This window comes from Pedobacter hartonius (genome assembly GCF_900107535.1).
In the GTDB taxonomy this organism is placed as follows: domain Bacteria; phylum Bacteroidota; class Bacteroidia; order Sphingobacteriales; family Sphingobacteriaceae; genus Pedobacter; species Pedobacter hartonius.
On sequence record NZ_FNRA01000004.1, the window covers coordinates 346029 to 403699 of the forward strand.

Annotated in this window: 51 protein-coding genes and 1 other RNA gene (2 of these 52 cut by a window edge); 25 read left to right on the forward strand and 27 right to left on the reverse strand. The window is 44.7% G+C overall.

Translation table 11 applies throughout. From position 1 onward, the window contains the following. The 3 genes in view from kdsB to trpS are tightly spaced (at most 48 nt apart) and all read right to left on the reverse strand, a layout consistent with a single transcriptional unit that may run on beyond the window. On the reverse strand, window positions 1–254 hold the start of the coding sequence (kdsB, locus tag BLW16_RS09990) for a 3-deoxy-manno-octulosonate cytidylyltransferase (RefSeq protein WP_090556434.1). The gene continues 487 nt to the left of window position 1, outside the view; only the first 254 of its 741 coding nucleotides appear in the window; the start codon lies at window positions 252–254; the stop codon falls past the left edge of the window. 1 nt (window position 255) lies between these two features. Continuing rightward, window positions 256–870 (reverse strand): deoxynucleoside kinase, encoded by a 615-nt coding sequence (locus BLW16_RS09995; protein ID WP_090556435.1) that lies wholly within the window; start codon window positions 868–870, stop codon window positions 256–258. 48 nt (window positions 871–918) lie between these two features. Beyond that, a complete protein-coding gene (gene trpS, locus BLW16_RS10000; protein ID WP_090556436.1) occupies window positions 919–1917 on the reverse strand; it encodes a tryptophan--tRNA ligase in 999 nt (332 codons plus the stop codon). Between the two features lie 273 nt (window positions 1918–2190). Between trpS and BLW16_RS10005 the strand changes: the two genes are divergently transcribed. The 6 genes from BLW16_RS10005 to BLW16_RS23000 all read left to right on the forward strand — a co-directional run bounded on the left by BLW16_RS10005 (window position 2191) and on the right by BLW16_RS23000 (window position 5206). After that, window positions 2191–2925, forward strand: a complete 735-nt coding sequence (locus tag BLW16_RS10005) for a lysophospholipid acyltransferase family protein (RefSeq protein WP_090556518.1) — start codon at window positions 2191–2193, stop codon at window positions 2923–2925. Next, window positions 2922–3212 (forward strand): Asp-tRNA(Asn)/Glu-tRNA(Gln) amidotransferase subunit GatC, encoded by a 291-nt coding sequence (gene gatC, locus BLW16_RS10010; protein WP_090556437.1) that lies wholly within the window; start codon window positions 2922–2924, stop codon window positions 3210–3212. The genes BLW16_RS10005 and gatC overlap by 4 nt, the downstream gene beginning before the upstream one ends. Window positions 3213–3296: 84 nt before the next feature. After that, window positions 3297–4061, forward strand: a complete 765-nt coding sequence (locus tag BLW16_RS10015; protein WP_090556438.1) for an ABC transporter ATP-binding protein — start codon at window positions 3297–3299, stop codon at window positions 4059–4061. Beyond that, entirely contained in the window at window positions 4061–4609 is a 549-nt protein-coding gene (locus BLW16_RS10020) for a cob(I)yrinic acid a,c-diamide adenosyltransferase (protein WP_090556439.1), read from the forward strand. Before BLW16_RS10015 ends, BLW16_RS10020 begins: the two co-directional genes overlap by 1 nt. Window positions 4610–4692: 83 nt before the next feature. Then, window positions 4693–4914: a DUF2795 domain-containing protein gene (locus tag BLW16_RS10025; RefSeq protein WP_008240955.1), complete on the forward strand. Its 222-nt coding sequence runs from the start codon at window positions 4693–4695 to the stop codon at window positions 4912–4914. 133 nt (window positions 4915–5047) lie between these two features. Continuing rightward, window positions 5048–5206, forward strand: a complete 159-nt coding sequence (locus BLW16_RS23000; protein ID WP_139298305.1) for a lmo0937 family membrane protein — start codon at window positions 5048–5050, stop codon at window positions 5204–5206. Window positions 5207–5231: 25 nt separating this feature from the next. Here the strand turns inward: BLW16_RS23000 and BLW16_RS10030 are convergent, their stop codons facing one another. Both BLW16_RS10030 and queA read right to left on the reverse strand, forming a co-directional pair. After that, window positions 5232–5909 carry a 2-C-methyl-D-erythritol 4-phosphate cytidylyltransferase gene (locus BLW16_RS10030; protein ID WP_090556440.1) on the reverse strand — a complete coding sequence of 226 codons (678 nt, stop codon included), beginning with the start codon at window positions 5907–5909 and terminating at the stop codon, window positions 5232–5234. An 84-nt stretch (window positions 5910–5993) separates the two neighbouring features. Continuing rightward, a complete protein-coding gene (gene queA, locus BLW16_RS10035; RefSeq protein WP_090556441.1) occupies window positions 5994–7043 on the reverse strand; it encodes a tRNA preQ1(34) S-adenosylmethionine ribosyltransferase-isomerase QueA in 1050 nt (349 codons plus the stop codon). A gap of 393 nt (window positions 7044–7436) precedes the next feature. On the opposite strand from queA, the gene BLW16_RS10040 reads away from it, so the two are divergent. Next, window positions 7437–8681, forward strand: coding sequence for an ABC transporter permease (locus BLW16_RS10040; protein WP_175470537.1), 1245 nt, complete (start codon window positions 7437–7439; stop codon window positions 8679–8681). Window positions 8682–9182: 501 nt separating this feature from the next. On the opposite strand, the gene BLW16_RS10050 is transcribed toward BLW16_RS10040, so the two are convergent. Beyond that, entirely contained in the window at window positions 9183–10376 is a 1194-nt protein-coding gene (locus BLW16_RS10050) for a pyridoxal phosphate-dependent aminotransferase (RefSeq protein WP_175470538.1), read from the reverse strand. Window positions 10377–10544: 168 nt separating this feature from the next. On the opposite strand from BLW16_RS10050, the gene BLW16_RS10055 reads away from it, so the two are divergent. Both BLW16_RS10055 and BLW16_RS10060 read left to right on the forward strand, forming a co-directional pair. Beyond that, window positions 10545–11465, forward strand: coding sequence for a cation diffusion facilitator family transporter (locus BLW16_RS10055; protein ID WP_245735207.1), 921 nt, complete (start codon window positions 10545–10547; stop codon window positions 11463–11465). Next, the gene (locus tag BLW16_RS10060; protein ID WP_090556444.1) at window positions 11462–11911 is read left to right on the forward strand and encodes an NUDIX domain-containing protein; all 450 of its coding nucleotides are present in this window, start codon (window positions 11462–11464) and stop codon (window positions 11909–11911) included. The genes BLW16_RS10055 and BLW16_RS10060 overlap by 4 nt, the downstream gene beginning before the upstream one ends. Here BLW16_RS10060 and pdeM read toward each other — a convergent pair. Genes pdeM through BLW16_RS10080 form a run of 4 tightly spaced genes read right to left on the reverse strand, consistent with a single transcriptional unit; the run spans window position 11908 to window position 17701 of the window. Beyond that, entirely contained in the window at window positions 11908–12543 is a 636-nt protein-coding gene (gene pdeM, locus BLW16_RS10065) for a ligase-associated DNA damage response endonuclease PdeM (protein ID WP_090556445.1), read from the reverse strand. The genes BLW16_RS10060 and pdeM overlap by 4 nt on opposite strands. Further along, window positions 12527–15097: a ligase-associated DNA damage response DEXH box helicase gene (locus BLW16_RS10070; protein WP_090556446.1), complete on the reverse strand. Its 2571-nt coding sequence runs from the start codon at window positions 15095–15097 to the stop codon at window positions 12527–12529. Before BLW16_RS10070 ends, pdeM begins: the two co-directional genes overlap by 17 nt. Further along, the gene (locus tag BLW16_RS10075) at window positions 15094–16686 is read right to left on the reverse strand and encodes an ATP-dependent DNA ligase (RefSeq protein WP_090556447.1); all 1593 of its coding nucleotides are present in this window, start codon (window positions 16684–16686) and stop codon (window positions 15094–15096) included. Before BLW16_RS10075 ends, BLW16_RS10070 begins: the two co-directional genes overlap by 4 nt. Before the next feature lies 1 nt (window position 16687). Continuing rightward, complete coding sequence (locus tag BLW16_RS10080; protein ID WP_090556448.1) at window positions 16688–17701, reverse strand: ligase-associated DNA damage response exonuclease; 1014 nt, start codon at window positions 17699–17701, stop codon at window positions 16688–16690. A gap of 85 nt (window positions 17702–17786) precedes the next feature. Between BLW16_RS10080 and BLW16_RS10085 the strand changes: the two genes are divergently transcribed. Both BLW16_RS10085 and BLW16_RS10090 read left to right on the forward strand, forming a co-directional pair. Beyond that, window positions 17787–19655 (forward strand): glycoside hydrolase family 15 protein, encoded by a 1869-nt coding sequence (locus tag BLW16_RS10085; RefSeq protein ID WP_090556521.1) that lies wholly within the window; start codon window positions 17787–17789, stop codon window positions 19653–19655. A 121-nt stretch (window positions 19656–19776) separates the two neighbouring features. After that, window positions 19777–20553, forward strand: a complete 777-nt coding sequence (locus BLW16_RS10090) for an SDR family NAD(P)-dependent oxidoreductase (RefSeq protein WP_090556449.1) — start codon at window positions 19777–19779, stop codon at window positions 20551–20553. A gap of 141 nt (window positions 20554–20694) precedes the next feature. Here BLW16_RS10090 and BLW16_RS10095 read toward each other — a convergent pair whose 3' ends face one another. The 7 genes from BLW16_RS10095 to BLW16_RS10125 form a co-directional block, all read right to left on the reverse strand. Further along, window positions 20695–22872, reverse strand: a complete 2178-nt coding sequence (locus BLW16_RS10095; RefSeq protein ID WP_090556450.1) for a S9 family peptidase — start codon at window positions 22870–22872, stop codon at window positions 20695–20697. A gap of 59 nt (window positions 22873–22931) precedes the next feature. Next, the gene (locus BLW16_RS10100; protein ID WP_090556451.1) at window positions 22932–24797 is read right to left on the reverse strand and encodes an LTA synthase family protein; all 1866 of its coding nucleotides are present in this window, start codon (window positions 24795–24797) and stop codon (window positions 22932–22934) included. 61 nt (window positions 24798–24858) lie between these two features. Then, window positions 24859–25530 (reverse strand): hypothetical protein, encoded by a 672-nt coding sequence (locus BLW16_RS10105; protein ID WP_090556452.1) that lies wholly within the window; start codon window positions 25528–25530, stop codon window positions 24859–24861. Between the two features lie 19 nt (window positions 25531–25549). Further along, entirely contained in the window at window positions 25550–26329 is a 780-nt protein-coding gene (locus BLW16_RS10110) for an enoyl-CoA hydratase/isomerase family protein (RefSeq protein WP_090556453.1), read from the reverse strand. 1 nt (window position 26330) lies between these two features. After that, window positions 26331–28559 (reverse strand): ComEC/Rec2 family competence protein, encoded by a 2229-nt coding sequence (locus BLW16_RS10115; protein WP_090556454.1) that lies wholly within the window; start codon window positions 28557–28559, stop codon window positions 26331–26333. After that, the gene (locus BLW16_RS10120; RefSeq protein ID WP_090556455.1) at window positions 28453–30534 is read right to left on the reverse strand and encodes a ComEA family DNA-binding protein; all 2082 of its coding nucleotides are present in this window, start codon (window positions 30532–30534) and stop codon (window positions 28453–28455) included. Before BLW16_RS10120 ends, BLW16_RS10115 begins: the two co-directional genes overlap by 107 nt. A gap of 44 nt (window positions 30535–30578) precedes the next feature. Beyond that, window positions 30579–30914, reverse strand: coding sequence for a MerR family transcriptional regulator (locus tag BLW16_RS10125; RefSeq protein WP_090556456.1), 336 nt, complete (start codon window positions 30912–30914; stop codon window positions 30579–30581). A gap of 118 nt (window positions 30915–31032) precedes the next feature. Between BLW16_RS10125 and alaS the strand changes: the two genes are divergently transcribed. Next, window positions 31033–33738: an alanine--tRNA ligase gene (gene alaS / locus BLW16_RS10130; protein ID WP_090556457.1), complete on the forward strand. Its 2706-nt coding sequence runs from the start codon at window positions 31033–31035 to the stop codon at window positions 33736–33738. An 83-nt stretch (window positions 33739–33821) separates the two neighbouring features. On the opposite strand, the gene BLW16_RS10135 is transcribed toward alaS, so the two are convergent. The 3 genes from BLW16_RS10135 to BLW16_RS10145 all read right to left on the reverse strand — a co-directional run bounded on the left by BLW16_RS10135 (window position 33822) and on the right by BLW16_RS10145 (window position 38103). Further along, on the reverse strand, window positions 33822–35180 hold the full coding sequence (locus tag BLW16_RS10135; RefSeq protein ID WP_175470540.1) for an FAD-binding oxidoreductase: 1359 nt from the start codon (window positions 35178–35180) through the stop codon (window positions 33822–33824). Window positions 35181–35305: 125 nt separating this feature from the next. Continuing rightward, entirely contained in the window at window positions 35306–36670 is a 1365-nt protein-coding gene (locus BLW16_RS10140; protein ID WP_090556459.1) for an FAD-binding oxidoreductase, read from the reverse strand. A 68-nt stretch (window positions 36671–36738) separates the two neighbouring features. Next, a complete protein-coding gene (locus BLW16_RS10145; RefSeq protein WP_090556460.1) occupies window positions 36739–38103 on the reverse strand; it encodes an FAD-binding oxidoreductase in 1365 nt (454 codons plus the stop codon). Window positions 38104–38406: 303 nt separating this feature from the next. Between BLW16_RS10145 and BLW16_RS10150 the strand changes: the two genes are divergently transcribed. Beyond that, window positions 38407–39438 (forward strand): glycosyl hydrolase family 18 protein, encoded by a 1032-nt coding sequence (locus tag BLW16_RS10150; protein WP_175470541.1) that lies wholly within the window; start codon window positions 38407–38409, stop codon window positions 39436–39438. Between the two features lie 86 nt (window positions 39439–39524). Here the strand turns inward: BLW16_RS10150 and BLW16_RS10155 are convergent, their stop codons facing one another. The 3 genes from BLW16_RS10155 to BLW16_RS10165 form a co-directional block, all read right to left on the reverse strand. Beyond that, window positions 39525–41489, reverse strand: a complete 1965-nt coding sequence (locus tag BLW16_RS10155) for a heavy metal translocating P-type ATPase (RefSeq protein ID WP_090556462.1) — start codon at window positions 41487–41489, stop codon at window positions 39525–39527. An 84-nt stretch (window positions 41490–41573) separates the two neighbouring features. Then, window positions 41574–41990 (reverse strand): Fur family transcriptional regulator, encoded by a 417-nt coding sequence (locus tag BLW16_RS10160; RefSeq protein WP_090556463.1) that lies wholly within the window; start codon window positions 41988–41990, stop codon window positions 41574–41576. A gap of 105 nt (window positions 41991–42095) precedes the next feature. Then, window positions 42096–42647, reverse strand: a complete 552-nt coding sequence (locus BLW16_RS10165; RefSeq protein WP_090556464.1) for a hypothetical protein — start codon at window positions 42645–42647, stop codon at window positions 42096–42098. A gap of 142 nt (window positions 42648–42789) precedes the next feature. On the opposite strand from BLW16_RS10165, the gene gatB reads away from it, so the two are divergent. From gatB to BLW16_RS10190, 5 genes are all read left to right on the forward strand, one after another. Beyond that, window positions 42790–44253, forward strand: a complete 1464-nt coding sequence (gatB, locus tag BLW16_RS10170; RefSeq protein WP_090556465.1) for an Asp-tRNA(Asn)/Glu-tRNA(Gln) amidotransferase subunit GatB — start codon at window positions 42790–42792, stop codon at window positions 44251–44253. A gap of 33 nt (window positions 44254–44286) precedes the next feature. Continuing rightward, complete coding sequence (locus tag BLW16_RS10175) at window positions 44287–45420, forward strand: TlpA disulfide reductase family protein (RefSeq protein ID WP_090556466.1); 1134 nt, start codon at window positions 44287–44289, stop codon at window positions 45418–45420. Between the two features lie 105 nt (window positions 45421–45525). Further along, on the forward strand, window positions 45526–46215 hold the full coding sequence (locus BLW16_RS10180) for a response regulator transcription factor (RefSeq protein ID WP_090556467.1): 690 nt from the start codon (window positions 45526–45528) through the stop codon (window positions 46213–46215). A 29-nt stretch (window positions 46216–46244) separates the two neighbouring features. Next, window positions 46245–46967, forward strand: coding sequence for an RluA family pseudouridine synthase (locus tag BLW16_RS10185; protein WP_090556468.1), 723 nt, complete (start codon window positions 46245–46247; stop codon window positions 46965–46967). A gap of 12 nt (window positions 46968–46979) precedes the next feature. Then, window positions 46980–48770 (forward strand): chloride channel protein, encoded by a 1791-nt coding sequence (locus BLW16_RS10190; protein WP_090556469.1) that lies wholly within the window; start codon window positions 46980–46982, stop codon window positions 48768–48770. Window positions 48771–49188: 418 nt separating this feature from the next. Here BLW16_RS10190 and BLW16_RS10195 read toward each other — a convergent pair whose 3' ends face one another. The 4 genes from BLW16_RS10195 to BLW16_RS10210 all read right to left on the reverse strand — a co-directional run bounded on the left by BLW16_RS10195 (window position 49189) and on the right by BLW16_RS10210 (window position 52182). Then, entirely contained in the window at window positions 49189–50592 is a 1404-nt protein-coding gene (locus BLW16_RS10195; protein ID WP_090556470.1) for a sigma-54-dependent transcriptional regulator, read from the reverse strand. A 70-nt stretch (window positions 50593–50662) separates the two neighbouring features. Beyond that, window positions 50663–51048, reverse strand: an RNA gene (rnpB, locus tag BLW16_RS10200) — RNase P RNA component class A. Between the two features lie 63 nt (window positions 51049–51111). Then, entirely contained in the window at window positions 51112–51531 is a 420-nt protein-coding gene (locus tag BLW16_RS10205) for a c-type cytochrome (RefSeq protein ID WP_175470542.1), read from the reverse strand. Then, on the reverse strand, window positions 51532–52182 hold the full coding sequence (locus BLW16_RS10210) for an SCO family protein (protein WP_090556471.1): 651 nt from the start codon (window positions 52180–52182) through the stop codon (window positions 51532–51534). A 98-nt stretch (window positions 52183–52280) separates the two neighbouring features. Between BLW16_RS10210 and BLW16_RS10215 the strand changes: the two genes are divergently transcribed. The 7 genes from BLW16_RS10215 to poxB all read left to right on the forward strand — a co-directional run. After that, window positions 52281–53282: a beta-ketoacyl-ACP synthase III gene (locus BLW16_RS10215; RefSeq protein ID WP_090556472.1), complete on the forward strand. Its 1002-nt coding sequence runs from the start codon at window positions 52281–52283 to the stop codon at window positions 53280–53282. A 6-nt stretch (window positions 53283–53288) separates the two neighbouring features. Continuing rightward, window positions 53289–53666, forward strand: coding sequence for a hypothetical protein (locus tag BLW16_RS10220; RefSeq protein WP_090556473.1), 378 nt, complete (start codon window positions 53289–53291; stop codon window positions 53664–53666). A gap of 128 nt (window positions 53667–53794) precedes the next feature. Further along, on the forward strand, window positions 53795–54229 hold the full coding sequence (locus BLW16_RS10225; RefSeq protein ID WP_090556474.1) for a hypothetical protein: 435 nt from the start codon (window positions 53795–53797) through the stop codon (window positions 54227–54229). Beyond that, window positions 54229–54834, forward strand: coding sequence for an SCO family protein (locus BLW16_RS10230; RefSeq protein WP_090556475.1), 606 nt, complete (start codon window positions 54229–54231; stop codon window positions 54832–54834). Before BLW16_RS10225 ends, BLW16_RS10230 begins: the two co-directional genes overlap by 1 nt. Before the next feature lie 2 nt (window positions 54835–54836). Next, on the forward strand, window positions 54837–56420 hold the full coding sequence (locus tag BLW16_RS10235; protein WP_090556476.1) for a hypothetical protein: 1584 nt from the start codon (window positions 54837–54839) through the stop codon (window positions 56418–56420). Window positions 56421–56542: 122 nt separating this feature from the next. Next, window positions 56543–56728 (forward strand): hypothetical protein, encoded by a 186-nt coding sequence (locus BLW16_RS10240; RefSeq protein WP_090556477.1) that lies wholly within the window; start codon window positions 56543–56545, stop codon window positions 56726–56728. A gap of 54 nt (window positions 56729–56782) precedes the next feature. Next, window positions 56783–57671, forward strand: the 5' portion of a protein-coding gene (poxB, locus tag BLW16_RS10245; RefSeq protein WP_090556478.1) for a ubiquinone-dependent pyruvate dehydrogenase. Its footprint extends 836 nt past the window's final position; the window shows 889 of its 1725 coding nt (coding positions 1–889); its start codon is at window positions 56783–56785; the stop codon falls past the right edge of the window.

The window sequence follows — 57671 nt, forward strand, 5'->3', positions numbered from 1 at the left end:
TCTGCCACTTCAGCACAGCGGTCTGTACCACTCTGATGATCAGATCTGGTCAGTGCATATTCCCCGCCAAAGCGTTTCACCTCGCTGATGATCCGCTGGTCATCGGTAGCGATCACAACCTTATCCAGGCTGGAAGAACTGCAGGCCTGTTCGTAAACGCGCTGGATCATACTTTTACCCGCAATATCTATCAGGGGTTTACCCGGAAAGCGGGTAGATGCATACCGGGCAGGGATGATTCCAAGCTTTGCCATCTTAAAAAAGTCCGTTTATTTCTGCTTCTATGGATTGGATCACAATGCCCAGGTCTTCCGGGTTATTGGTGAAATCCAGTTTATCCTTGTCCAGGATCAGCAGTTTGCCCAACTGGTAACCCTTGATCCAGGCTTCGTATTTTTCATTGAGCTTGGACAGGTAATCCAGACGGATGCCTGCTTCATACTCACGTCCCCTGCGCTGGATGTTATCTACCAGAGTAGGAACTGAAGCGCGAAGGTATACCAGCAGGTCCGGCGGTTTGATGAATGAAGTAATGTTATCAAAAATATCCTGGTAGTTTTTGTGGTCCCTGGTGGTCATTAAGCCCATTTCATGCAGGTTTTCTGCAAAGATATGGGCATCTTCATAAATGGTCCTGTCCTGGATCACATTCCTCTGGTTTTTTTCAATATCAACAATTTGCTGGAAACGGCTGTTCAGGAAGTAGATCTGCAGGTTAAAACTCCAGCGTTTCATATCGCTGTAAAAGTCTTCCAGGTACGGATTGTTGTCTACAGCTTCATATAAGGCTTCCCAACCATAATTTTTTGCCAGCAAACTTGTTAAAGTTGTTTTACCGGCACCTATATTTCCAACTATTGCTATATGCATATGATTTTTGTGATGAGCTTAAGGTAGTGATTTTTAATTATTGATCTTTTAAAAAGGTTTGAAACCTATCAGCTCCCGAACTTCTTTTATTGTTTTTCTGGCACTTTCACGTGCTTTTTCGGCACCATGGTTCGCTACCTTACGCAAATAATCATCGTCTTTGGAGATCTCCTCAATACGTTCCCGGATGGGTGAGTTGAAAATGATCATGTCTTCGGCAAGCTGCTTTTTAAAGTCGCCGTACCGGATCGCACATTTATTGTATAAGTCATTGAAATGAACGAGTGTATCCGCTGAGGAAACGATCTTCATCAGGTCAAACAGATTCTGTATCGGCTCAGGCTTGGGCTGGTTCTCTTCAGTTGGCCCTCCGTCTGAAACTGCTTTCAATACTTTTTTATGGATCACATCCGCTGTGTCTGCCAGATAAATACAGTTGGCATCACCTTCAGATTTACCCATTTTTCCTTTTCCGTCCAATCCCGGAACTTTAACAAGGTTGGCGGCATAGTTGAAGGCAAATGCCTCCGGGAAATAATCATGATGGTATAACCTGTTGAAACGGTTCCCGAAGGTACGTGTCATTTCAAGGTGCTGTTCCTGATCTTTTCCTACGGGTACTTTCGTGGCCTTATGAAGGAGGATATCTGCCGCCATCAAAGAAGGGTAAGTGAGCAGTCCCGCATTTACATTGTCTGGCTGTGAACGGATCTTGTCTTTAAAGGAAGTGCTTCTTTCCAGCTCTCCCATATAGGCATTCATATTGAGGTAAAGGTAAAGTTCTGTGACTTCAGGTACGTCAGACTGTATATAAATGGTGCTGGCTTCGGGATCTATGCCGCTGGCAAGATATTCCACCAGGACGTTTTTTACGTTTCCATGCAGGTCTGCCGGTGTTGGATGCGTGGTTAGCGAATGAAAATCGGCAATAAAAAAATAACAATTATATTCATGCTGCATTTTCACAAAATTACTTACAGCACCAAAGTAATTGCCTAAATGTAATTTGCCTGTTGGACGAATACCGCTTACTACTATTTCTTTCATTGGTAGATCATTGTTTTTATATCGGTGATGAAGCTTGCATAAGATTTTTATATCTTTTTTAAGATGTAATCTTATGCAGGTTTCATTGGTAAATATTGTTTTTTTTGTGAAGCCTTATCAGGAATCAGGAGGCCGAAATTAAGAAAAAACCGTTACACGGACTTGTACTAATTGTCTTTTCTGTTTAAAATGTTTGGTGATCAGGTGAAAATGATGGTCCGCTATCAGATAATTATCGGCTGTATGATTGATTTTTTTCTAAATTTGATGTCAATGATACGTCTCTTAAAGCGACTGCACTATTTCTACTTCCTCTTTATCGTCCTGCTTTTTTTTGTGCTTTTTTATCCCTTGTATGCCATTGCTGCCAGAAGAACTGCCTGGTATGGGGTCTTAAACCGGCTGAGGGCACTGAACAGTTTGATTTGCAGTATCTTCACCGGAATATTTTTCAGGTTTACCTATGAAGAGCAGCTTGATCGCCGCCGGCATTACATTTATTGCGGTAACCACAGTTCAAACCTTGATATTATGATCTTTTGCCTGCTGGCGAAAGGCAGGTTCAGTTTTATGGGGAAAGATGAGCTTCTGAAGAACCCGGTATTGAAAATATTCTTCAATACGATTGACATTGCAGTAAACAGGGACAGTAAGATATCTTCTTTCAGGGCATTTAAACGCGCAGGAGCGCATTTACGGCAGGGCAGGAGCCTGATCATCTTTCCTGAGGGAGGGATTAGCATGAGCCAGTACCCGCCGGTGATGACAGCATTTAAAAACGGGCCTTTCAGGCTGGCCATAGAAACGGCTACGCCGATCGTGCCGGTCAGCGTGACTGACGCCTGGAAGAAGTTGTGGGATGATGGTGCCAGATATGGAAGCAGGCCGGGAATTTGTGATATTTATGTCCATAAGCCTATTTTTACAGAAAATATGAGCGCTGATAGTGCCGACAGCCTAAAAGACACTATTTTTGATTTAATTAACAGCAAAGTCCTTAAAAAATGAACATAGATAAAGAGACGATTTATAAAGTTGCAGACCTGGCAAGAATTGAGATCGGGGCACATGAGGTGGAAGAGCTGCAGGCGGATATGAATAAGATCCTCACTTTCATGGAAAAACTGAATGAACTGGATACGACTGCGGTTGAACCCCTTGTATATATGAATCCAGAGGTGAACGTGTGGAGGGAAGATGCAGTGGTACAGGAACTTACTGTAAATGAGGGACTGAAAAATGCTGCGCTGCACAATGAGGAATTCTTCCTGGTGCCGAAAATACTGGATAAATAATTTCTTTTGTAACAATAGCAGGCAGGGTGGTGTCTAAACCGAAAGCTTGTATTAGCTTTATCAGGTGTTAAATATATAGGCGAAATGGAAAACCCGTTAATTAATATAAAGGAAATAGGCCGTAAATACGTGATCGGAACAGAGGTGATCCATGCACTCAAATCAGTTTCTCTGGAGATCTTTAAAGGTGAATTTGTTGCCCTGATGGGCCCCTCGGGTTCGGGTAAATCAACTCTGATGAATATACTGGGCTGTCTGGATACCCCCAACAAAGGCGATTATATCCTGAACGGCATCAATGTGAGCCAGATGTCTGATGATGCCTTAGCAGAAGTACGGAATAAAGAGATAGGATTTGTTTTCCAGACCTTTAACCTGTTGCCCAGGTCTACCTCGCTGGACAATGTAGCCTTACCGCTGATCTATGCAGGGGCAAGCAAAAAGGACCGTGATGAACGTGCAAAACTGGCTCTGGAGAACGTAGGACTGGGGAACAGGATTACCCACAAACCAAATGAGCTTTCCGGGGGACAGCGCCAGCGTGTGGCCGTTGCCAGGGCATTGATCAACAACCCCTCGATCATCCTTGCCGATGAGCCAACGGGTAATCTGGATACCAAGACATCGATAGAGATCATGGGCCTGTTGGAAGAAATCCACAGTAAGGGGAATACAATCATCTTAGTTACCCATGAGGAAGATATTGCACAACATGCACACCGCATCGTGAGAATGCGGGATGGCCTGATCGAAAACGACTATCTGAATACGGATATCAAAACGGTTTCTCCCCGACTGACCAAATTAGAGGAAAGCGGAGACGATTTTGAGCAAATTGGTAAACATTAATGAAGATATACACAAAGACAGGAGATCAAGGCCAGACCTCACTTATTGGTGGGACAAGGGTTCCAAAATTTCATCTGCGTATAGAATGTTATGGCACGGTGGATGAACTTAATTCCTACATTGGACTGATCCAGTGTCAGGATATCAATACACATGCGCAACAGGTACTGAAAGAAATTCAGGACCGTTTATTTACGATCGGTTCTTCACTGGCGGCAGATCCGGAGAAATCGCATATGAAAATACCAGATCTGCATGCGGCAGATATCACCCTGCTGGAAGAAGAAATGGACCGCATGAATGATACATTGCCGGAACTTAAACACTTTATTCTGCCGGGAGGAAACACGGTTGTTTCCTATTGTCATATTGCGAGATGTATTTGCCGCAGGGCAGAAAGACTAACAGTACAGCTGGCTGCAGAAAGCGATGTGGATAACCATGTGACAATTTATCTGAACCGCTTAAGTGATTATTTGTTTGTTTTAGCCAGAAAACTGGGTTTTGATGTGAATGCAGATGAAAACATCTGGTTACCAAGGGTATAAAAGGTGGAAAAAAAAGTTTGTTTTCATCAACTTTTTTAATATACTTTTGCAAATTAAATAAGAACAATAAAATAGTATAGAATATGTATTGGACATTAGAATTAGCATCGCATTTGGAGGACGCTCCATGGCCTGCAACAAAAGACGAATTGATTGATTATGGTATCAGATCTGGAGCGCCTGTAGAGGTGATTGAAAACCTTCAGGCGTTGGAAGACGATGGAGAACCCTATGAAACGATTGAAGAGATTTGGCCGGATTATCCGACCAAAGATGATTTCTTCTTCAACGAAGATGAATATTAAAGACTCATAGTTAAAGGCCCCGGTAACGGGGCCTTCTTTTTTTTGGAACGATGATTGTTTGTCAAATGTCAGGAGAGTGTCTGTAACTTTCCAAGTCATTTAATTAACAACTTAATCTTAAAAATCTACAACTATGGGAAATTTACTTTATTTAGTCGCGGTGGTATTGGTAATACTTTGGGTGATTGGTTTCTTCTTTCACGGCTTTGGCGAAGTGGGAGGTTTAATCCACGTACTGCTGGTTATCGCAGTAATCGCAATCCTTCTGAAAGTAATCAATAGAGCTGCTTAATCATAAATGCAGGGCTTCTGGGAAATCAGAGGCCCTTATTTTTTAACAGGAAAGAAGCCAGCTCCAGATCCTGTGCATAAGTTATTTTTATATTGCTTCTTTCGCCGGTTAACAAATGAATGCTGAAACCGGCCCTTTCGGCTACTGAAGCATCATCCGTAAATTCATTTCTGTAGGGCTGCAGGTAAGCCGCTTTCAACTGTGCTGTAAGGAAGGTCTGGGGAGTCTGGATCAGAAACAGCTCATTCCTGTTCAGTGCCACAGAATGCTGATCATCTTTTTTCATTCTTACCGAATCTACAGGCTGTATAGCAGCGATGGCATTACCTTTTTCCAGAGCCATCTCATATGCTGCCTGAATAAGTGCCGTGCTCACCAGCGGACGCACAGCGTCATGTACCGCCACAACGCCATTCTCACTGATGACCTCTAATCCGTTTTTCACGGAATCAAATCTCTCCTGTCCTCCCTGGATCACCCGGTGGGGGATGTTGAAATGGTGAAGGCTGCAAAGCTCATCCCAAAACCGGTGCTGATCTGTATTGAGCACCAGGATAATTTCAGGGTTGAGTACACATTTGTGGAATGCTTCGATCGTGTGCATAAGTACAGGCTTTCCATCCAGCGCTAAAAACTGTTTGGCAACGGCCTGGTTCATCCTGTTTCCTTTACCTCCCGCAACAATAATCGCGTAATACTTCATATTCAGTACTGAGAATTTCTGGTGAAAAAAAATAGGAGAGACCAAAAGATCCTCCTATTCATTTAATGGGTTTTGTTCATTCAATTAGATGATCAGCATCGCATCACCATAACTGTAGAAGCGGTATTTTTCTTTCAATGCAACTTCGTAAGCATGTTTTACATAGTCATAACCACCAAATGCACTTACCATCATCAGCAAAGTAGATTCCGGTGTGTGAAAATTGGTAATCATCGAGTTTGCAATGCTGAAATCATATGGAGGGAAAATGAATTTGCTGGTCCAGTCGTTAGCCGGCTTAAGCATTTTTCCTGAAGAAACCGCTGATTCGATTGCACGCATGGAAGTAGTACCTACTGCACAAATACGTTTCTTATTTTCCAGGGCTTTATTAACGATGGCAGCTTCTTTTTCTTCAATGATGAACTGCTCTGAATCCATTTTATGTTTGGTCAGATCTTCTACTTCAACAGACCTGAAAGTACCTAAACCAACATGCAGGGTTACTTCTGCAAAGTTAATTCCTTTCAGTTCCAGGCGTTTCATCAATTCGCGGCTGAAGTGCATACCTGCAGTTGGAGCAGCAACAGCACCTTCATGTTTTGCGAAAATGGTCTGGTAACGCTCTTTATCCATTGCGGTAGCCTTACGCTTGATATACTTTGGAAGAGGAGTCTCTCCTAAAATTTCAATGTTCTTTCTAAATTCTTCATCGGTACCATCAAACAGGAAACGGATTGTACGTCCTCTTGATGTAGTATTGTCTACAACTTCAGCTACTAAAAGGTCATCATCTCCGAAGTAAAGTTTGTTGCCTACACGGATCTTACGCGCCGGGTCTACGAGTACATCCCATAAACGCAGTTCTTTATTCAGTTCACGCAGTAAAAATACTTCAATGGTAGCACCTGTTTTTTCCTTATTGCCATATAAACGGGCAGGGAAAACTTTGGTGTTATTCAATATCATGACATCCTGATCATCAAAATATTCCAAAATATCTTTAAATATTTTATGTTCAATTTTACCAGTGTCTTTATGTAGAACCATTAAACGGGCTTCGTCCCTTTGTTCTGAAGGATTATTGGCAACTAATGATTCAGGTAAATTAAACTTAAATTGAGATAACTTCATGTTTTTTATAAAATAATTGAGGGCGCAAATTTACAAAAATATAATATAAACATTGTGTATACTGGAATTTTATTTGTAATAAATGTGTGTCTTATATTGATTTATTTTTCGGTATTGAACTGCCCTGATCAGTAACAGTACAGGATACAATTGTGTTTTATATATTGTTCGTGTATTGTTTTGTATTTCTGGTTCGTTGGGTCATGGTTGGATTATCCGTGGGATGGGGTTCTAAGGAATTTTTGCCTTCCAACCCCCAGGCAAGGTGGGTTAAGTAAATGGTCAATACAAAACAATACACGAACGATATTACCTGAACGCCCGGCAAATTATTTTTCCCTAAACTTACTGATGCTGTAACGTTTTTGGCTATTTTTGGTCTAAGCATCAATTATGATCATAATCAGACTTATAGGAGAAAGTTTCAGGTTTGCTGCCGATGCCCTCCGCCAGAATAAGCTTCGTACCATGCTCTCCCTGTTAGGGATCACGATTGGTATATTTACCATCATCGCCGTTTTTTCGGGAGTGGATACGCTCCGGAACAATCTACAGGAAAGCGTAGATAAGCTGGGTTCAAAAACACTGTTCGTACAGAAATGGCCATGGGGATTTGGTGGCGACTATCCCTGGTGGAAATACGTGAACAGGCCGGAACCTTCATTCCGCGATTACCAGGGACTAAAGGAGCGAATGACCTATGTAGACGGAATATCCTTTGAGGTAACAGCGGCCGAAAGAACAGTGAAATACAGAAGCAGTTCTGTAGAAGGAGCCACATTGATTGCAGCAACACCTGATTACAATAAAACCTGGACGTTAAATTTCCAGGAAGGACGATATTTTACAGATAATGAAAGCAAGACGGGTACTCCTGTAGTGATACTGGGAGCAGAGATTGCCAACGGGCTCTTCGCCGGGGAACCTGCAATTGGTAAAAAAATAAAGGTAATGGGACGCAGGCTCACTGTTGTAGGCGTGTATAAAAAAGAGGGGGAGGATATGATGGGTATGTCGCAGGACAAGAACATGCTGATTCCGCTCAACTTTGCCAGAGGCGTATTTGATGTGGAGAACAGCAATTACGGGCCTCAGATCACGGTGAGAGGGCAGGAAAGCATTGCCCTGGAAGAAGTGGAAAGCGAGTTGCAGGGTGCCATGCGGTCTGTTCACAAAATTAAACCCGGTACGGAGGATGATTTTGCGTTGAATAAGACCACAATGATCACCAACCAGCTGGATACCATGTTTAAAATGGTGAATATCGCAGGCTGGGTGATCGGTGGGTTCTCTATCCTTGTCGGAGGATTTGGTATTGCCAATATCATGTTCGTATCCGTAAAGGAACGGACGAATATCATAGGTATTCAAAAATCTCTCGGCGCTAAAAACTACTTTATCCTGCTGCAGTTTATGTTCGAGGCGATCGCATTATGTCTTTTGGGAGGGTTGCTTGGCCTGACACTGGTTTACGGGCTTACGCTTGTTGCAAAATATGCTTTTGATACCACAGTGGTTTTATATCTGAAGAATATTTCAATGGGGGTTGGTATTTCACTGGTGATTGGGATGATCTCGGGTTTCTGGCCGGCTTATTCGGCATCGCGGCTGGATCCGGTAGAAGCGATCAGGTCTTAACTGGTTCTTAATTATAACTTAGCGATCAGATCTTGGCAATCGGATCTCAGCCATCAGATCTCGTTCCTCAGTTCTCAGGATCTTCGGGAGGTTAAAAAAACAGGGTATGGTTTCAATGCTGACAGCTGCTGAAGCGCAGCTGAAGGCATCGAAACCATACCCTGTTTTTTTTAAACCAGATAATCTTAAGTCATCCAACCCACCCATAGTATTACCTGTACAACGCATACCAGGGAAACCAACCATACTATAATAACATCAAGCGCGAACCAAGTATGGCTGATGAGCACGTACTATTTAAGGGCATGAACGAATTATACCGATTGCATTAAGGCGCCATGCAATGGATTCCTCCCCTCCGCGTGTCTGCACGGGTTTGAGGAGATTCCTGGGCGTCATACATGGCCACCCTGCTACAGGATAACCTCAAAAAAAAGTTAACTTTTTTCAGCGAAGCCAGGAATCCTCATCATGCAAGTAAGCAATTCGCTAAACAGGCACTTAACTCAGTTTAGACAGCGCCTCTTTAATTCTTGATACCGCTTCGATCAGCTGATCTTCAGCAGCAGCATAAGATATACGGATACATTCTTCGTTACCAAAAGCTCCACCTGTTACAGTAGAAACATGTGCTTCGTTCAGTAAGTAAAGGCAAAGGTCTTCAGCATTGCTGATCACGTTGCCATTTACACTTTTTCCGAAGTAATCTTTTACTGTAGGGAAGAAATAGAATGCGCCGTAAGGAAGATTAACCTGGATACCCGGAACCTCTTTCAGTAATGCATAAACGATATCCCTGCGTTTTTTGAATTCATCCTTCATTGCAGTAACAGTTTCCAGCCCGTTTTGATAGGCTGCTAAAGCTGCACGCTGTGAGATAGAAGAAGTACCTGAAGTGATCTGTCCCTGTAATTTATCGCAGGCGTTGGCAATTTCTTTATTTGAAGCCATATAGCCTACTCTCCAGCCTGTCATTGCATAGGCTTTGGAGAAACCATTGATAATGATCACCCTGTCTTTAATAGCGTCAAAAGCAGCGATGGAAGCATGTTTGTCTACAAAGTTGATGTGCTCATAGATCTCATCAGAGATGATATAGATATTTGGATATTTCTCAAAAACCGCTGCAAGGCTGGCCAGTTCTTCATGTGAGTACACCGAACCTGTCGGGTTACATGGCGAAGAAAACATGAACAGCTTGGTTTTCGGCGTAATAGCTGCTTCCAGTTGTGCTGCGGTGATCTTAAAATCGTGTTCCACCGTTGCATTGATGAATACAGTTTCACCTTCTGCCAGTTTGATCATTTCTGAATAGGATACCCAGTATGGAGTAGGTACGATCACTTCTTCTCCCGGGTTTACAAGACACAGGACTACATTTGCCAGTGATTGTTTGGCACCAGTTGAAACCACGATCTGGTCAAAGGTATAAGTGAGGTCGTTCTCATTTTTTAACTTCTCAACAATAGCCTTACGCAGTTCAGGGTAGCCGGAAACAGGGGTATAATAAGAATAATTTTCGTCAACAGCCTTCTTTGCTGCCTCCTTTAAGTGTTCAGGAGTAAAAAAGTCCGGCTCTCCAAAACTTAAATTAATTACGTCAATTCCTTTAGCGGTGAGTTCTCTCCCCAGCTTTGCCATCTTAATGGTCTGTGATTCTGATAGATTATTGATCCTTTTAGATAAAAATGTCATGATTCTCTTATAAGGTAGCAAATATAAAAACCTGGAACAACATGTAACTAAAAAAAATACTTTTTAACGTAATATCACCTTGAAACCGTATTTTTGGGGGCTAAATCAATCCCTTTGCTGCCCAAAAAGAAAGCGATACTTGTTTCCCTCTGCATTAGCGTAGTCCTGATGCTGGCTAAATTCGGTGCTTATTTTCTCACACATTCCAATGCAATCTTAACGGACGCGGCAGAAAGTATTGTGAACGTACTGGCCAGCGGCTTTGCCTTTTACAGCATTTACCTGGCTACCCTGCCAAAGGATGAAAACCATCCTTACGGCCATGGAAAGGTAGAATTCTTCTCGGCCTTTGTGGAAGGGGCCCTCATCTGCATTGCAGGGCTGATCATTATCTTTAAATCCAGCTACGACCTGGTCTTTCCAAAGCAGATCTTCCAGCTGCTCGAGGGTGCAATCATCATTGGCAGCACCGGACTGGTGAACCTGCTGGTGGGGTACTATCTCATCCGTACGGGTAAAAAACACCGTTCACTCACACTGGAGGCCGACGGTAAACACCTGCTTACCGATGCGGTTACCAGTGCCGGCCTGGTAGCGGGTATTCTCCTGATCAAGATGACCGAAGTATACTGGCTGGACAGCGTGATTTCAATTTTACTCGGTATTTATATCGTATACAGCGGTTATAAGCTCACCAGGACATCCGTTGGAGGATTAATGGATGAAAGTAATATAGAACTGGTCAAAATGATCGTTGATATCCTGCAGGATAAGCGGCATGATCCCTGGATAGATGTACATAACCTCAGGGCACAGCAATATGGCTCGGATCTGCATATCGATTGTCACATTACACTGCCTTATTATTACGACCTGAACCAGGTGCACAGCGAGATTTCAGCTATTGATAAACTGATCAATGGGAGTGGGGAACACGACACCGAGTTATTTATACATGCAGATCCCTGTTTACCGGAGTGCTGCCATTATTGCAAAATACAAAATTGTCCTGTAAGGCAGCATGCTTTCCAGGGCGAGATCAATTGGACGGTGGAAAATGCCACCAAAAATAAAAAACATTTTCAATGAGTTATTTCAATGTAAGAGTTTATGGACTGCTGATCAACAGCGCTAACCAATTGCTGGTGAGTGATGAACAATCGGGAGGCAGAAGTTTCAGTAAATTTCCCGGTGGGGGAGTAGAATATGGTGAAGGCCTGATCGATGCGCTGAAGAGAGAGTTTATGGAAGAGTGTGAGGCGGAGATAGACGTGATCAGTCATTTTTATACGACTGACTTCTTTGAAAAGTCTTCTTTCAACGACAGCCAGATCATCAGTATTTACTACCTGGTCAGGGAAGCGGGGCCGCTGAAGCTGAAATACAAGACCAGGGTGTTTGATTTTGACCCTGATACCGTGCAATCTTTTCGCTGGATAGGTTTAGATGAACTTAGCGAAGACGATGTAACCTTCAGGACCGATAAAACAGCCGTATCGCTTTTATTATCGCTTATTGCGGAAGGGGCGGACTAAACGCGCACAACCTTTTCGGGGGTGATCGCATAAAACTGATCACCCTCCTCAGCGCGGATTTTGCTTAGTCCTGTAAACACGCTGAAGGCAGGCAGAATGGCGCAGGTGCTCCCAAAATAAAAACAAGGCAGTTTGATCTGCTGGCGGGCTTTTCCATAGATCGTAATGCCGGGATGGATATGACCGGTAATATTGTAATATTCATCAAAATCACGGGGCTGATCATGTACAAACCTGAAAGGAAAATACAATAGCTCTTTGCTGTGCACTTCTATAGACAGGCCCGCATAGTCTTCCTCCCGTAACAGATCATGGTTTCCTTTAACGAGGATGATCCTCAAATCGGGGAACTGTGTTCGCCATAACCTGAAGGTTTCCACTTCGGTATTCATCTGATGATGGAACATGTCTCCTGTAACCAGCAGGATCTGCGGGGCAAACTTTGAAATCAGCCGGCTTAACTTGTCCAGGTCAGTTTCCATGACCGTAGCGGGAACCTGTATGCCTGCCCTTCTGAAGTGTGCACCCTTACCCAGGTGCAGGTCGCTGATGATCAGCATTTTTTTTGATTCCCAGTAAATTGCCTTATCCTTATCTAATACTAAACTTTCACCTTTACAATTGATGGTCATTCTTTCTCCTTCGTTGTGCCTGTTCTTCTTTTTTATCCGCTTCGGCAGTCATCCTTGCTATTCTTTCCCCAAGTTCTTCAGAACTCATATTCTCCCTCAGGCTGTCCACTTTAATAGGGAAACACAGTGGGGTATAACTTTCAGCCCTGACGATGATTACCTTACTGCCCTGTATCCGGTGTAAAGCGGCGGCCAGACGGGGTTCTTCGATCTGCTGGTAAAACGCTTCGTCATAAGCCTGCCGCAATAATAAGTTATGTTTGTCATAATCGCTAAAAACATTAAAAAATAATGCCGATGAAGATTGCAGGTGTTTGTTGGCCACATATTTTCCGGGGAAGCCCTGGAATACCAGGCCTGAGATACAGGCGATATCCCTGAACTTGCGCCTCGCCATTTCGGTTGAATTGATACTGGCCACGATATCTTCCCCTAAATTAGCCGGACTGAACAGCAGCTTGATGTTTTCTTCATCCAGCGGAATAGGTTGTTCACTCAGCAGTTCAAAACCATAATCGTTCATGGCGATGGAAAAACTGATGGGTTTGGATTTTGATAAACGGTAGGCGATCAGCGCCGCCATAATCTCATGCACCTGCCTGCCCTCAAAGGGATAGGCGAAAAAGTGATAGCCATCCCTGGTTTTAATCAGCTCGATCAGGAACTCGTCATCTTTCGGAACATGGGATACCTTTGCCTGGCGTTCAAATAAAGGAAGGATAATGTCCAATTCTTCATCCTCGTGTGTTTTATCGAGGGTTTGGTTATATTTCCTTCTCAGGATGGCACCTAAATTGGCAGTGAGCGACATTCTGCCGCCCATCCAGCTGGGGGTGATCGCTGTCTTTAACCTGCTTTTTCTCACCAGGGCGATCATCTCCTTTACCATGATAAACTCCAGTACCCTGCCCGCCAGTGTAAAGCTGTTTCCGGGTTTGATCTTTGAAAGAAACGATTCCTCCACCATCCCCACATAACCGCCCGTAAGATACTTTACCTTAATCATGGCATCACTCACAATAGTGCCGATATGCAGGCGGTGCCTCATGGCCATCTGCCGGCTCTTCACCTTCCATAATCCGTCTTCTTTTTCCACCTTACTGAATTCGGTATAAGCGGTAAGGCTCTCTCCGCCGGTGGTGATAAACTGCATCATCCAGTTCCACTCCGACAGTTCGAGTTCCTTAAAGGCAAAGGTGTTTTTTACCTCCTCAAATAACTTTTGGTCATCAAAGCCATCACCCACCGCAAGAGTGACCATGTATTGGATCAGCACATCAAATGACATTACCACAGGTTCGCGGCTTTCAATGTTGTGGGTTTTTGCCGCTTCCTTGATTGCTGCGGCCTCTACCAGCTCCAGCGCATGGGTAGGGAGGAAGTAGATGCGGGAGGTTTCATAAGGCGAATGCCCGCTGCGGCCTGCACGCTGCAGAAAACGGGCTACACCTTTTGGTGATCCGATTTGTATAACGGTATCGACGGGTTTAAAGTCTACCCCCAGATCCAGGGACGATGTACTGATCACCGCCTTCAGTACCCCGGTATGGATGGCATCTTCAATCCAGTTACGCAATTCGTAATCTATAGACCCATGGTGAATAGCGATCTGCCCGGCAAGGTTCTCATCCAGTTTCAGCAGGTTTTGGTACCAGAGTTCTGCCTGGCCGCGGGTATTGCAGAAGATCAGTGTAGTTTTGCTTTTCTCAATGATAGGCAACAGCTTATGTGCCAGTTTATGGCCAAGGTGCCCGGCCCAGGGCAGCATATCAATATGGTCCGGCAGGATAGATTTGATCTCAATTTTCTTTTCCAGGTCTGCCACTACGATGGTTTTGAGCACATCCTCATAGGGTACCAGTACGTCAAGAGCCTGTTCCATATTTCCGATCGTGGCGGAGATGCCCCAGATCCTGAGCAGGCGTTCGGGGTGTTTTTCCATCAGCAGCCCCCTGATGCGGGAGATGGCGAGCTCGGCCATCACACCTCTTTTGCTGCCCAGCAGTTCATGCCATTCATCTGCAACGATGCATTGCAGGTCGCTAAAGTAATTGGCGGTATCTTTTTGTGCCAGCAGCAGGTGCATGCTTTCGGGAGTAATGATCAATACCTCCGGCATTTGTTTTTTCTGTTTCAGCTTTTCATTTTGCGGGGTATCACCATTGCGGACACCTACATGCCAGTCCAGCTCGAGGGCGGTACAGACTTCCGTCATGGCCCTTGCCAGGTCTTTTGCCAAGGAGCGGAGCGGAGTGATCCAGATCAGCTTCAGTCCCGCAGGTTTCCTCGCCTTTTTAACAGGGATGTCTTTTGTGTTGCTCTTCTTATTGTGTACAATGGTGCCTTTTATCGCTTCCTGGTTGTTCAATTCATCAATCACCACCGCAAGGAACATGGAAAATGTTTTTCCAAAGCCCGTAGGGGCATTGACCAGTCCGCTATACCCTTCAGCATAATACTGCCAGGCATCAGTTTGAAATTTAAAAGGTTTCTTTTTACTGCTCTTCAGCCATCTGATCACCTTTTTATAACCCGTACTCTTTTCGAGCATCATAATGTTGAAGCTAAAAGTTGTCTTAAATCGTCAAGCGTATTGATCTCTGCTGCTACTTTATCTTTTCGCCAGCGGGCGATGCGGGGGAAACGCAGTGCCAGACCGGCTTTATGCCGTTTACTTTCGGCAATGCCTTCAAACGCAATTTCGAACACCAGTTCCGGCTTTACGGTACGTACAGGCCCGAATTTCTCAATGGCATTCTTTTTCACGAAGGCGTCTACCTCCTTGATTTCTTTATCTGTCAACCCTGAATACGCTTTTGCTACGGTGATCAGGTGTTCCCCGTCACGTACTGCAAAGGTATAATCTGTAAAGTGATTGGCACGCCTTCCGCTTCCTTTCTGGGCATAGATCATTACGGTATCAACGGTATAGGGATTGATCTTCCATTTCCACCAGTCGCCGCGTTTCCGTCCGCTATGGTAAGAAGAGCTCAGTTTTTTGAGCATAATGCCTTCACTGTTGTTTTCCCTGGATCCTTTTCTGATTTCCGCCAGCTGTTCCCAGTCGTTAAATTCAATTACAGGAGAAAGTATGGCCACATCAGTATTGCTGATCTGCGAAATGATCCCTTCCAGTAACTTTCTTCTTTCCGAGAGCGGCTCCGTACGGATATCTGCACCCCTATATTCCAGCAGATCATAGATAAAGAAGCCTATTGGAGCGTCTTTCAGTTGCGCTTTATTAATTGTCTTCCTGTTCAGCCGCTGCTGAAGGATACTGAAGGCCTGTACTTGTCCGTCCTTTACCGAAAGGATCTCTCCATCGATCACAGTACCATCGGGCAGCTCATCCCTGAGGAAATGCAGTTCCGGGAACTGGTCTGTAACGAGTTCTTCGCCGCGTGACCAGATGAACAGCTCTCCGTTTCTTTTCACGATCTGTCCGCGGATGCCGTCCCATTTCCATTCAGCCTGCCAATCATTGGCTTCACCCAGGCTTGCCGGCTCAGCTTCGAGGGCATAGGCCAAACAAAAAGGATAGGGCCAGGAGTTATCTGTATTCACATGTGCACCGGCAATGAGCTCCTGGTAGGTAATTTCCCCCGGGTTCCATTTACCCATGATGCTGTGCATGATCTTATTGCTATCGGTATCACTTTGTTTGGAAATGGCATTGACCAGCATTTTATTGGATACCCCGATCCTGAAATTGCCGGAGATCAGCTTATTGAAAATAAAGCGTTCCTGGGTATCCAGGCTGTCCCAGGCATGCAGGATAAACATTTTTTTTGCCTCGTCATCTTTACCGTTCAGTGCGGCGAGGTCATTGATCCACTCATGCAGTTTCCTGTCGGTAGTATGTGCCGCTGGCGGGAGCACCAGTGCAATAGTTTCGCTTAAGTCGCCCACGCTGTGGTAACTTTCTGCAAAGAGCCAGGCCGGAATATCACTCAGTTCCGTTGCCCATTGCCTGATTAACGCTGTAGGAACGGGTCTTCTGGGTTTTTTGCCGGTGAACATCGCGATCACAAAGGGTTTGTCCCGCTCGTCGGCCGTACTAAAATAGCTGACCAGGGCCGCGATCTTGTCGTTGGTCTTATTGCTCGTTTCCAGCTGCTGTATCAATTGTGTGAACCTTTTCAAATCAAGCTTCTTTTAAAATTTCCTCTTCTTCATCCTCTTCATTTCCGTAACGGGTAACTACCTCTGCCGAGGGAATGCCGATTTCATTCAGGTATTTGGAGAATGTGGAGACAAAACCATGGGTGACAAACACTTTTTCCGCTTCGGTGGCTTTAATTGCTGACAGCAGGCCAGGCCAGTCGGCATGATCACTCAGTGCAAACCCTGCATCAGCGGCCCGCCACCTGCGGCCGGCCCTTACCTGCATCCATCCGGAACAAACGCCCGTTGCAGCATGGTGCAGGCTTTTCATCCACTTTCCGTCTGCCAGGGCAGGGGGCACAATCACAATGCCTTTCTGAAGCTCATCTTTTTTCGTGTCAGGGCTAATCCTGATCGTTTCAGGAAGGTCTACACCCGCACGGATAAACCCCTCATTCAGATTGGCGATGGAGTTGTGTACGTATATAGGGATGTCGCCCGCCAGGTTTTTGATCAGCCGTTGTGCTTTGCCCAGGCTGTAGGCAATCAGTACACTGGTTTTCATCTGGTCCTGGTTATCTGCTACCCAGTTCCTGATCTGTCCGAAAACGGTTTCCTGCGGCAGCCATTTATAAATAGGCAGGCCGAAAGTACTCTCAGATACAAAAGAATGGCATTTAACAGGCTCAAAAGCAGCGCTGATGCCATCATACTCCACCTTGTAGTCTCCCGATACCACACAGATTTCACCTTTATATTCCAGTCTGATCTGGGATGAGCCAATGACATGTCCTGCGGGGAAAAGGCTGACTTTAACCCCATTGATACTGATTTCCTTGTTATAGGGCAGGGTCTGAACGGGCAGATCTGCTCCAAGACGCTGCAGTAATACAGGTTTGGTCAGCTCATGACACAGGTATCCTTTATTGCCCCATTTTACATGGTCGGCATGGCCGTGAGTGGTAACGGCTAGCTCTACCGGTTTCCAGGGGTCGATATAAAAACCGCCCTGTTCACAATAGATTCCTTTGTTGGTGAATGTGATTAATGCCATTGCCGGATACAACAACGTGTTTAGGCAAAAGTTTTACGGTGTAAATCCATACGACCAAAAAGAGGTATATAAAGCCAGGGATAGAATGAATGTTATCAAAACATTAGCACAATTTGTTGGTTTAATAGAGGTGAAAAAAGCACCCCCATATTTACCCATCGAAAATTACGGGATCATAGGCAATATGAAAACCGTTGCGCTTGTCTCTTTAGACGGAAATATTGATTTCATGTGTTTTCCCAATTTTGATTCACCAACCGTTTTTGCCAGCCTGCTGGACAAAGAGGATGGCGGCAGTTTCTCCGTTGTACCGCAGTTTAACTCATACAAGACCAAACAGCTTTATATACCCGGAACAGCCGTATTGCTGACCAGGTTTTTTTCTGATGACGGTATTTCTGAGGTAACCGACTATATGCCCCTTGAAGAGGGCGATGACAAAAGTATTTGCGCAATTGTCAGGAAAATAAAAACCATAAGAGGAAAAGTGACCTATAAGGTGAATTGTGCCCCGAGATTTGATTATGCCAAGGCTGCGCATAAGATTGAGAAAAAGGGACACAAGGAGCTGATATTTACCGCAATAAATGATGGCGACACCATGGTGAGGCTGATTGCAGATTTTCCGCTGAAATTTAAAGAGAATGATGGTTATGCGGAGATCACCCTTGAACAGGGGGAAAAAGCCTGGGTGGTACTGGAATCAATCAGAAAGGAAGAAACGGAAAAGCTGAGGGATATTGACTTCTATAAAAGTTCCAGTTACCAGGAAACCATTCAATTCTGGAGGCATTGGATCAATAAATCTACCTATAAGGGGCGCTGGACAGATCTGGTATCCCGGTCTGCAATTACACTCAAACTGCTCACCTCTGCGTCCTATGGGTCAATGGTGGCGGCGCCCACATTTAGCCTCCCCGAAGCCATAGGGCACGACAGGAACTGGGATTACCGGTTCACCTGGATCCGCGATGCCGCTTTTACGATGTACGCCTTTCTGAGGCTGGGCTACTGGGAAGAAGCTTCTGCCTTTTTAAAGTGGATCCATGAGCGCTCCGGTGATGAGGTGCTTCACCTGATGTATGCCATTGACGGCTCCCCCGTGATGGATGAAGAGGAACTGAAACATCTGGAAGGTTATATGAAATCGGGCCCGGTGAGGATAGGTAATGCCGCCAAGGACCAGCATCAGCTTGATATTTATGGCGAGCTAATCGATACGATTTACCTTTACAATAAAAACCATACTAAAATAAACTACGAATTCTGGATCACCGTGCAGAAACATATCTCCTGTGTGATCGATGACTGGAAAAAGCCAGACCATGGCATGTGGGAGTTCAGAAATGGAAAGAAACACTTCCTGCATACCAGGCTGATGTGCTGGGTGGCAATGGACAGGGCAATAAAAATAGCCATAGACCGCTCTTTTCCCTATCCTGAGCAGGAATGGAATGAGGTGCGTGATGCAATATATATCGATATCTATGAGGAATTCTGGAATGAGAAACTCGGTGCCTGGGTGCAGTACAAAGGTGCTGAAGCCGTTGATGCCTCGGTGTTACTGATGCCTCTGGTACATTTTATTACCGCTGACGAGCCGCGATGGTTATCTACATTAAAAGTAATTGAGGAAAAGCTGAGTACTGATGTGTTAATATACAGGTATGACAACAGCGGTGACGCTGATGGAATTACCGGCGAAGAGGGTACTTTCAACATGTGTTCTTTCTGGTTTATCGAAGTACTGGCAAAAAATAAAGAGATTGACAAGGCCCTGGAATATTTCGAGAAAATGACGGGTTATGCCAATCATCTTGGTCTTTTTAGTGAGCAGATTAGTAAGCGGGGCGAGCATCTTGGTAATTTCCCGCAGGCATTCACCCATTTGGCGCTGATCAGTGCTGCACTCGAACTGGATAAACAACTGGACAGGTCTAATATAATAACATGATAGCTTCATAACCGATAAAAAACAATATTAACCCATGAAACCATCATGATCTTACGTACCAAAAAATCTAATGAGTACAAGATCATGATAGCTTCATAACGATAAAAAACAATATTAACCCATGAAAAAGCTGGAAAACAAAGTAGCGCTCGTCACAGGATCAGATTCTGGCATTGGACGGGCCATCGCAATAGCGTATGCTAAAAAGGGAGCAAAAGTTATTGTTTGTTACTATAGCGACGAAGAAAGGGGGAAAGACACCTTAGCCCAGGTAAAAGAGCAGCAAAAAGATGCTCAGCTGATCAACCTTGATGTGAGTGATGAAAAAGATGTGGAGAAGAAGATGGAGCAGCTGATCAAAGATTTTGGAGGAATTGACATTCTGGTGAACAACTCAGCAGTGAACGGCTCCGGTATCCCGATCGATGAAATGGATACTGAAGTGTTTGACAAAACCCTCCGTACCAATCTTTACGGTACTTTTTTCTGCAGCAGGAAATTTATTCAGCACCGCAAAGCATTGAAAAAGCCAGGCAAGATCATCAATATTTCCTCTGTCCATGAAGAAATCACTGCTCCCGGAAATGCAGATTACAATGCCTCAAAAGCGGGAATCAGAAATTTGATGCGCACCATTGCACTCGAGGTGGCTCCTTTTGGTATCAACGTGAATAATATTGCACCTGGTATGATCATGACAGCGATGAACCAAAAAGCGATGGATGATCCGAAAGTAAGGGAAGATGCAGAAAAGAACATTCCGCTCGGCAGGGCCGGAAGACCTGAAGAGATTGCTTACCTGGCAGTATTCCTGGCTTCTGAGGAAGCGGATTATGTAACAGGAAGCACCTATACAATGGACGGCGGCCTGATGATCAACATCGGGCAGGGAGCTTAACAGGGCGCCCTGCTATTGGATAACCAAAAAATATAAGGATATGTTGTATCCTGGCGTTCTTTTGCACAGCAAATTTATGCAGCCGGGATACAACATATCCTTATATTCAGCGAAGCCGGAGAATTTCAGGCTTCGGAAACTCTATTTTCCTCCCGGAGGACAGTTCTGCTGCAGAAATTTGGTATAAGTCCTGCTCAGGTGTTCTCTTGTTCCGCTACCCTCATTGATACTGTGTGTACGGTTAGGATAAGACATCAGCTGGAATACCTTTTGATTTTTAATCAGCTCATCGATCAGCATTTCAGCATTCTGGTAATGCACATTATCATCACCGGTACCATGAATATACAACAGGTTACCTTGCAGGTTTTTCGCATAATTGATTGGCGATCCTTTGATATAAGCATCCTTTGATGTCAGGGGAGAGCCCATATAGCGCTCCTGATAAACATTGTCGTACGTAAGCTGGTTGCCAACTGCTGCAATCGCAATTCCTGTTTTATAGATCTCAGGATGCTGGAACATCAGGTTCAGCGTAGACGACCCGCCGCCGCTCCATCCCCATACAGCCACTCTGTCTTTATCGATGAACGGCCATTCCAGCACTTTCTTTGCTGCCGACGCCTGGTCATTGATGTTCAGTACACCGATGTTTTTATAAATGCTCTTGCGGAACTCGCGTCCTTTAGGAGCAGGTGCGCCGCGGTTTTCAATTGAAATATAGACGTAGCCATCCTTAGGCATATCTCCTGCGTACAAATAATTGTATCCTGTACCGTAGGTGTCGGTTACTGTTTGTGCAGCAGGCTCGCCATATACATAAAAAACTACAGGGTACTTTTTTGTCTGATCGAAGTTATCAGGTTTCTTCATCCATCCGTCCAGCTCTGTTCCGTCATCCGTTTTTACTTTGAAGAACTCTATTTTGTTCTTTGGCTGCTGTACGCGGCCCAGCTGGTTGGTTAAACTGCCTTCCATGGTAAAAGGATTGCCGGTATCGAGTCTCATCCATTCCGTGATGGGCACGATGTTAGCACTCTGATACGTATGGTTTGCAAAGATGCCATTGGGCGAAATATCATAACTGTGTGTTCCCGGAAAAATGGAAGGGGTTATCCGCTCTAAATTTCCTTTCCCATCCAGCCTCGTTTTGTACAGGTACTTCTGGGTAGCATTGGCCGGAGAAGCGATAAAGTAAAACGTATTGTTTTTTTCATCCACGAGGCTGCTCTCAATCACATCATAGGCACCTTTATTGATCAGGGTTTGTTTTTTGCCGTCCTTACTGATGCGGTAATAATGACGCCATCCGTCTTTCTCACTGATCCAGATAAATTCTTTTCCGCCGTTGATCCATTCCCAGTCTGCTGCGGCATCAACCCAGGCTTTATCGGTTTCTGTATAGATACTTTTGACGGTGCCTGAGGTTGTATTGGCAACAAACAGGTGTGTTGTGTTTTGCTCCCTGTTGATCTGCTGCAGAATGATATCGCTGGTATTGGGTACCCAGTCCATTCTGGGAATATAGTTCTGGATATTGTCTCCGGGAACATTTACCCATGTTGTTTGCGCAGTAGCTACGTTGACAATGCCTATTTTACAGGCTGAGGGATTTTCTCCAACAACAGGATATTCCACAGGAACAACATATGGATAAATGGAGTCGGTATTGTTGATCATCAGGAAATTCTTGATTTTCCTGGCATCAATTTGCCAGTAAGCTAAAGATGTACCATCGGGGCTCCATCTGAAGCCATCCCTGCAGTCAAACTCTTCCTCGTACACCCAGTCGAACGTTCCGTTGATCAGCCTGTCGGTGCCGTCTGTAGTTAATGCTTTGGCAGTTTTTGTAGCAAGGTCCTCCACATAGAGGTTATGACCGCTTACATAGGCTACTTTACTGGCATCAGGTGAAAGCTTGGCAAACATTAAAGAAGACGCAGGCCGGTCTTTTCCTATCTGGGTAAGGGTATTGGCTTTCAGGTCGGCCAGCCAGTAGTCGCCCCTGGTTTCGTAGCGCCATACTTTTTTACTGTTGGTATAGATCAGTACTTTGGTGCCGTCGGCAGAAATAACAAATTCCTTTATCCTTAGCGGCTGGTTCATCCCTGCGGGGCTGAGCTGAGTTCTGCTCATCACTGTCTTTCTGTCCCGCTTTGGTAAGGTGACGTCTACAATTTCGCCATCGGAGATCTCATAGTATCCGTTTCCGTCTTTGGTCCAGTTGACCTCATGTTTTGACTGTGCATAAGTGTCTGCACAAAAAAAACTGATCAATAGTACAAAGACAAGTTTTAAAATAACTGGTTTTTGCTTCATTTGGTTCAATAGTTTTTATTTTGTAAGTTAATGAGCTTGCATTTCTGCAGGTTTTTTGATCAGAGTGACAGAAAGTGCTTGTAAGCTGACTGCATATAAGATTTGGCATTCTTCAGCAGTATTGTTGTGTTTCCGGCATCCTGGGGACGGTCATTATACAGGACCATCTTTCCTACATTGTCAAATGTAACACATTGTTTGTTATCGATAAAACCCATTCCATTGTCCCAGCTGAAATAAGCAAAATTTTTCGTTTCGGGATTGAGGAGGTTTTTGCTCCATACAAAAGGCGCAGCACTGAGGTCCAGCTGGTGCAGCAGAGTAGCGGGAATATCAATCTGGCTTCCTACCTGATCCATTGTTTTTCCGCGGTATTCCTCTTTGATCACGTCTCCGAAGAATAACAGGGGAATATGATAGCGCTGGGGGATATAAACCTCCTGACGTTCTTTCGGGAGGATATGACCATGATCGGCTACAAAGACAAAGAGTGTATTTTTATACCAGGGTTGTTTCTTTGCCCTGCTGAGAAAGTCGTTCAGGCAGGAGTCCGTGTAAAAAGCCGTGCTTTTAAATTTATGGATATTATCGGTATTGCCAAACTTATACGTTCCGGGAACTTCGAACGGCTCATGGTTGGTCAGCGTCATCTGTGTGGAAAAGAAGGGTTGTTTCGCCGTATTCAGGTATTGCAGCTGTTTGTTAAATACAACACCGTCATAGGCGCCCCATTTGGAATTCATATCCTTTGCATCGAATTTGGCTTTATCTATCAGCAAGTCATAACCATGACTCAGTATAAATGCTTTATAGTTGTCAAACTCGGATTGTCCGCCATAAAAAAACGAAGTATGATATCCGTTATTTAGCAATTCTCCTGAAAGCGCAGAGATCCGCTCCATTTTTTCGGGGAATTTTACAATACTTTGCGCTGCCAGACTCGGATAACCCGCCAGCGTCCCTATGATACCTTTGTCCGTTCTGTTACCTGTGGAGTAGATCCTGCTGAAGAATAAGCCATGGTGAATGAGGCTGTCAAATTTGGGCGTTATCCCAATTTCATTGCCCAGCGTTTGGGTGAGGTCAGCCGTAAAGCTTTCCATAATGACCACCACTATATTCGGCCGGCTGGTTTTAAGGATATGGGTAGTGGTATCTTTTTTTATGCCGTACAGGTCTTTTACCTGTTGTTCCGCTACCTGATCCGGATAATAAAGGTAGGGATTGTGATTTGAATGCCGGGATTTCAGCACATCTGCTATTAAGTTCCATTCAGTATTAACCGCAGCATGGTTGAGCAGCTGTTTGTCGCTGTAATAGGCCATGCTTTGGTTATTTGGAGAGACGCCAAAGCCCCCGCGGATCATCAGAAAAGTTAATCCGGTCAGCAGGATGCTGAATAGGGCTTTAGCCCATACAGGAGTCCGCTGCGGCTGTAATTCCCTTTGGAGGATCAGTTTGTTCAGTGTGAGTCCGGAGGCGATCAGAACGGCTAAAACGGCGAGGTTAAAGATGATCGGCGAAGAAGCACTCGAAGCAAGGGCTTCATTAGGTGCAGAAAATGCAAACCCTATAGCTTTCGCATTGACTTTGCTTCCCCATTCGCGGTAGATATTAAAGTTGACCACAGCGATCAGGCTGAAAAGAATAATATAAACTTTATTGAGCATCTTCAGCCAGTGCATTTCAATTTTCCGCTGTGTAAGGAGGAACCGTATCACAAAATAAAGGAGGGGTACCGCAATCATATAAGCCGCTGCGGCCAGGTCAAGACGGGTGCCGTGGTAAAATACGGCAACAATTTCGGTAAAAGATGCATTGGGAATGTTCTTCAGGAAAATGCAGACGAAGATGAATCTGTCCAGCAGGAAAAACAGCAACCAGAAAATAAAAAACCGTGCAAAAAAAATCAGGACTTTTAACATTATCGCAAACTTAATTAAATATGCACCGCTAAAAATCCTGATTTTGTAAAATTATTTAATTTTATTGGCCACCCATTGCTTTCAGCGCATCCATGGTAGTGAGTTCATAAGAAGAAGGAACATCCATTGAAATCGGGCCTACTTTCTCTTCTACCAGTGCTTTAATGGTTACATTGGCCTTAACACCATTCTGCATCCTGGTGAATTTCACCGGTGTAGCGGCAAGGGATTTGAATTCTGAACCCGAAATTCCTTCAGGTAATTGAATGTCATTAGTAGCCCAAAGCTCATAAGATGCGCCTTTATCATCTTTGTAAGTATATTTCTCAGCATTGTAATCGCCGATCTTTTGTTTCTCTCCTGTAGATTTAAAATCAGTCAGAACGGGTGTTTTACCCATCATCTGCTCATTTTCTTCCTTAGAAGTTTTTACAGCATATTGCTTTTGTGCAATAGGCACATCAACCAGTACCAAACCGTTCTTCTGGATTACATCGTTAATCACAGTGATCTTTGCAGGCCCCTGTTCCAGTTCAAGCTTAATTAAGCTCCCGTTGAATTTAAATTTTGTTTCCGGTGGCAGTTGCGCGGCCATTGACTGCTGCTCCGGGCTCAGCTCATAGGTTAGCGTATAGGTAAGTGTACCTTCATTCACCTTTTTTTGTGCATGTGCAAGTACAGCAGTGCTGATCAGGATCGCAGCCAGTACACTCGTTTTAATCGACTTTAACATATTGTTTCAATTTAATAGTTTACCATTTAATGTTTTCTTTGCTGATAAAGGCAGCAATACCCTTTTTGAAATCTTCACTCTCCCTCACCCTGGCATTGATCTGTACGGCCAGGTTAAGTGCATTTTCCAATGCGGGATTTGTTGTTTGCCCGATCAGCTGTTTGGTAACCATCAGGGAGTTTCCCGAAGCTTCATTGCACAGCTTTAACGCAAAATCCCGTACCGTCTGACTAATTTCATCTTTATTTGTTACATACGTGATCAAATTGTAAGCCAATGCCTGCTCTGCTGAAAATAAATCTCCTGTGAGCAATATTTTTTTTGCGACTGTCTCACCAGTTTTACGCATCAGAAAACAAGATACAATTGCGGGAACGAAGCCCAGTTTTACTTCAGTATAACCAAAACTGGCTTCAGGAACGGCGAATGTAATGTCGCAGATCGTCGCCAATCCGCAGCCCCCCGCAATGGCATGTCCCTCAACCTGTGCGATAACCACCTTGGGTAAATAATAGATTGTTGTAAAAAGTGTTTTCAGGTTCTCGCTGTCCTTCACATTCTCTTCATGGGTATTCTGCTGCAGCTGCTGCAGATAAGCGAGGTCTGCACCCGCACTAAAAGTCGTTCCCTCAGCTTTCAGAATAATCACTTTTACATTTTCATCATCAGAAGCCTCCAGGAGGGCTGCTGTTAAGGAACTGACCAGTTCGGGGTTAAAGGCATTACGTTTTTCAGGACGGTTCAGCGAGATCGTGGCGATACGGTCTGCTACCGAATATAAGACCAGGGATGATGTCATGCTAATTCTGAATAGGTTTATATTGATTAAGGTTAATCAAAGATGCCGTAATTTTTTTTAATACAATAGTTGAGCTTTTAAAATAAAGCGTATCTGTCTGGATTTTGTTTACGATGTCACTATAGTTTGTCCCATCTATCCATATTTTTTGAAAACGGATGTCCTTTCTCAGTTCTGATACCTTTACGCGGGGATTCCCGTGAATCCAGATCGCATCAAACAGAGATCGGTTCCGTATCCGGCGGTGATCAAAAAAGCTGTCCACCATTAATATGCTGAATTGCCGGAAACGGATCTGATGGTCCCTGATTACAAGTCCGTACCCTTCGCGCTCTTTCCTGCGCGTATTCCAGGGAATACAAATAACACTGCTGATCCTCAACTGATCGAGTGCGGGTTGAATATGAAATTTAAAGGCCTGATTGTTTGGCCGGAGATCGGTTACCAGAACGGCTTTTTCAGCCAGGATAAATGCAACTGCATAATTCCTGTTCAGCGAAAAGAGGATGATCTTTTTTTGCCGCTGTGCAGTTATTTTTTCCTGCGCCAGCAGTCCCTGCAATAGCATCAGGATAAAAAGTGCGGCGAAAAGGTACAGCTTCTTTTTATTTTGAAGGCCCGTTAGGATAGCTATCATTAACATACAAAGCAGACATAATTCAGGTTTTGTGAGCCAGATCTGCTGAACCGTTGAGTAGGGGAGGCGGGCAATCCTGGCTAATCCGCTGTTCATGAAAGTGATGAGCCATTCAAACGGAACAGCCAGCCAGTACAGGTGAAAGATTAAAATAGCCAGCCCAGCATACATCAGCGCGATGACCGGCAGTGCGATAAACAGGTTACTGAGCAGAAAATAGACCGGAAACTGATGGAAATAATAGATGCTGAAGGGGAAGGTGAAAATTTGGGCGGCTATGGACAGCGAGATCATTTCCCATCCCTTTTGAACCCAGTACGATTTAAAAGACAGGAGCCTCCGGATTCCGGGCTGCAAATCAACCAGGCCCAGCACAGCCATATAAGAGAGCTGGAAACCAACATCCCATAAAAGGAAAGGGTCATACCGCAACAGGCAGAAGGCGGAAAAGGCCAGGATGTGATTGCTACTGGTATTTCTATGCAATGACTTTGACAGAATGAGCATGGTAAGCATGATGGCCGACCGCAGTGCCGAGGCCGGGTAACCCGTAAGCAGGGTGTAAAACCAGATCAGTGTTAAGATCAGGATGACCTTTGTCCATTTCAATACTGTTCTCCTGTTCATCCAGGACAGCGCAGCCTCGAGAATCAGGTAGATAATGCCTACATGCATTCCGGAAACCGATAGCGCATGAATGGTTCCGGTCTGTGAGTACGCCGACAGGATCTCTGTATCCAGGGCAGCCCGGTAACCCAGGATCAGTGTCGCGGCGAGGGCAAATGCATCATCATCCCTGATCAGTTTACGATACCGTTCAACCTGTAGTTTACGGAGGGCAATAGCAAATCTGATGAGTGGCAGTCCGTGCTGTTCTTTTAATGGAATCAGCTCTTCGGAGGAGAGGTATGCCTGGTGGTAAATACTCTGGTTTGCCAGCCACTCAGGACTGTCAAATTCACCCGGATTCAGCGGGGAAGGGATAGAGGTGTAACGTGCCGGGATCAGGTAAACATCTCCATAATTCAGGACCGGTGAACCCGATGATTCCAGGCGGAGAGCTATCATTAAAAGACCTGCCGTTCTTGTCTTTTTTATACCTTCATATGCGCAGGTTACCCTTGCTTTAAATCTTATGATTCCTCCCTTTTCCTGGGGTTCATCAGCAATATAAATTTTGAAATATTCTGCCTTGTAACGCGAAAAATGATTAGAATATTTAAGTTCCTGATGGCTTAAACTGGAAAGCCCTCCAATGGAAAAAAAGAACAGGTACAGTAAAATGGCAATATTTTGTTTATGATGGTAAACTTTAAGTGAGGTGTATAAGTAGTTGAATATAAATATTAAAAATAAAGACGATAACGCTGAAATATACAATAGCAAATTTAATTTGGTAAAATGAGCTACGCGCAAAACCCATATTCCTGCACAAAAGGGAACCAGAATCCGGACAAATACATTGGATGACTGTTTCATGGCCTTGCTAAAATTGATAGCGCAGTTGCAGCTTGATTTCCGGCTTGGTATTCCCGTTGATCTCATCCAGTCCTGACCCGGTTTTTTCCTTTTCGGGGTACCAGGAAACCGCATGCCTTGCCCAGGCCCTCAGTCTGCCTGAAAGCCGGTAACTGATGTTCAGAAATGTCCGTATTCCTCTGCCGTTATAAAGGCCCGAACCGGCTCCGTAAAGCACGTCGTCTTCATAGGCATAAATCCTGTTTTCATATGTTGGGGTATTGAAAAAAGCCAGCCTCATATTGGCGGCAAATCTGGAAGACAGGGGGCTGTAATCTGCGTCCTGATAAACCATATATCCGTAGGTTCGCGGGATATTTCCCTTTCTGTATGCCGTGATCTCCGCCCGGTTTTCCATTTTTATCTTTGGATTTAACCTCCATCCTGCACCGAGTCTGTAATGCTCTTTCCTTACTTTGACCAAAGGATTTACCGGCATCCCGGCACTTAGATTCTGCCCGCTTAACCCGAGACTGATCTTTACCGTCAGCTTAAAGGATTTTTGGGGAGAGCAGCTGAGCTGTCCCATCAGGTCATACCCTGACGATGCACTGTCTATCCTGTATTTTGCCCAAGGGAAGTGAAACAGGTCGGCATATAGCGCTCCATCCCATTTTGTGCCGGTACTAAAATGGATTCCTCCGTACAGGCCCTTTTCATTTGCCGCGGCTGAACCCGCAGCTAATCCCTGGCTATAAAATGTGATGTGGTCTTTCGCATAGTCGCGCAGTAGCACCACAGCCGAAACCCTGGAGGACAGGCTGGTCATGGCGCCGCTGAGGACCGCCATGCCACCAGGAATACTTTTAGCAGTTTCGCCAAAGAAATAGATATTTTTGAAATTAAAATTATAGTGGAGCCCCAGGTTACCGAGCGATTTGCCTTCAAATGAATATCGCCTGTATCGCAGGCTGCCCCTTGTGAATTCGTGGTCGTATGCAGAATGGTAAGCGGTGATTCCAGCTTCCAGATTGCTCGTTTTCAGCTGCAGTACTGTTCCGTACACCAGCTGTTTCAGGCTCCCCTTGTTGCGGATCTCCGTGGCCGTTCGGTGCAGGCCACTGCTGCTGATCGTAGAAAGTGTATACTTTCCATCGGATTCCTTATTGAAACTGGCATCTAAACTTCTGTAGGAGATAAATGTGGTTAAATCAATGTTTTTTAATACGATAAGTGTTGTTCCGATGCCTCTGAAAAAGGCATACTCATCTGTAGAGGTATATGGCTTTAAGCCTGTATCTTTCTTTGCCACCCCGGCAACATCGGCGCCTTTCCCAAAGGATGTCCCGGTCCAGAGTGTCAGCCCCTGCCCAAACTGAAGGCTGTAATCGCCCAGTATGATCTTTTTAAACCGGCCGTTTTTATACAGCGCCAGACTGCCCGACAGGAAGTCAAACCCTGATTTTGTTTGGTTGCTAAAAAGTCTTTCTCCCGCATCTTTGTCTGCCGTAAACGAAAAGGCAGCCCGGTCAGCAAGCGAGTATTTGTACTTTAGCAATAATTTCTGCGGGCCTCCAAGATAGCGGCTCCCGGGAAGATCCAGAAAGCCCTTTTGTTTTTTCAGCACTTGTCCGAACCTCCACAAAACCTCAGTTTTCCCCTTGTTCTTTATGTTTTTAAAATTCCACAGGCGCTGGTTGTCGCTTGCGGTTTTCAGCGTGACGAAAGGGGATAACCTGGTGATCGTTTCGGGATCAAAATCATCTACGGCCTGTAGTTCCAGGATGTCTTTGATTTTCCCGTTCATCCGTATATGGGTGAAAAGGTTATTGATCTGAAGCGCCGAAAGGAATACGAGTTCCTTCAGTTGCTCCGCAGTGGTATGGTTAAGATCAATGGGGTTACGCCGGTAGAAGGACAGGCGTTCGGTCAGTTGTGACAGATCCTCCTCCGCGGGCAGGCTCTCTGCGAGATGGGAGGTAATATTTCTGGCCGCTACATCTTCCTGCGCCGGGGCGTTAGCACAGCAGGCGCAGAAAATGGCCGTCAGTACAGCTGAAGCTGGCAGGCCGGGAATGTGTAATACTGGAAGAGAAAGATACTTTGACATGTGGCCAAAGTAATACCAATAAATTAATTATGTTAATTTATTAATTAAATCTCGTCGTTTAACTTTAAGAGGAAATCTTTTAACCGCTCCAGGGAAGCGATGATCTTTTGGTTTTCCTTTACGTCTCCGCTGTTATTCTTCAGGTGGTCTTTTGCTCCTTTAAGGGTGAAACCTTTATCGTCCACGAGGTGGAAGATCATCTTCAGGTTCTCTACATCCTCAGGTGTAAAAAGACGGTTTCCCTTTTTGTTTTTCTTGGGCTGAAGGATATCAAATTCTTTCTCATAAAAACGGATCTGAGACGCATTTACGCCAAACATTTCCGTTACCTCACCCATCGTATAATACATTTTATTAATTTCCCGTTCCTTGTAAGGCATACTTTTGTGTTGATAGTTAGTGTTTTACAGCTTTTATATAAAGCATTCAAATGTAAAGGGATTTTAGTAGAATACTGCAATAAAATTTTAATTTTGTTGAATAATTTTCAAGCAAAGAATGACAGCAAAAGAAATCAGACGCGCATATTTAACATTTTTTGAATCGAAACAACATCATATTGTTTCTTCAGCACCGATCGTTGTAAAAAACGACCCGACGCTAATGTTTACAAATGCAGGGATGAACCAGTTTAAAGATATATTTCTAGGTGAGGCACCGGCAAAATATCCAAGGGTTACCGATACCCAACGTTGTTTAAGGGTTTCAGGTAAACATAACGACCTGGAAGAAGTAGGGATTGATACCTATCACCATACCATGTTTGAAATGCTGGGCAACTGGAGTTTCGGAGATTACTTTAAAAAAGAAGCCATCGCATGGAGCTGGGAGCTGCTGACAGAAGTTTATGGTATTCCGCAGGATAAACTGTACGTCTCTATTTTTGAAGGGGATGAAAAGGAAGGTCTGCCCAGAGACACCGAAGCTTACGAATTGTGGAAACAATTCGTGCCTGAAGACCGGATCATTTTAGGAAATAAGAAAGACAATTTTTGGGAGATGGGTGACATGGGACCATGTGGCCCCTGCTCAGAGATCCACGTGGACTGCCGTCCTGATGAAGAACGCGCTGCGGTTTCCGGTAAGGAGCTGGTGAATGCAGATCATCCGCAGGTGATTGAGATCTGGAATAATGTGTTTATGCAATTTAACCGTTTAAAAGACGGTTCATTACAGCCATTACCTGCACAACACGTTGATACCGGAATGGGCTTCGAACGTTTGGTTCGTGTATTGCAGAACAAGGCGTCCAACTACGATACTGACGTTTTTCAGCCGCTGATCCAGTTCATCTCACAGAAAGCAGGCATCGCTTATGGTGCTTGTGAAAAAACGGATATTGCCATGCGTGTGATGGCAGATCATATCCGTGCCATATCGTTTGTGATTGCTGACGGGCAGCTGCCTGCAAATAACAAAGCGGGATACGTAATCCGCAGGATCCTGAGAAGGGCCGTGCGTTACGCCTATACCTTTCTGGATTTAAAAGATCCCTTCCTGAACCAGCTTGTACCTGTACTTGCTGAACAGTTCAAAGGAGTTTTTGATGAGCTGTTCCTGCAGCAGGATTTTGTTCAGAAAGTGGTATTGGAAGAAGAGGTTTCTTTCCTTCGTACCCTTGCTACAGGAATTCAGCGTTTTGAGAACTACACGAAGAAACAGGGAGAATTACTGATGTCGGACAATGCCATTGAGCTGGAAAAATCATTTGAAGATGCCTGGGTATACAGCATTCTGAAAGACCAGATGATGATCTCAGGAGAGTTTGCCTTTGAATTGCAGGATACCTATGGTTTCCCCATTGACCTTACCGAGCTGATGGCAAGGGAGAAGAAATGGATTGTAGATATGGATGGGTATCATATCAGCCTGGAGAAACAGAAACTACGTTCAAGAGCAGCTACGGCAATTGATACGGGCGACTGGATCACGGTGCATCCTGATCCGGAGACTGAGTTTGTAGGTTATGACGACCTGGAGATTGAAACAAAAATCCTCAAATACAGGCAGGTCGTTTCCAAGGGTAAGGAACAATTCCAGATCGTATTGCAGAAAACTCCGTTCTATGGAGAAAGCGGTGGCCAGGTAGGCGATACCGGACGCCTGGAAGACCATAGCAGGATGTTTTTTGTGGAGATCACCGATACCAAAAAAGAGAACGGTGTGATCATACATTATACCGATACACTTCCGGAAGATACAGACGGCCAGTTTTGGGCCGTTGTAGACGAAGATAAGCGCGCTCAGACGAATAATAACCACTCGGCGACCCATTTACTTCATGCAGCATTAAAAAGCGTTCTGGGTGAGCACGTGAACCAAAAGGGCTCACTGGTAAATCCGGAGTACCTGCGTTTCGATTTTTCGCATTTTGCCAAAATAACCGATTCGGAACTTTCCGCGATCGAACATATCGTGAATAAGAAGATCAGGGAAAACATCCTGCTGAAGGAACAACGTCTGGTGCCTTATGCAGAAGCGCTGTCCAGTGGAGTTACTGCCTTATTCGGCGAAAAATATGGAGAGGTGGTAAGGATCATCACTTTTGACGATAACTATTCAAAGGAACTTTGCGGCGGCACGCATGTGCAGGCAACCGGTCAGATCGGCTTTTTTAAGATCATATCTGAGAGTGCAGTTGCTGCAGGCGTAAGACGTATCGAGGCCATCACTGCGGATGCTGCTGAAGCTTTTGTTGTAAATCAGACTCAGGAAATCAACCAGTTAAAGGCATTATTTAAAGGAAATAAAGACCTCTCCGGCGCGGTAGCCGCACTGATCGAAGAGAATGCAAAGCTGAAAAAGGATGCAGAAAAGGCGGTTATTGAGCGTTCAGGCAATCTAAAGCATGAAATTGTGCACCATATGAAGACAATTAACGGCATAAATGTGATTGCTGTGCAGGTAGATCTGCCAAATGCCGATGCAGTAAAGAATCTTGCTTTTTCAGTGAAGGATTTGGTTGATAATCTGTTCCTTGTATTTACTACTTTAATTGATGATAAACCCGGTATTACGGTCATGTTATCAGAAAACCTGGTGACTGAAAGAGGGCTCAATGCTTCAAATATCGTTCGTGAACTGGCAAAGGATATTCAGGGCGGCGGCGGCGGGCAGCCGTTTTATGCTACTGCCGGCGGCAAGAACAAAGATGGTTTGACAAAGGTGCTGGACAAAGTTACAGCACTGGTACCTGCAGAATAGTTTTTTCGGCATGATACAATAAAATCCTGTTTTCATTCATGAAAACAGGATTTTATGCTTTTAAGCTAAGCCCTCCGGATCAGTTAGAGTCCCAGTGGAATTCCGGTGAATATTCCGTTGGGATCATATTTCTGTTTTACCAACCTCAGTTGCGGCAGGTTGCTGCCGTACGCATGCCTGACCTGCTCATCGTTTTCACTACCAAGCATGGTTGCGTATCCGCCAGGCAATGAAAATGGAGCTGCCATTTCATACAGGTCGTTTACCCATTTTTTATGCTGCTCACTTGTAGCATCTTCCTCAGGTATCCACTCCGCACCAATCAACAGCACGAAATGCCTGTCCCTTAACCCGAAAGCTGTATCTGCCACAGCTACTTTTGTAGTTGCACCATGAACTTCTAATAATGCTACTACAGAAAGTGGCGAGGTTTTATGATGAATAGCTTCGGCTATACCGTCGATTAGCCCTGGTTGCAGTTCAGAAAGCCATCTTGTTTTTGTATAAACTCGTCGTCCGTTGACAATGAAGGGAGCAAAAGACTCAAGCAGGCCCTGTACGGTCACTTGTGAAATCTGTTCACGTATTGGTGTGCCTAACTGTCTGAAAGCATCAATATAGTGCTGGCCTTCTTCGGGATCCCCAAACCAGTTCGGTACAGCCATCAGTACAGGTTTGCCATCCGGGCCTGACATTGCCTGGATGAGCACATAAAGTTCATCAGGTGCCGACTTCATGATTTCGTTATATCCCTTCAATATATTTTTGGCCTCGCTCAGGCCGAACATGATCCTGCCGGCCAATAAGGGTTTGGCAGGGTGTAAGCGGATGATCAGCGATGTAACCACTCCAAAATTTCCGCCACCCCCGCGAAGTGCCCAAAGCAGATCCTCGTTTTCAGTCGGGCTGGCCACGACGAGGCTGCCATTAGCAAGAACTACCTCTGCGGATAGTAAATTATCTGCAGCCATACCGCATGAAGGGCTGATCAGCCCATATCCGCCGCCAAGTGTAAAACCTGTTATGCCTACTTCACCGGATGGCGGGGTCACATGTACCAGGTCAAACTTACCTGCCGCTGTAGTAAGATCGATAATTTTTGTGCCTCCTCCTACAACTGCTGTTTTTGCTGCTGCATCAATTTCAATGGTATTTATTTTAGTCAGATCGGCTACCAGTCCGCCATCAGCAAATGCGCGGCCCTGCCAGTCGTGGCCACCGCCACGAACAGATAATCTAATATTCTTTTTCTGTGCGAGTACTACTGCTGCCTGTACATCTTCAGTAGTTTCACACAGGCAGATCATCGCCGGCCGGTTATCCGTCGCCGCCCATCCCTGATAGGATACCGCATATTTTTCAGTACCAGGCAGGACAATTTTATTCTTTAAAAAGTCTTCCAGCTCTTCTACTGCTTTTTGATTCCAATCTGTCTTGTTCATGATATGAATTGTTTCCGTCAAAGATGGAAAGACCATGAATCCTGATCAATCCCCAATAATGGTGAACCCGGCTGAGTTCAGCCAGGCTCAACAAACTATAATGTTCATGCCTGCTAAAACAGGGCTTAGCGGGCAAGTGGCACTTGTTCCCTGGAGAATACTCCATTCGGGTCAAATTTTTTCCTGACCGACTGTAACCTTGGAAGATTGCTGCCATGTGCATTGGCGAGTTGTTCCTTATCTTCATTTCCAAGCATATTCAGATATCCTCCCGGCAGCGCATATGGAGCTACCTGTTCGATGAGATCGTCGGCCCATTTTTTATGCATATCACTGTTCGCATCGTCTTCAGGAAGCCATTCAGCAACTGCTTCGAAGATATAATGGGGTTCTCTTAATCCAAATGGGGTATCGGCTAATGGCACTCTTGTAGGCGCTCCGTGTAAATGAGCGGAAATAATTGTCGAGAGTGCTGATGTTTTATGTGCTGCAGCGCTCGCAATCGCCGCAATTACTTCCGGTGTAAAGTCAGCTATCCATCTGGTTCTTATATAAGAGCCATGGCCATTGAAGATGAATGGAGCGAAGGATTCCACCAATTCCTTCATTCTTATTTCAGAAACCTGATCCATTACCGGATTGCCTAACTTCCTGATGGAGTCAATGACGCGTCTGCCTTCCTCCGGATCACCATACCAGTTTGGCACAATCGCGATGACGTTACTGCCATCGGGGGCAGACATAGCGGAGACCAGTACATTGAGTTCATCAGGCGCGGATTGCATGAGTTTGTTATAGCCCTGCAATACAGTTTCAGTTTCAGAAAGGGGGAATGCAAAGAACCCGGACAATAGGGGTTTGGCCGGATGCAGGCGAATGCGCAATGAGGTGACCACCCCAAAACTTCCGCCGCCGCCGCAGAGCCCCCAAAGCAGGTCCGGGTTTTCGGTTTCGCTGGCAGTAACCACACGCCCGTCGGCAAGAACTACTTCTGCACCAATGATATTATCTGCCCCTAAACCATTTGAAGGGGTCGTTAGCCCATACCCGCCGCCGAATGCAAATCCGGCTACGCCAACTGCTCCACCGGTACCCACCACTGCGATGAGGTCATAAGGATCTGCTGCTGCAATCAGGTCCTGCGCAATTACACCGCCTCCGGTGGTGGCCACCCTTGCCTCCGCGTCGATTTCTATCGTATTTAAATTTCTAAGATCGATCACCAGCCCGTTATGAGCGAATGAACGTCCCTGCCAGTCATGACCGCCACCGCGAACAGATAAACGTAAGTTTTTTTTACTGGCTAATGCCAATGCTGCCCGTACATCTGCTGTTGTTTCACACAGGCAGATGATTGCAGGCTGATTGTGGGTTGCTGCCCAGCCTTCTCTGGATGCAGGATACTTTTCAGTGCCCGGCAGCACAATTTTATTCTTTAAAAAATCTTCCAGTTCGGCGACTGTACTCTGGTTCCAATCCGTATTACTCATAATAGTAGATTATTTTGTCAATCATCACGTACTATAACTTAACCCATTTATGCCTAATAAAGCAGCATTTAGCGGGCAAGCGGCACTTGTTCCCTGGAGAATACCCCATTCGGGTCAAATTTTTTCCTGACCGACTGTAACCTTGGAAGATTGCTGCCATGTGCATTGGCGAGTTGTTCCTTATCATCATTTCCCATGAAAGCCAAATAACCTCCCGGCAATGCATAAGAGTCTATCTTTTCAAATAGATCATCGACCCATTTTTTATGTATATCTGCGTTTGCTGTATCTTCAGTGGTCCATTCCGCCAGTGCTGAAACAGCAAAATGGGCTTCTCTCAAGCCAAATGCAGTCTCACTTAAAGGAACTCTTGCAGGTGCCCCGTGCAAATGCATGAGTCCAATTCCGGATAATGCCGAAGTTGGCTGGGATGCAGCATCGGCAATAGCAGTCATTACTTCTGGTGCCACATCAGACATCCATCTTGTTGTACAGTAATGAAAATGACCATTTTCGATGAAATTGGATAAAGATTCCAGCAGGTCCTTTATCGTTGTTTCAGTTACCTGCTCCATGACCGGATTACCTAACTTCCTGATCGAATCGATAACGCGTTGACCTTCTTCCACATCACCATACCAGGTTGGTGCTATCATGATCACCTTAGTCCCGTCGGGAGCCGGTTTAAAAGCTACTATTGCAGACAGTTCATCGGGGGCAGACTTCATTAACTTGTTATAGCCATGTAAGATAGTCTCAGTTTCAGACAAAGGGAACATAATAAATCCTGCCAATAGAGGTTTGGCAGGGTAAAGACTAAGACGTAATGAGGTTACCACTCCAAAACTTCCGCCGCCGCCACGTAATCCCCAAAGCAGGTCCGGGTTTTCAGCTTCACTGGCAGTTACGATCTGGCCGTTCGCAAGAACGACTTCTGCACCGATAATACTGTCTGCAGCTAAACCAGTCGAAGGGCTTGTTAATCCATAACCACCCACAAGTGAATAACCGGTCATTCCAATTTCGCCGCAATTGCCAACCGTTGCGATGAGACCATACGGATCTGCTGCATTTATTAACTTCAGTGCAGTTACGCCGCCTCCAATAGTGGCTACCTTAGCATCTGGGTCAATAACTATAGTATTTAGATGCTCAAGGTCGATCACGAATCCCTGGTGAGCAACAGAGCGTCCCTGCCAGTCATGGCCGCCGCCTCTGACAGACAGAGGTAATTTCTTTTTGCCGGCTAATGTCACTGCAGCCTGTACATCTTCTGTTGTACTGCAGAAACAAATGATCGCAGGCTTGTTATTGGTTACCGCCCAACCTATTTTCAAAGCAGCATATTCCTCACTGCCCTGAAGCACAATTTTATTCTTTAAGAAGTCTTCCAGTTCCTGAACTGTTTTTTGGTTCCAATCTGTATTGTTCATGATGTCGATTCTTTAAAATCAAAGATGGAAATACCACAATGTCTTATCAATCCCCAACAATGGTGAGTATAACTAGCTGGATTTCCAGCGCTTAGCCTGGCCATAAGCAGAATATTGGGATAATATCCCTTATTTCGGGGATATTTCAGGAGAGTTAAAAATGCTTTCTTTGTTTAGCTGCATTGGTGTGAATGGCGACTATTATTTCTCTGCGATAAATGAATGATTTAGGAAATGCCGTTGGTTTATGTCATAATTGTCTTAGTAATCAACTTATGTTTACCTATAAATAAATTTTCAACAATGAAAAAAAACAAAATTTTTGTGTTATTATGTGCAATTACTGCACTAATGATTGCCTCTTGTTCCAAAAAGGCAGAAAATGAATTAAACGCCGGGAATGCACAGGATGCAAGCAGAAAGAGTATTAACAATGTGGCTGCAGCCGAATCTTCTTTCAGAATTATAGGTTATATTCAGGACTGGGCAGATGTGGACCAGGTACAATTTGATAAGCTTACCCATATCAATTACGCTTTCGCAATGCCCAATGCAGATGGCACCATTAATGACGTCGATAAACCGAATGTGCTAAGGTCAGTGGTGGCAAAAGCCCATGCAAATGGTGTAAAAGCCTTTATTTCTATTGGTGGCGGTACGGCAGAAGCTCTTGAAGCATTTAATGCGTTGGCTTCATCTCCGAAGAGCCGCGCTACCTTTCGAATCGCATTACTGGAGTTTGTCGACAAGTATTCCCTGGATGGAGCAGATATAGACTGGGAATATCCAGTGAAAAATGAAACCGATGTCGATTATTCGGCCCTGATGCAGCAATTGAGCATCTCGCTGCATAACGATGGAAAGCAGCTCAGTGGGGTGGTTTCCGGAAGCTATGGGGACTTTATCCGTCCTAGTGTTTTTGCACAGGTAGATTGGATCAATATTCTTGCTTATGACGAGGGTACAACCAATCATTCAACTCTTGATATTGCCCAGCGTTCCCTTGATCACTGGCTGGGAATGGGACTAAGTCCTGCGAAAGCAATGCTCGGAGTGCCATTTTACGGCTTGTCACCAACTCAGGAGGCACTTTCTTTTGCAAGTTTATTAGCACAGGGGGCAAATCCTGACAGTGATGTTTTTAATGACTACGGTTACAACGGTATTACTACAATTAAAACAAAAACAGATCTTGCTTATCAACGCGGCAATGGTATTATGATTTGGAACGTAGGCCAGGATGCTGTTGGTGCAAATTCCCTGCTTAGCGCTATCTATGCGGAGGTACAAAAGCTTGAAAGCTCCGCTGCTAAAAAATCAGTTGCTAAAAAATAGACCAGTTCTACATCGTCTTTGATCTGAGGCCCTTTTGAATCCAAAAGGGCCTCATTTTTATAATCCCAGGGGTCTAAATCTAAAACTTATACTTTCAATCTCTGGATTCTAACCGCGTTCAAAATCGCCAATAGGGCTACGCCAACATCAGCGATAACAGCTTCCCATAAGGTTGCTACACCACCGGCACCTAAACTGAGCACAATGATTTTGACACCCATTGCCAGGGCAATATTCTGCCAGACGATGTTTTTTGTGAGCCTTCCGATTTTTATTGCCGTTACAATTTTTGAAGGCTGATCATTCTGGATCACAATATCGGCGGTTTCTATCGTCGCATCGCTGCCCAGTCCGCCCATAGCGATACCGGCATCTGCCAATGCTACTACCGGTGCATCGTTGATCCCGTCTCCCACAAAAGCAATCCGCCTGCCTACTGCTTTCAGGGCTTCAACTTTTTCAACCTTGTTTTCAGGTAAAAGATCGCCAAAAGCCTTATCTATGCCAAGCAGCTTTGCTATTTTGTTGACGACGGCCTGTTTGTCTCCACTGAGCATTACGGTCTGCAGTTTCAGTTCGTGCATTGCTTTGATTGCTTCCAGGGCGTCTTCCTTTAATTCATCTGCAATGGTAATGTAACCTGCATATACTCCGTCTATAGCGATAACTACTACGGTATCTTCTTCCCCGGCCGCAGACTGATCATAACTGATACTGAACTGGTCCAGCAATTTGGTATTACCTGCAAGTATCTGCTTTCCGTTGACCAGGCCTTTTAATCCTTTGCCCGAAATTTCTTCTACCTCATTAACCATCATGTTTGAGAGTTTGCCTGCATAAGCGGTAATAGCGCTTGCAATAGGGTGGCTTGATTTGCTTTCTATGGCAGCAGCAAGATTGACCAGTTCCTTTTCATCGCCATTAACGGCCACTACGCTTTGCACATTGAATACCCCTTTGGTCAATGTGCCGGTTTTGTCCATCACCACGGTATTAATCTGTGTCACCACATCCAGGAAATTTGAACCCTTAAACAGGATACCGTTTTTTGAGGCCAGCCCGATCCCGCCGAAATATCCCAGAGGGATAGATACCACCAGCGCACAGGGACAGCTGATGACCAGGAATACCAGTCCCCGGTACAACCAATCGCTGAACACATAATGCTCCGCGAAAAAATAGGGCAGGCCTACCACCAATACCGCGAGTGCAAACACTGCAGGTGTATAAACCTTTGCAAAACGTGAGATGAACAGTTGTGTATTAGATTTTCTCGCTGTGGCATCCTGAACCATTTCCAGTATCCTGCTCAGCTTGCTGTCTTTAAATAATGCCTGCACCCTAACCTCAACCACTGTATTCAGGTTGATCATCCCCGCCAGCACGCTTTCACCTTTATTTTTCGTGTCGGGTTTACTTTCGCCGGTCATCGCAGCAGTATTAAATGTGCCTTTTTCTGAGAGGAGCTCTCCATCCAGCGCCACTTTCTCCCCGGCTTTTATCTGTATGATTTCATCAACATTTACTTCGGCCGAATGTATCGTTTCCGGATTTCCGTTTCTGAGCACGGTTACCGTATCCGGCCGGATGTCCAGTAAAGCTTTAATGCTCCTTTTTGCATTGGATACCGCCGTGTCCTGGAACCACTCTCCGATAGAATAGAATACCATTACAGCTACTCCTTCACTATAAGAACCAATGGAGAAGGCACCGATAGTGGCCACACTCATCAGGAAAAATTCATTAAAAAAATCGAGATGCAGGGCCTTTTTATAGGAAAGCTTCAGTACATCCCATCCGGCAAGTAAATAAGCAATACCAAATATGACCAGCTGAATCATGTTTGCAGGCTGGATGTGAAAGCCAAAATCAAGTGTCAGCATGACCGCTAAAATCAGCAATGCCGATAGTAAGGGAATCTGTCCCTTCCAGCTGGAATCATGATCGCCGCCATGGTCATGGTCGTGGTCATGATCCCCATGGTCATGGTCGTCGTGATGATCTGCTTTTGGTTCTGGTGAACAGCATTCGCATGCATGTGGTTTACTCATGGTTTTTCGTTAGCAGGAAGAATTTACTGACGCTGCCTGTCAATTGTAAAAGTAACGAAAATAGGGCTGCAATGGTATTGCAAACTACGGGATGCACTTGCTGCAGGTTCCCTTTACCATCAAATTTACTTCTTCTGAAGCAAAGCCCTCGGGTAGCACTACCTGCGGAATTTTTGATTTCGTAAGGCAGGACGTTTCGCGGCAGGCGGTACAGAAGAAATGAACATGAAAATCATGATGATGCCCGGCTACGCAGTCTTCGGCGCAAAGTGCGTATTTAGGAGCTCCGGAACCGTCATCAATGCTGTGCACCAATCCTTTTTCCCCGAATTTTTTTAGCACACGGTACAGCGTAACCCTATCTGAAGGCTCAAGACCTTTTTCCACATCGGTTAAACTGATCGCAGAAGATTGTTTGAGCAGAAACTCAAGCACAAGCAGACGCATCGCAGTCGGATTGATGCTTTTATGATTGAGTATATCTTCAAGGCCTTTAATCATGATATATCTTTTTGCTGCTGCAATAGAATAATGTAAAAATAAAAAAAGTTGTAGAGTATCCGGTCAGTTTGACCAGATACTTTACAATAAATATATTTATCAAGCTTATCCTCTGTGGCCGCCACCGTGATTGTTGCCGCCTCTTCCACCGCCATGGTTATTTCCACCACCTCCATGATCGTTTCCACCACCGTGATTGTTTCCACCGCCATGATTAAATCCACCGCCGTGGTTGTATCCACGCCTGTTATAACCGTTGTTTCTGTAGATATTTGTTGGCCTTCCGCCGTATCCGCCCCTGTATCCGCCACCGCGATAGTTGGTTACATACCTTGTACGGTATACGTTATGCCGCATCCATGGGTCTCTCGAATTGATTACGATTATCCTGCCGCCATAAAGGTCGTAATCCCTGTAACGGGAGGCAAGATAACGTCTGTGCACCCAGCTACCACCTTCTAAATAAACATATTGCCTGCTCGGAACATCATAATAGCTGTCTACATCTGGCAGGTAGTAGTAGTCTACATGATTATATCCTCTTGGTCCCCAGTCGGGCTGTGAGCCTATATTTACACTTAAGCTCAGCTGCGCTTTTGCCGGTACAGCCGCCAGGGATCCAATCCCTATCGCTGCAATTAAAAGTAGTTTTTTCATAACAGTTTCATTTGTGTGTGATAACTTATGTTCAAAGTTTATGCCAATGATTATAATTATTTCTAATCACATCTGCATAAACTTATTTGGTTATATTTGTGAGACAGTAATTCCCGACATTAGTTTAATTTATTGCCCTTAAATGATTACGAAAACTGCAATTTCTGCCACAAAATTTGAATTGATATCTGGCTTAGAGATTCATGTTCAGTTAAATACAGCCTCCAAAATATTTTCTTCAGAGAGTGCCGCCTTTGGTGCTAAACCCAATGAAAATATTTCTCCGGTATCGCTTGCGCTGCCGGGAGCATTGCCGAAATTGAATAAAGAGGTAGTTGCAAAAGCCATCAGAATGGGGCTGGCCCTGAACTGCACCATCAATCAGACTAACTTTTTTGACAGAAAGAACTACTTCTATGCAGATCTGCCCAAAGGTTATCAGATCACACAGGATAACCGGCCGATTTGCCAGAACGGATATATAGACCTTACCCTGACCGACGGTACGGAAAGAAGAATAGGTATTAATCGCATTCATCTGGAAGAAGATGCAGGTAAAAGCATGCACGACCAGAATGACAGTTATTCATACGTTGACCTGAACAGGGCAGGAGTGCCTTTAATAGAGATCGTCACTGAACCTGATATCCGGTCTGCCGAGGAAGCCTCTGCATTGCTCAGCGAAATGAGAAAGCTGGTGCGGCATCTTGATGTGAGTGACGGAAATATGGAAGAGGGCAGCTTACGCTGTGATGCCAATATCTCGATCCGGGAAAAAGGAACAACAGAGTTTGGTACACGCTGTGAAGTAAAAAACCTGAATTCGATCAGGAATGTGCGCAGGGCAATGGACTTTGAGTTCAACCGACAGCAGGAACTGGTTTCGGCAGGTGGTACGATCATCCAAAGCACGCTGACATTTGATGCCGACCAGGGAACTACCGCACCAATGAGAACAAAGGAGATGGCCAATGATTACCGTTATTTCCCGGATCCCGATCTGCCCCCTGTACAAATATCAGATGAATGGCTTGCACAGTTAAAAGCAGCTATGCCGGCACTGCCAAAAGAAATCACCGCGAAACTGGTGGCTGATTTTGGGATCAGCAATTCCGAAGCATCAATCTTTGCTGAAGATGAAGTATTACTGAAGTATCTGAATGCAGCGTTAGCAGAAGTGAAAAATCCAAAAAGTCTGATCAACTGGCTTACAGGACCTATAAGGGCACTATTGAACGAACAACAGTTAACCATCTCTTCTTTCAGGCTGAGTCCGTCACAGCTTGCTGCGGTAATTAACCTCGTTGAAGAAAAGAAGATCACCCAGCAGATCGCTTTACAGCAGCTTTTGCCGGCTATACAGCAGGCACCCGGATCGGATCCTCTTGTGCTGGCAGCAGAGCTAAATATCCTGATTGTTGAGAATAGCGATGAGCTTTCAGACTTTGCCGATCAGGTGCTTGAAAAGTTTAAACCACAGGTAATTGCCTATAAAAGTGGTAAAAAAGGAGTTCTAGGCTTGTTTGTGGGTGAAGTAATGAAGCTTGCCAAAGGAAAGGCCGATCCGCAAAAGATCAACAGGTTACTCGAAGAAAAATTAAAATAGCCGGTTTAACAAACTGGTCATCATCAAAATAGAATGAGAACACATAATAAAGCTATATCCATAATAAAAATAGCCGTTTTCCTGCTCCTATGTACAGCATTTGTGGCCTGCAAGGACAAAAGCAAGTTCGAGATCGGCGGTAAGTTTGAGAATGCAAAACCAAAATCAAAGGTCTACCTGTATTCAATTGATAAAAACAACGAGACGGCAGTTGACTCCACCGTATTATCTGATAAAGGAGAATTCAAATTCGCCAACAATGCCCCTGATGTCGATTTTTTCAAGGTTAAGATTGATAACAACGAATATATAGTGATCGTTAAAAATGGCGATGTCATTAAACTTGATGCTGATCTTTCCAGCCCTACACTTGATTATAAGCTTTCAGGTGCCGATGAAGCCGATAAGCTGGAGGAACTGAATAAAAACCGGAACCAGTATGTAGCAAAGCTGATCGCCCTGGAAACACAGTTCCAGGAAAATGTAGCCAAAAATCCTGAAAGCAGACAGGCAATCATCAACCAGATGAGCCCTGAACTGACCAGGGTGAAACAGGAAATGATCGATTATATCCTGAAGTTCGCTATGGACAATACCAGTTCGCTGGCAAGTTTTTATGCAATGAATTCACTCAACCCGGGCGATTATGAGCAGGAAATGTTAGCCTATGCAGATAAGATCAAAAGCAACTTTAATAAGAACGAAGCGGTAACGGAGTTCCTGGTAAGAATGGCAAAATTAAGATCGGTACAGGTAGGACAGCCGGCACCGGAATTTAACATGCCAACTATAGACGGCAAAACCGTGAAACTGTCAGCGCTGAAGGGTAAATATGTAATGCTGGACTTCTGGGCTTCCTGGTGCCAGCCCTGCAGACAGGAGAATCCGCATGTGGTACAGGTGTACAATAAATATAAAAGCAAAAACTTCACTATCGTAGGTATTTCCCTGGATAAGGACGTTGACGCATGGAAACAGGCAGTGGCCCAGGACGGTTTAACCTGGACACACGGAAGCGAACTGAATGATTTTGAAAGCCCTACAGTACGCGCATACCAGGTTGAAGCTATTCCCGCATCCTTTATTATAGATCCTGAAGGTAAAATCATTGCGAAAAACCTTAGTGGCGACGAACTGGACTCCTTTTTAAATAAGACTTTACGTTAACCCTAATTCCATGTTAAACTAATGGATGCTATTAACAATTTGTTAACCTTCATTTAACCTCTTAGTATAATTGATTACTTAATTTCGTAACAAATATTTAAAGCCATGAGCACCGTAAAACAAAAGATACTAATAGTTGATGATGAACCTGATATTTTAGAGCTAATTGAGTATAACCTTAAAAAGGAAGGTTATCAGGTTTACCTTGCCAGTAATGGCCAGGACGGTATTGCGGTGGCTAAAAAGGTACATCCTGATCTGATCATACTTGATATCATGATGCCTAAAATGGACGGAATAGAAGCCTGCCGTCTGATGCGCGCTATCCCTGAGTTTAAAAATACCTTCATGGTATTTCTTACGGCAAGGAGCGAGGAGTATTCTGAAATTGCAGGATTTAATGTGGGTGCAGATGATTATATCGCCAAACCTATTAAACCACGGGCTTTGGTGAGCCGTATCAATGCTATTCTTCGCCGGAATGTCAGCAATGACGAGGTGTCTGATAATAAGGTTGAGATCGGTGACCTGGTCATTGACAGGGAAGCCTACCTGGTTTATCAGAACGGACAGAAAGTAGTTCTGGCAAAAAAAGAATTTGAATTGTTGTACTTACTGGCCTCGAAACCGGGTAAGGTATATACGAGAGAATCTATCCTGAAAAACATCTGGGAAGATTCTGTAGTGGTGACCAACAGGACTATCGATGTGCATATTCGTAAGCTAAGGGAGAAATTAGGTGAAACTTATGTGGCTACAGTGAAAGGTGTGGGGTATAAGTTCGAACTTTCTTAGTACTTTTGTGCTTTAGAAAATCCACACCATTGAAATATCCTTCATTTAAAGACCTGATTCTATTCGAAGACGATAACCACATCGTTGTAAATAAGCCGCCATTTGTAGCCTCGCTGGACGAGCGTGGCGGCTCAGGCGAACTGAACATCCTTCGCCTCGCAAAACAATACTCCGCCGATGCCCAGGTCTGTCACCGCCTGGACAAAGAAACCTCGGGAGCTATTATCATTGCAAAAAACCCTGAAGCCTACCGGTCTGTTTCGATGCAGTTTGAGAAACGCAGGGTAAAAAAGACCTATCATGCCGTTGTTGACGGGCAGTACACTTTCAATGAACTCTTTATTGACCTGCCCATCCTGAATGACGGAAACAGAAGCGTTACCATCGACCGTAAGGAAGGCAAACGCGCTGAAACTATTTTCAATTCTATCAAATTTTATAAACATTATACGCTGGTTGAATGTAAGCCTATCACCGGACGGATGCACCAGATCAGAATTCACCTGGCGACACAGCGCGCTGCAATTTGCGGCGATACCTTATATAAAGGTAAGCCTGTGTTTTTATCCGCTATTAAAAAGGGATACCGGATTGCAAAGGACGACGAAGAACTGCCCATCATGAAAAGGTTCGCACTGCATGCAAAACATGTTGTCTTTAAAGGCCTGGATGAACAGGAAATTGAGGTTGAAGCTCCATACCCTAAAGACTTTGCAACGCTGATTAAATTGTTAGATAAATTCGATAGTTAAAATAAAGAAGGCATGTATGTAAGATTGGTAACTTATCTCGATGAAATTAACCAATACCGCAGGACTAAAATATCAAACAGAAATTTTCTCGTAATTGCGGCGCTAATTGTAGGAATACTTGCAGGCCTGGCAGCAGCGCTGTTAAAATCGCTGACCCACCATATTGAAGACTTCCTCCAGGATGGCTTTCACTGGGAATATAAGTATTATCTTTTTCTGGTGTTCCCGCTGATCGGAATCTTGCTTTCGGTGATGTATGTAAGACGTTTTATCAGAAAGGGCAAATTCGAAACCGGGTTAACCCCTATATTATATACCATCTCAAAAAAATCAAGCCGCGTTGAACCGCATAACATTTATTCACAGATCATCACCGCTGCACTGACAGTGGGATTTGGTGGTTCTACGGGGTTGGAAGCGCCCATTGTTCAGAGCGGGGCAGGGATAGGCTCTGTGATCGGCCGGTTTTTAGGCCTGTCCTATCGTGAAACTACCATGTTACTGGCCTGCGGTGCCGCAGCAGGTATTGCCGGCGCTTTTAACAGCCCCATTGCCGGGATCGTTTTTGCAATTGAGATCCTTTTACCAGAATTTTCGATCCCTGCTTTTATTCCACTCTTACTTGCATCGGCTACCGCTGCTGTGGTGGCCAGGTTTTTTTATAATGAACAGTTATTTTTCCTGGTTACTGAAGGCTGGGAGTTTAATGCACTGATCTGGTATGTGGTACTGGCTGTGCTGATCGGACTGTTCTCCATTTACTTTAATAAGATCTATTATTTCATTAAGCACATATTTCACGATATTAAAGCTCCCTATCAGCGGGTAATTGCCGGTGGAGTAGTACTTGGCGCCATGGTGTTTTTGTTCCCTACGCTGTATGGTGAAGGATATATCACAATTAAGAACCTCTTAGGGGGGAATTACAGTACGGTGATCACCAACAGCATCTTTTCATCCTATAGTAACCTGCCATGGGCAATCATCCTGTTTACCGTGATCACACTGTTCGCAAAATCTGCCGCCACGCTGATCACGCTCGGCGCAGGAGGGAATGGAGGGATCTTTGCACCTAGCCTGATCATGGGTGGCCTCATTGGCTTTGTACTGGCCTTTACTATCAATACTCTTGGAATCGCGCATGTGAACATCGCTAATTTTATCGTGGCAGGAATGGCGGCCTCCCTGAGTGCTATCATGCACGCTCCGCTGACCGGGATTTTCCTTATCGCCGAAATTACCGGCGGATATGTGCTGATGGTTCCGCTGATGATCACTTCGGCCATAGCATACCTGATCAGCCGCAGCCAGAATAAATATTCTATCTATACCAAACCACTGGCCGAAAGCGGCGAACTGATGTCTTATGAGGATAAGGATTCTACAGTGCTGCATATGATGAAACTGAAGTACCTGCTGGAAAATGACTACCTGGTGCTGAATGAAAATGAAACAATTGCAGAACGTCTGCCAGATATCCTGAATTCCAAAAGGAATCTTTTTCCTGTCATCGCTGAGGATAAAACCTTTAAGGGTTTGATCTATGTGGAAGATGTACTGAAGAAGGCCATTCATACTCCATCTGCGGATGAATTATCTGTCCATGACCTGATGCAGACGGCCCCGGATGTGTTGTATATCAATGATTCGTTAAAAAATGTACTTTCGAAAATGGAGAAGGAAAATGCCTGGCTGCTTCCGGTACTGAATGAACAGGAAGAATACCTGGGTATTGTATCCAAGACTGCGATATTTAATAAGTACAGGGCATTGCTGAGCAGGCAGGCGGATTACATGGAGTAATGTGTGTGGGGGAGAGTCCGGGTTGGGCGCATAAATTCTTCTGCTTATTTTAAGCTTATAATTTCGCTAAGAGATATCGCCGGGCTGTTCTTCTGATCATAAACTGGTGGTATACTGGTCCTACCAGGCATAGTTCGGGCTTAGCCAAAACATGCCCCCGCTATACCCCGGCATTACCCTTTTAGGTATAGCTGAGGTATAGCCGGGCTAAGAATGAAGTAACAGTGGGGTATGCCTGGCAGGACTAGTATATTACGCTAAGCGCTGCAATTTAAGAAGCAGGTAAGGTACTCTATACGACAAGTTATTATTTATATCCGGGCACGATGTTGCAGGATAGCCTGATTTTAAGCAAAAAAGCGCGGTCCTGGGATAAGAAGCGCGCTTTTGTAAAAGTAGTATTCTTTATTCTATAATATTATTCCGTTACTCTTTTCAGTCCGAACTTCTCGATTTTGCTGTACAGGTGGCTGCGCTGAATATCGATGTCGTCTGCTGTTTTAGAGACATTCCAGTTGTTTTTTTCCAGTTTAAACTTGATGAATTCCCTTTCAGCATGGTCTTTATAGTCCTGGAAATTATTGAATTTATCATAGTTGGTGGTGCTTACGGCAGCGCCGCTAGTTCCGTTTGCAGCACCTGCAGCACCAATATTGGTACCTCCGCCGGGATTAGCAAATGCGGCTACATCGTGGTCTGTGATGATTTTATCGCTGAGGATGATCAGACGTTCGATCATATTGTGCAGTTCACGTACGTTTCCTGTCCATGGTAATCCTTTCAGGGCTTCCATTCCGGCGTCACTGATCTTTTTTACCGGCATTCCGTAGTCCTTGCAGATCTCTTCCAGGAAGCTGAGTGCAATTTCAGGGATATCTTCAATACGTTCGGTGAGGTGGGGAACATGAATGTTGATTACATTCAGGCGGTGGTATAAGTCCATCCTGAAGTTACCGTCCTCAATTTCCTTCATCAGGTCTTTGTTGGTTGCAGCAAGCACACGTACATTCACTTCCAGTTCTTTCTCCCCGCCAACACGTGTAATCTTATGTTCCTGTAAGGCACGCAGTACTTTAGCCTGTGCAGAAAGGCTCATATCGCCAATCTCATCCAGAAATAATGTACCGCCATTGGCAAGTTCAAATTTACCGATCCGCTGTTTAACGGCAGAAGTAAATGAACCTTTCTCATGTCCGAATAGTTCACTTTCTATCAGCTCAGAAGGAATAGCAGCACAGTTCACCTCGATTAAGGGGTTGTCAGACCTGTGTGATTTTTCATGCAGCCATCGGGCCACCAGTTCTTTTCCGCTACCATTTGCGCCGGTAATCAATACCCTTGCTTCGGTAGGGGCAACACGCTCAATCGTCTCTTTGATCTTATTGATATTTTCAGAACTTCCAAGGATATCCCTTGTCTTGCTTACTTTTCTTTTGAGTACCTTGGTTTCGGTAACGAGGTTACCTCTGTCTAAAGCATTTCTAACGGTAATCAGTAAACGGTTCAGATCAGGTGGCTTAGAGATAAAATCGAAGGCTCCTTTTTTACTTGCCTCAATGGCAGTTTCTACAGTACCATGGCCTGAGATCATAATGAATGGAAGATCCGGACTGAAAGCCAGTGCCTGTTCAAGCACCTCCATCCCGTCCATCTTGTTCATCTTTATGTCGCACAATACCAGATCGAATTTCTTTTTCTTAATCAGATCTAACCCCTCAACGCCATTATCAATATCTTCAACTTCATAGTTCTCATACTCTAAGATCTCACGTAATGTGCTTCTTATCGCACGCTCATCATCAATAATTAATAATTTTGCCATAGGTTGTACTCTCTTCTCTTTTATTGGATACGAATATATTTACTAATTATCAATTATTGTTGATAAAATAAAAAAATGCAAGCCTGTAAGCCGGGTTCTGTACCCCAACGAATCAGGGCTTCTATCATTAATCTACTATAAATGTTGCCATTTATCTCTAACGACCTACCCACTGACATCGGACGAGCAGCCCTACATGCGTCAGCCTATTTGGTCTTTCAACTCCCGGGGTTTACCAGCTCTTCCGGTCGCCCGGAAAATTCGTGAGCTCTTACCTCACGTTTTCAACCTTACCTGTGCCTGGGCCATCGGCGGTATACTTTCTGCGGCACTTTCCATAATTCAGGTCTTCATTCCCAAACCTCTTCCCGTTAGGAAGCGGGATGCTCTGTGTTGCCCGGACTTTCCTCTCTAAGATGCCGGAGCATTACTTACAGCGATAGAACGGCTTGCATTTTGCGCAAATATATAAAACCTGCATAAGATTATGCCTAACAATTCAAAATGAATAGGAAACGGTTATTTGCAGTCTTTAAGATCCTTTGCTACCTGCTCGTTGGTATACATTCCCTGTTTATGCCCGAATCCGTTGGTAATATAGACAATCAGTTGGGCAATATCTATATCTGCCATATTAAAATCAGGCATTTTGCCCTCATAAACTTTACCGTGTATGGTAAGGGGTGTGGAAAATCCGTTTTTAATGATACAGGCCAGTTGTGACTTGTTTGCTTTCATGAAAATGCTGTCTGTCAGGGGAGGGGTAAGTTCGCCCAGTCCTTCACCTTTCTCACCGTGGCAATTCTGGCAGTGCTGAATGTACAGGTCCCTTCCATTGACATAATAGGCGTCGCGCTGCACGCTCTCTGCTGTCTGACAGGAATAAAATATCCCGGCCATCAGCAGGGAGAAGATCGTGGATAGGATTAATTTTCTCACTTATTGTTTTTCCTCGAGTAATACAGGAATGTCTTTTTCCAGCTGGGCTACCTGGTCGGCATTGGTACCGTCATATGCCCCGCGGATCCTCCTGTCTTTATCGATCAGTACAAGGTACCCCTGGTGTACATAACCCTGTTTGTCTGTGCCGTCCTGTTCCACTGAAACGAGGTAACTTTTTGTGGCAAGGCCATAGACCGTATCCTTCAGGCCATAGGCGAACTGCCATTTAGGACCATCAACACCAAGTTTCTGTGCATATTTTTTTAATACCGAAGGTGTATCGTATTTAAAATCTATCGTATGTGACAGGAACATCACCTCAGGATTGTCCCTGAATTTGTCAAATATGTTCTTCATGTTCCGGTGCATAATAGGGCAGATGCTGGTACAGGAAGTGAAAAAAAAGTCTGCAACATATATCTTACCCTTAAAATTGTCGTTCGTAATATATGTACTGTCCTGATTGAGTAATTTAAACGCGGGGATGGTTTGATAAACCGTATCCACACTCCTAGTCCCGTCGCTGTTTTTCACCGTTTTGGTGTCTCTCAAACCGTAAACAGGAAGCTTCCGTTGCTCCTTACAGGCACATAAAAAGAGGATTGCCGCTAGCACAATGGTGTATCTGATCGTAAACTGGTATTTCATATAAATTGATTGTTAAGGCAAAGGTACATTACTGTGAAAATAAAGTGTAAGGTAGCTGTAAATATTTATTAGTTTTGCCCAAAGAATTGAAACACTTAATGAGAAAGAGATATAATGCTGCCATAACAGCTTTGGGAGGATATGTACCAGACACCATTTTAACGAATCAAGATCTTGAAAAGATGGTAGATACGAATAATGAATGGATTATTTCGAGAACCGGAATTCAGGAAAGAAGGATTCTGAACGATGATTCGCTGGCTACTTCTGATTTGGCTACTATGGCGGTTAAAAGTTTGCTGAAAGACAGCAGTATTGACCCTGCGGAAATTGAATGCGTTATTGTAGCCACGGCAACGCCGGACTATATTATGGTCTCTACAGCAAGTATTGTTTGTGAAAAAGCAGGACTAAAAAATGCCTGGGGGGTAGATTCCAATGCAGCATGCAGTGGATTTTTATATGCGCTCACGCTGGGCGCAAGTTTGGTTGAAAGTAACCGTTACAAAAACGTGATCGTTGTTGGTGCTGATGCCAACAGCTCTATCGTCAATTATTCCGACAGGAACACCTGCATCCTTTTCGGAGACGGCGCCGGTGCAGTATTACTGGAACGTACCGAAGAAGAAGTTGGACTGATAGACAATGTATTCAGAACAGATGGTGTAGGTAAAGAACATCTTATCGTTACTGCCGGAGGATCCCTGCATCCGTCATCTCCGGAAACACTGGAAAAAAAATTAAATTATATCTCTCAGAACGGAAGGGTGGTTTTTAAAGCTGCAATCGAGGGAATGACCCAAACCTGTACAGAGATCATGGAGAGAAATGACATGGTTGCGAAAGATGTCAACTGGCTGATCCCGCATCAGGCTAACCTGAGGATTATCAAAGCCGTAGGAGAGAAGCTGGGGCTTAACGAAAGCCAGGTGAAGGTAAATATTCAGCGTTATGGTAATACTACGGCTGCAACTATTCCGTTGTGCCTATGGGAGTTTAAAAACGACTTTAAAGAAAATGACAATATGCTGCTCACTGCTTTTGGCGCCGGGTTCTCCTGGGGTGCCACTTATTTAAAGTGGGGGAAACTAAGAAAGTAAACAAAAATGCTGACACGCGCCATTGCTATTTTACTTCTATGCTGTTCGGTTTCAGTAAACCTGGCGGGACTTTTTGTTTTTGCAGGTTTCGAAATAAACAAAACGTATATCGCAAATGAACTGTGTATCAACAGGAACAGACCGGAACTGCACTGTAACGGTAAATGTTACCTGATGAATAAGCTTAAACAGGCGCAGGACAAAGAGCAGAAACAGCAACGCCAGTTTCAAAAAATACAATTACAACTGCAGGAAGCCATCGTTGCCCTGCCCTACGTTTTCAAACAATATTCCATTGCAGCCATTAATTTCCGCATCCCCCTTACTACAGGGATGCCGGTTGCCAGGATAAATGTTATCTTTCATCCTCCACAGCTCGGCTGATCATTTTTATTTTCTTGTGATACCATTCCCCGAGTGGTGTAAAATGTTATTGGCTTTGCCTTTAGCAATTCATAAACTATTCAGTCAATGTCTGAACAGGACTTTGGCTGATCTCTAAAATATTATTGATGAAACCAATTTTTTTATTGCTGACCCTTGTTATCATTACGTGCGCCTGCACACCCGCTGCTAATTATAAAACTGAAAGAGATGAAGTGATGAAATTCCACGATGTGGTGATGGAAGATCATGGAAAACTGGTAGATCACCAGATGAAGCTGGACACCCTGTTGAAATCCCTGCCCGCAGTCCGGCAAAAATACCCGGCGATGGATACGCTGCGGGAAAAAGAGACCATGAAACAGACACTGGAAAAGCTGAACAAGGCCGAAGACCTCATGAACGACTGGATGCATAAGTTTGAGCCTGATGTTACCGGCAAGTCTGACGCTGAAGCAGTAACTTATTTTAAAGCGGAGCGTCTTAAAATAGGCAGTATTGACAGCGTGTACAAGTCTGAGATTACTTCATCAGGTGCTTACCTGGCTAAATTCGGTAAATAATGAAGACAGTAATCTATAGCTTACTGCTGCTCAGTATTCTGGCCGGCTGTAAGAGGAAAGAGAAACAGCTTCCCTTTCTTCAGCAGGAGATTGTAGGAAAAGACACTACCTACAGGACAATCCCCTCATTCAAATTCCTGAACCAGGACAGTGCCGTGGTCACAGACAAAGATTTTGACGGTACAATTTATGTGGCAGATTTCTTTTTTACCTCTTGCCCTACCATTTGTCCTACCATGCACCGCAATTTACTGAAGGTGTACAAAAAATACCTGAACAACCCGCAGGTAAAGCTGGCTTCACATACCATCGATGTCAAGTATGATACGCCATCAAGAATGAAGGCTTATGCAGATAAACTCGGAATCAAAGGTAATCAGTGGGAATTTCTCTGGGGAACCAGGGATAGTATTTATTCGCTTGCAGAACGCAATTACCTGGTCTCCGTAGGGCAGGACAATAAGGCGCCGGGAGGATTTGTGCACCAGGGCTACCTGATCCTGGTAGACAAGCATAAGCGCATTCGCGGAGCCTATGACGGAACGGTAGATGAGCAGGTGCAGCAGCTGATGGACGACATGGATGTTTTACTAAAAGAGCAATAGCTATGGGAGAAAATACTTCGACTATCAAACGCCAGGTAAAACGCAACATGTACAAATGGCACCGCGTGCTGGGCATCATGACGGTGATTCCGGTCATTTTCTGGACCTGCTCGGGCTTAAGTCATCCCATCATTGCGCATTGGTTTAAAGTGCCCCTGGCACACGAATACCTGAAGCCCGAGGTCATAGACCGCGGGCAGGTAAAACTCTCCATCCAGCAGGTACTGAGCAGGAACGGAGTCAGCCTGTTAAAAAACTTCAGGCTCATCCGCTTTCGCGGACAAACCTTTTACCAGGTGAAGAACAGGAAAAATGAGCTGTTGTATTTTTCTGCCCTGGATGGTAAGCAGCTCGTTAATGGGGAGCATTTATATGCAGAGTACCTTGCGCGTTATTTTCTGGGTGACAGTACTTCTAAAGTAAGGGCGGTAGAGAAAATCACTGCTTTTAACGGCCAATACCAGTACGTGAACCGTTTACTCCCGGTCTGGAAAATAAGCTTTGGCAGGGGAGACCACATGGATGTCTACGTAGAGACAGCTCAAAGCAGACTGGCGAATTATAACGACAGTAACCGGAAGGTCTTTCTCTGGGTATTCAGTAATTTTCATAGTTATGCATTCATTGAAAAGATCACAAACAATACCTTCAGGTATATTTTGATATTGTTTTTTGCTGCCATCGTGATCTGCTCTACGCTGAGCGGGCTGCTGGTATACGGGTTCTTATGGAACAAGTTCAAAAAGCCGGTGGATGGGCAGAAATTAGGTTTTCTGCGCCGCAATCACCGCAGTATCGGGATAGCTGTTTCGCTGGTTACGCTGAGTTTCGTCGGCTCCGGAGCTTACCATGCCACGCGGAAGTTTAAGCCGGACGACAGGATCAATTATGTTTTTGAACCGGAGATCAATATTGCTGAACTGGCTTTTTCTTCAAATGACCTGCCGCTGAAATGGGATGAGGTAAGCAATATCTCCGCTGCCCGGTTTGACAACAAAACCTGGTACCAGGTACGCACGCTCAGGAAAGAGAATGACAGCTGGAAGAAACAGCAGGTGGCAAATGCCGAGACAATGTTTGAAGGAAAAAACAGGAAGAATAAGCCTGACCTGGAATATTACGCTGCTGCTGACGGAAAGTTTTTACCGGAGGGCGTAATGGAGCATAGCTACAGTCTGGTGAAACATTTTGTAGCACAGGGCGCCGCAGACGGAGAAGCAGCCTGCTGTGAAATGATGGCGAATGCCGCGGCAGACCAGTCGGCAGCCCTGATCATCTCCTCTTCAGATTACCTGACAAAGTTTGATACAGATTACGGTTTTATCAATAAACGGTTGCCGGTGGTGAAGCTGGCTTTAAGTACACCCACCCATCTTACGTATTATCTTGAGCCTGCTACGGGAAGACTGGCGGCTAAAGTTCAGGATAGCGACAGACGGGAAGGCCTGAGTTTCGCTGTTTTTCATAAGTACCTGCTGGTAGATTTCGCCGGGAAGAACTTCAGGGATTTCCTGACCGCCTTTGCCGCAATGGGCGTATTGGTGGTCAGCGTGCTGGGGCTTATTCTGTTTATTAAAACGAATTAGCTGATAAAGTCCTTGAAAAGTCATAAAAGGACCAAACCGCTGCATTGCCCTTAAAATAAATCGTTGAATGGAAAACAAAATACATATATTACTGTTCTTAAATAAAATTAACAGGTTAGATCATGAAAATATTCAAAATCTTCTTCCCCTTTCAGCAGATGCTTGAGGCAGTAACAGAATTATTTAACACAAAAACAACTACATCTCAACACCTTGTACCTGTGAGGGTAAAAGAAGCTGACAGGTTTGCGATGATTAGAGCTCGTGAGGCTCAGCGCAGATACAATCAAGGAAACAATATACTTTAAAATACATGAAAGCTGCCCCATAAAGGCAGCTTTTGTTTTATACGCATAAAAATTATGGCAAAGACCGTAGCAGCAAGCTTAGTCGAGATATTAGAGCATGCTGGCGTGAAGCATGTACATGGAGTTGTAGGTGATTCATTGAATGGAATTGTAGACGAGATCCGAAACTCTAAAACGATCAAATGGATCCACTACAGGCATGAAGAGGCGGCTGCCTTCGCTGCAGGTGCCGAAGCCCAGCTCAGCGGTCGTCTGGCAGTATGTGCAGGAAGCTGCGGACCCGGGAACATGCACCTCATCAACGGTCTGTATGATGCCCACAAAAGTAACGCCCCTGTACTCGCTATTGCAGCGCATATTCCTAGTGAACAGATAGGGACATCTTATTTCCAGGAAACACGCCCAGAATCCTTATTTCGTGAATGCAGTTACTATTGTGAGACCATTGCTTCCGCAAGGCAGATGCCGCGCCTACTGCAAATTGCAATGCAGCATGCAGTTGGCCAGAACGGCGTAGCCGTTGTCAGCCTATCAGGAGACGTGGCGATGGAAAAAATGGAAAACGAAGCACTGGAACATGCCATCTTCATGAACCGCCCCGCTGTCCGCCCTTCTGATGAAGAATTACAGAAGCTGGCACAGCTGATCAACCAGGCTAAAAAAGTGACACTTTTATGCGGTGCAGGATGTGTTGGTGCACATGACATGCTGCTTGCTCTTGGTGCAAAGATAAAATCGCCCATGGTACATGCCCTTCGTGGTAAAGAACATGTGCAATATGATAATCCCTACGACGTGGGGATGACCGGGTTGATCGGAATATCTTCAGGCTACCAGGCCGTGGAAGACAGCGATCTGCTGCTGATGCTCGGTACTGACTTTCCTTATAAGGAATGGTATCCTTCAAAAGCGAAGATCGTACAGCTTGACATTCGCCCTGAAC

Bases quoted from the DNA above. Each gene is read 5' to 3' on its own strand.
- BLW16_RS10155 (WP_090556462.1), bottom strand. From the start codon at position 41,489: ATGAGTAAACCACATGCATGCGAATGCTGTTCACCAGAACCAAAAGCA.
- BLW16_RS10090 (WP_090556449.1), top strand. From the start codon at position 19,777: ATGAAAAAGCTGGAAAACAAAGTAGCGCTCGTCACAGGATCAGATTCT.
- BLW16_RS10040 (WP_175470537.1), top strand. From the start codon at position 7,437: ATGATCATAATCAGACTTATAGGAGAAAGTTTCAGGTTTGCTGCCGAT.
- BLW16_RS10190 (WP_090556469.1), top strand. From the start codon at position 46,980: ATGTATGTAAGATTGGTAACTTATCTCGATGAAATTAACCAATACCGC.
- BLW16_RS10195 (WP_090556470.1), bottom strand. From the start codon at position 50,592: ATGGCAAAATTATTAATTATTGATGATGAGCGTGCGATAAGAAGCACA.
- BLW16_RS10125 (WP_090556456.1), bottom strand. From the start codon at position 30,914: ATGCCTTACAAGGAACGGGAAATTAATAAAATGTATTATACGATGGGT.
- BLW16_RS10240 (WP_090556477.1), top strand. From the start codon at position 56,543: ATGAAAATATTCAAAATCTTCTTCCCCTTTCAGCAGATGCTTGAGGCA.
- gatC (WP_090556437.1), top strand. From the start codon at position 2,922: ATGAACATAGATAAAGAGACGATTTATAAAGTTGCAGACCTGGCAAGA.
- BLW16_RS10220 (WP_090556473.1), top strand. From the start codon at position 53,289: ATGCTGACACGCGCCATTGCTATTTTACTTCTATGCTGTTCGGTTTCA.
- BLW16_RS10020 (WP_090556439.1), top strand. From the start codon at position 4,061: ATGAAGATATACACAAAGACAGGAGATCAAGGCCAGACCTCACTTATT.
- BLW16_RS10030 (WP_090556440.1), bottom strand. From the start codon at position 5,909: ATGAAGTATTACGCGATTATTGTTGCGGGAGGTAAAGGAAACAGGATG.
- BLW16_RS10025 (WP_008240955.1), top strand. From the start codon at position 4,693: ATGTATTGGACATTAGAATTAGCATCGCATTTGGAGGACGCTCCATGG.
- BLW16_RS23000 (WP_139298305.1), top strand. From the start codon at position 5,048: ATGGGAAATTTACTTTATTTAGTCGCGGTGGTATTGGTAATACTTTGG.
- BLW16_RS10230 (WP_090556475.1), top strand. From the start codon at position 54,229: ATGAAGACAGTAATCTATAGCTTACTGCTGCTCAGTATTCTGGCCGGC.
- BLW16_RS10120 (WP_090556455.1), bottom strand. From the start codon at position 30,534: ATGTCAAAGTATCTTTCTCTTCCAGTATTACACATTCCCGGCCTGCCA.
- BLW16_RS10140 (WP_090556459.1), bottom strand. From the start codon at position 36,670: ATGAGTAATACGGATTGGAACCAGAGTACAGTCGCCGAACTGGAAGAT.
- BLW16_RS10235 (WP_090556476.1), top strand. From the start codon at position 54,837: ATGGGAGAAAATACTTCGACTATCAAACGCCAGGTAAAACGCAACATG.
- BLW16_RS10060 (WP_090556444.1), top strand. From the start codon at position 11,462: ATGAGTTATTTCAATGTAAGAGTTTATGGACTGCTGATCAACAGCGCT.
- BLW16_RS10180 (WP_090556467.1), top strand. From the start codon at position 45,526: ATGAGCACCGTAAAACAAAAGATACTAATAGTTGATGATGAACCTGAT.
- alaS (WP_090556457.1), top strand. From the start codon at position 31,033: ATGACAGCAAAAGAAATCAGACGCGCATATTTAACATTTTTTGAATCG.
- BLW16_RS10100 (WP_090556451.1), bottom strand. From the start codon at position 24,797: ATGTTAAAAGTCCTGATTTTTTTTGCACGGTTTTTTATTTTCTGGTTG.
- BLW16_RS10095 (WP_090556450.1), bottom strand. From the start codon at position 22,872: ATGAAGCAAAAACCAGTTATTTTAAAACTTGTCTTTGTACTATTGATC.
- BLW16_RS10175 (WP_090556466.1), top strand. From the start codon at position 44,287: ATGAGAACACATAATAAAGCTATATCCATAATAAAAATAGCCGTTTTC.
- BLW16_RS10135 (WP_175470540.1), bottom strand. From the start codon at position 35,180: ATGAACAAGACAGATTGGAATCAAAAAGCAGTAGAAGAGCTGGAAGAC.
- BLW16_RS10085 (WP_090556521.1), top strand. From the start codon at position 17,787: ATGAATGTTATCAAAACATTAGCACAATTTGTTGGTTTAATAGAGGTG.
- gatB (WP_090556465.1), top strand. From the start codon at position 42,790: ATGATTACGAAAACTGCAATTTCTGCCACAAAATTTGAATTGATATCT.
- BLW16_RS10015 (WP_090556438.1), top strand. From the start codon at position 3,297: ATGGAAAACCCGTTAATTAATATAAAGGAAATAGGCCGTAAATACGTG.
- BLW16_RS10165 (WP_090556464.1), bottom strand. From the start codon at position 42,647: ATGAAAAAACTACTTTTAATTGCAGCGATAGGGATTGGATCCCTGGCG.
- BLW16_RS10105 (WP_090556452.1), bottom strand. From the start codon at position 25,530: ATGTTAAAGTCGATTAAAACGAGTGTACTGGCTGCGATCCTGATCAGC.
- BLW16_RS10070 (WP_090556446.1), bottom strand. From the start codon at position 15,097: ATGATGCTCGAAAAGAGTACGGGTTATAAAAAGGTGATCAGATGGCTG.
- BLW16_RS10210 (WP_090556471.1), bottom strand. From the start codon at position 52,182: ATGAAATACCAGTTTACGATCAGATACACCATTGTGCTAGCGGCAATC.
- BLW16_RS10050 (WP_175470538.1), bottom strand. From the start codon at position 10,376: ATGACATTTTTATCTAAAAGGATCAATAATCTATCAGAATCACAGACC.
- BLW16_RS10005 (WP_090556518.1), top strand. From the start codon at position 2,191: ATGATACGTCTCTTAAAGCGACTGCACTATTTCTACTTCCTCTTTATC.
- BLW16_RS09995 (WP_090556435.1), bottom strand. From the start codon at position 870: ATGCATATAGCAATAGTTGGAAATATAGGTGCCGGTAAAACAACTTTA.
- BLW16_RS10145 (WP_090556460.1), bottom strand. From the start codon at position 38,103: ATGAACAATACAGATTGGAACCAAAAAACAGTTCAGGAACTGGAAGAC.
- trpS (WP_090556436.1), bottom strand. From the start codon at position 1,917: ATGAAAGAAATAGTAGTAAGCGGTATTCGTCCAACAGGCAAATTACAT.
- BLW16_RS10115 (WP_090556454.1), bottom strand. From the start codon at position 28,559: ATGCGGTTTCCTGGTACCCCGAAAAGGAAAAAACCGGGTCAGGACTGG.
- BLW16_RS10160 (WP_090556463.1), bottom strand. From the start codon at position 41,990: ATGATTAAAGGCCTTGAAGATATACTCAATCATAAAAGCATCAATCCG.
- BLW16_RS10215 (WP_090556472.1), top strand. From the start codon at position 52,281: ATGAGAAAGAGATATAATGCTGCCATAACAGCTTTGGGAGGATATGTA.
- pdeM (WP_090556445.1), bottom strand. From the start codon at position 12,543: ATGACCATCAATTGTAAAGGTGAAAGTTTAGTATTAGATAAGGATAAG.
- queA (WP_090556441.1), bottom strand. From the start codon at position 7,043: ATGAAGTTATCTCAATTTAAGTTTAATTTACCTGAATCATTAGTTGCC.
- BLW16_RS10055 (WP_245735207.1), top strand. From the start codon at position 10,545: ATGCTGGCTAAATTCGGTGCTTATTTTCTCACACATTCCAATGCAATC.
- BLW16_RS10110 (WP_090556453.1), bottom strand. From the start codon at position 26,329: ATGACATCATCCCTGGTCTTATATTCGGTAGCAGACCGTATCGCCACG.
- BLW16_RS10080 (WP_090556448.1), bottom strand. From the start codon at position 17,701: ATGGCATTAATCACATTCACCAACAAAGGAATCTATTGTGAACAGGGC.
- BLW16_RS10150 (WP_175470541.1), top strand. From the start codon at position 38,407: ATGAAAAAAAACAAAATTTTTGTGTTATTATGTGCAATTACTGCACTA.
- BLW16_RS10225 (WP_090556474.1), top strand. From the start codon at position 53,795: ATGAAACCAATTTTTTTATTGCTGACCCTTGTTATCATTACGTGCGCC.